At 70.5% G+C, this 57,365-nt stretch carries 42 protein-coding genes, 2 tRNA genes and 1 pseudogene (1 of these 45 running past the window's edge); 24 read left to right on the top strand and 21 right to left on the bottom strand.

Going from position 1 to position 57,365, the window contains the following annotated elements; translation table 11 throughout:
- Positions 1–516, top strand: partial view of a DUF3060 domain-containing protein gene (locus G4D85_RS42475; protein ID WP_164019994.1) — the 3' portion only. It extends 66 nt beyond the left edge of the window; only the last 516 of its 582 coding nucleotides appear in the window; its start codon lies off the left edge, out of view; it ends in the stop codon at positions 514–516.
- A 57-nt stretch (positions 517–573) separates the two neighbouring features.
- On the opposite strand, the gene G4D85_RS42470 is transcribed toward G4D85_RS42475, so the two are convergent.
- From G4D85_RS42470 to G4D85_RS42430, 9 genes are all read right to left on the bottom strand, one after another.
- Positions 574–1,200, bottom strand: coding sequence for a CHRD domain-containing protein (locus G4D85_RS42470; RefSeq protein WP_240359831.1), 627 nt, complete (start codon positions 1,198–1,200; stop codon positions 574–576).
- Between the two features lie 176 nt (positions 1,201–1,376).
- Positions 1,377–2,258: a LysR family transcriptional regulator gene (locus G4D85_RS42465; RefSeq protein WP_164019992.1), complete on the bottom strand. Its 882-nt coding sequence runs from the start codon at positions 2,256–2,258 to the stop codon at positions 1,377–1,379.
- 97 nt (positions 2,259–2,355) lie between these two features.
- Positions 2,356–3,663 carry a TfuA-like protein gene (locus G4D85_RS42460; protein WP_164019991.1) on the bottom strand — a complete coding sequence of 436 codons (1,308 nt, stop codon included), beginning with the start codon at positions 3,661–3,663 and terminating at the stop codon, positions 2,356–2,358.
- A 12-nt stretch (positions 3,664–3,675) separates the two neighbouring features.
- Positions 3,676–4,899 (bottom strand): YcaO-like family protein, encoded by a 1,224-nt coding sequence (locus G4D85_RS42455; protein WP_164019990.1) that lies wholly within the window; start codon positions 4,897–4,899, stop codon positions 3,676–3,678.
- Positions 4,900–4,909: 10 nt separating this feature from the next.
- A complete protein-coding gene (gene lanM / locus G4D85_RS42450) occupies positions 4,910–7,684 on the bottom strand; it encodes a type 2 lanthipeptide synthetase LanM (protein WP_164019989.1) in 2,775 nt (924 codons plus the stop codon).
- The gene (locus G4D85_RS42445) at positions 7,681–11,574 is read right to left on the bottom strand and encodes a serine/threonine-protein kinase (protein ID WP_164019988.1); all 3,894 of its coding nucleotides are present in this window, start codon (positions 11,572–11,574) and stop codon (positions 7,681–7,683) included. Before G4D85_RS42445 ends, lanM begins: the two co-directional genes overlap by 4 nt.
- A gap of 38 nt (positions 11,575–11,612) precedes the next feature.
- The gene (locus G4D85_RS42440) at positions 11,613–13,040 is read right to left on the bottom strand and encodes a SagB family peptide dehydrogenase (RefSeq protein WP_164019987.1); all 1,428 of its coding nucleotides are present in this window, start codon (positions 13,038–13,040) and stop codon (positions 11,613–11,615) included.
- Entirely contained in the window at positions 13,040–15,289 is a 2,250-nt protein-coding gene (locus G4D85_RS42435) for a TOMM precursor leader peptide-binding protein (protein WP_164019986.1), read from the bottom strand. The genes G4D85_RS42440 and G4D85_RS42435 overlap by 1 nt, the downstream gene beginning before the upstream one ends.
- Positions 15,290–15,302: 13 nt before the next feature.
- Entirely contained in the window at positions 15,303–15,839 is a 537-nt protein-coding gene (locus G4D85_RS42430) for a nitrile hydratase subunit alpha (RefSeq protein WP_164019985.1), read from the bottom strand.
- Positions 15,840–16,008: 169 nt separating this feature from the next.
- Here G4D85_RS42430 and G4D85_RS42425 point away from each other — a divergent pair, with 169 nt between their 5' ends.
- Both G4D85_RS42425 and G4D85_RS42420 read left to right on the top strand, forming a co-directional pair.
- Entirely contained in the window at positions 16,009–17,235 is a 1,227-nt protein-coding gene (locus G4D85_RS42425) for an amidohydrolase family protein (RefSeq protein WP_164019984.1), read from the top strand.
- Between the two features lie 39 nt (positions 17,236–17,274).
- Positions 17,275–19,146, top strand: coding sequence for a S53 family peptidase (locus tag G4D85_RS42420; RefSeq protein WP_164019983.1), 1,872 nt, complete (start codon positions 17,275–17,277; stop codon positions 19,144–19,146).
- A gap of 1 nt (position 19,147) precedes the next feature.
- Here G4D85_RS42420 and G4D85_RS42415 read toward each other — a convergent pair whose 3' ends face one another.
- On the bottom strand, positions 19,148–20,920 hold the full coding sequence (locus G4D85_RS42415; protein ID WP_240359830.1) for an ATP-binding protein: 1,773 nt from the start codon (positions 20,918–20,920) through the stop codon (positions 19,148–19,150).
- Positions 20,921–21,351: 431 nt separating this feature from the next.
- Between G4D85_RS42415 and G4D85_RS42410 the strand changes: the two genes are divergently transcribed.
- Positions 21,352–22,656 (top strand): insulinase family protein, encoded by a 1,305-nt coding sequence (locus tag G4D85_RS42410; protein WP_164019982.1) that lies wholly within the window; start codon positions 21,352–21,354, stop codon positions 22,654–22,656.
- A gap of 26 nt (positions 22,657–22,682) precedes the next feature.
- Here G4D85_RS42410 and G4D85_RS42405 read toward each other — a convergent pair whose 3' ends face one another.
- Positions 22,683–26,027: a CHAT domain-containing tetratricopeptide repeat protein gene (locus G4D85_RS42405; RefSeq protein WP_164019981.1), complete on the bottom strand. Its 3,345-nt coding sequence runs from the start codon at positions 26,025–26,027 to the stop codon at positions 22,683–22,685.
- 252 nt (positions 26,028–26,279) lie between these two features.
- Positions 26,280–28,127, bottom strand: coding sequence for a vWA domain-containing protein (locus G4D85_RS42400; RefSeq protein WP_164019980.1), 1,848 nt, complete (start codon positions 28,125–28,127; stop codon positions 26,280–26,282).
- A 149-nt stretch (positions 28,128–28,276) separates the two neighbouring features.
- Between G4D85_RS42400 and G4D85_RS42395 the strand changes: the two genes are divergently transcribed.
- Entirely contained in the window at positions 28,277–28,765 is a 489-nt protein-coding gene (locus tag G4D85_RS42395) for a VOC family protein (RefSeq protein WP_164019979.1), read from the top strand.
- Here the strand turns inward: G4D85_RS42395 and G4D85_RS42390 are convergent.
- From G4D85_RS42390 to G4D85_RS42380, 3 genes are all read right to left on the bottom strand, one after another.
- Positions 28,759–29,856 carry a heparan-alpha-glucosaminide N-acetyltransferase domain-containing protein gene (locus tag G4D85_RS42390; RefSeq protein WP_164019978.1) on the bottom strand — a complete coding sequence of 366 codons (1,098 nt, stop codon included), beginning with the start codon at positions 29,854–29,856 and terminating at the stop codon, positions 28,759–28,761. The two genes, G4D85_RS42395 and G4D85_RS42390, sit on opposite strands and share 7 nt — an antisense overlap.
- 223 nt (positions 29,857–30,079) lie before the next feature.
- Positions 30,080–31,531: a metallophosphoesterase gene (locus tag G4D85_RS42385; protein ID WP_164019977.1), complete on the bottom strand. Its 1,452-nt coding sequence runs from the start codon at positions 31,529–31,531 to the stop codon at positions 30,080–30,082.
- A gap of 197 nt (positions 31,532–31,728) precedes the next feature.
- Positions 31,729–32,790 (bottom strand): NAD(P)-dependent alcohol dehydrogenase, encoded by a 1,062-nt coding sequence (locus G4D85_RS42380; protein ID WP_164019976.1) that lies wholly within the window; start codon positions 32,788–32,790, stop codon positions 31,729–31,731.
- A gap of 103 nt (positions 32,791–32,893) precedes the next feature.
- Between G4D85_RS42380 and G4D85_RS42375 the strand changes: the two genes are divergently transcribed.
- Positions 32,894–33,832: a LysR family transcriptional regulator gene (locus tag G4D85_RS42375; RefSeq protein ID WP_164019975.1), complete on the top strand. Its 939-nt coding sequence runs from the start codon at positions 32,894–32,896 to the stop codon at positions 33,830–33,832.
- A gap of 42 nt (positions 33,833–33,874) precedes the next feature.
- On the opposite strand, the gene G4D85_RS42370 is transcribed toward G4D85_RS42375, so the two are convergent.
- The 3 genes from G4D85_RS42370 to G4D85_RS42360 all read right to left on the bottom strand — a co-directional run bounded on the left by G4D85_RS42370 (position 33,875) and on the right by G4D85_RS42360 (position 37,685).
- Positions 33,875–35,776 carry a carbohydrate binding domain-containing protein gene (locus tag G4D85_RS42370; protein ID WP_164019974.1) on the bottom strand — a complete coding sequence of 634 codons (1,902 nt, stop codon included), beginning with the start codon at positions 35,774–35,776 and terminating at the stop codon, positions 33,875–33,877.
- 227 nt (positions 35,777–36,003) lie between these two features.
- Positions 36,004–36,564, bottom strand: coding sequence for a DUF3105 domain-containing protein (locus tag G4D85_RS42365; protein WP_338052946.1), 561 nt, complete (start codon positions 36,562–36,564; stop codon positions 36,004–36,006).
- Positions 36,565–36,584: 20 nt separating this feature from the next.
- On the bottom strand, positions 36,585–37,685 hold the full coding sequence (locus tag G4D85_RS42360) for a DHH family phosphoesterase (RefSeq protein WP_164019972.1): 1,101 nt from the start codon (positions 37,683–37,685) through the stop codon (positions 36,585–36,587).
- 294 nt (positions 37,686–37,979) lie between these two features.
- On the opposite strand from G4D85_RS42360, the gene G4D85_RS42355 reads away from it, so the two are divergent.
- From G4D85_RS42355 to G4D85_RS42345, 3 genes are all read left to right on the top strand, one after another.
- On the top strand, positions 37,980–39,878 hold the full coding sequence (locus G4D85_RS42355) for a M2 family metallopeptidase (RefSeq protein WP_164019971.1): 1,899 nt from the start codon (positions 37,980–37,982) through the stop codon (positions 39,876–39,878).
- Positions 39,879–39,996: 118 nt separating this feature from the next.
- Positions 39,997–40,200 carry a cold-shock protein gene (locus G4D85_RS42350; RefSeq protein WP_164019970.1) on the top strand — a complete coding sequence of 68 codons (204 nt, stop codon included), beginning with the start codon at positions 39,997–39,999 and terminating at the stop codon, positions 40,198–40,200.
- Between the two features lie 120 nt (positions 40,201–40,320).
- Positions 40,321–42,480, top strand: coding sequence for a hypothetical protein (locus G4D85_RS42345; RefSeq protein ID WP_164019969.1), 2,160 nt, complete (start codon positions 40,321–40,323; stop codon positions 42,478–42,480).
- Positions 42,481–42,492: 12 nt separating this feature from the next.
- Here G4D85_RS42345 and G4D85_RS42340 read toward each other — a convergent pair whose 3' ends face one another.
- On the bottom strand, positions 42,493–43,203 hold the full coding sequence (locus G4D85_RS42340; protein WP_240359829.1) for an FKBP-type peptidyl-prolyl cis-trans isomerase: 711 nt from the start codon (positions 43,201–43,203) through the stop codon (positions 42,493–42,495).
- Between the two features lie 143 nt (positions 43,204–43,346).
- On the opposite strand from G4D85_RS42340, the gene G4D85_RS42335 reads away from it, so the two are divergent.
- The 15 genes from G4D85_RS42335 (at position 43,347) to G4D85_RS42265 (ending at position 56,476) form a co-directional block, all read left to right on the top strand.
- Positions 43,347–43,685: a PilZ domain-containing protein gene (locus G4D85_RS42335; protein WP_164019968.1), complete on the top strand. Its 339-nt coding sequence runs from the start codon at positions 43,347–43,349 to the stop codon at positions 43,683–43,685.
- 117 nt (positions 43,686–43,802) lie between these two features.
- Complete coding sequence (locus G4D85_RS42330; protein ID WP_205525945.1) at positions 43,803–44,615, top strand: LPP20 family lipoprotein; 813 nt, start codon at positions 43,803–43,805, stop codon at positions 44,613–44,615.
- A 20-nt stretch (positions 44,616–44,635) separates the two neighbouring features.
- Positions 44,636–45,862 carry a flagellar assembly protein T N-terminal domain-containing protein gene (locus tag G4D85_RS42325; protein ID WP_164019967.1) on the top strand — a complete coding sequence of 409 codons (1,227 nt, stop codon included), beginning with the start codon at positions 44,636–44,638 and terminating at the stop codon, positions 45,860–45,862.
- The gene (locus G4D85_RS42320; RefSeq protein ID WP_164019966.1) at positions 45,862–46,221 is read left to right on the top strand and encodes a PEGA domain-containing protein; all 360 of its coding nucleotides are present in this window, start codon (positions 45,862–45,864) and stop codon (positions 46,219–46,221) included. The genes G4D85_RS42325 and G4D85_RS42320 overlap by 1 nt, the downstream gene beginning before the upstream one ends.
- The gene (locus tag G4D85_RS42315) at positions 46,221–46,979 is read left to right on the top strand and encodes a FecR family protein (RefSeq protein WP_164019965.1); all 759 of its coding nucleotides are present in this window, start codon (positions 46,221–46,223) and stop codon (positions 46,977–46,979) included. Before G4D85_RS42320 ends, G4D85_RS42315 begins: the two co-directional genes overlap by 1 nt.
- Before the next feature lie 201 nt (positions 46,980–47,180).
- Complete coding sequence (locus tag G4D85_RS42310; RefSeq protein WP_205525951.1) at positions 47,181–48,284, top strand: AI-2E family transporter; 1,104 nt, start codon at positions 47,181–47,183, stop codon at positions 48,282–48,284.
- A gap of 31 nt (positions 48,285–48,315) precedes the next feature.
- Positions 48,316–49,002, top strand: coding sequence for a uracil-DNA glycosylase (locus G4D85_RS42305; protein WP_164019963.1), 687 nt, complete (start codon positions 48,316–48,318; stop codon positions 49,000–49,002).
- Positions 49,003–49,069: 67 nt separating this feature from the next.
- Positions 49,070–49,141: transfer RNA gene (locus G4D85_RS42300), tRNA-Val, on the top strand.
- A gap of 77 nt (positions 49,142–49,218) precedes the next feature.
- Positions 49,219–51,147, top strand: coding sequence for a threonine--tRNA ligase (gene thrS, locus G4D85_RS42295; protein WP_164019962.1), 1,929 nt, complete (start codon positions 49,219–49,221; stop codon positions 51,145–51,147).
- Positions 51,148–51,487: 340 nt separating this feature from the next.
- Positions 51,488–51,694: a 50S ribosomal protein L35 gene (rpmI, locus tag G4D85_RS42290; protein ID WP_164019961.1), complete on the top strand. Its 207-nt coding sequence runs from the start codon at positions 51,488–51,490 to the stop codon at positions 51,692–51,694.
- An 89-nt stretch (positions 51,695–51,783) separates the two neighbouring features.
- Positions 51,784–52,131, top strand: a complete 348-nt coding sequence (rplT, locus tag G4D85_RS42285) for a 50S ribosomal protein L20 (RefSeq protein ID WP_164019960.1) — start codon at positions 51,784–51,786, stop codon at positions 52,129–52,131.
- Positions 52,132–52,292: 161 nt separating this feature from the next.
- The gene (gene pheS / locus G4D85_RS42280; protein ID WP_164019959.1) at positions 52,293–53,342 is read left to right on the top strand and encodes a phenylalanine--tRNA ligase subunit alpha; all 1,050 of its coding nucleotides are present in this window, start codon (positions 52,293–52,295) and stop codon (positions 53,340–53,342) included.
- Between the two features lie 67 nt (positions 53,343–53,409).
- Positions 53,410–55,821, top strand: coding sequence for a phenylalanine--tRNA ligase subunit beta (gene pheT / locus G4D85_RS42275; protein WP_164019958.1), 2,412 nt, complete (start codon positions 53,410–53,412; stop codon positions 55,819–55,821).
- 93 nt (positions 55,822–55,914) lie between these two features.
- Positions 55,915–56,304 (top strand): integration host factor subunit alpha, encoded by a 390-nt coding sequence (locus G4D85_RS42270; protein ID WP_164019957.1) that lies wholly within the window; start codon positions 55,915–55,917, stop codon positions 56,302–56,304.
- Between the two features lie 95 nt (positions 56,305–56,399).
- A tRNA-Pro gene (locus G4D85_RS42265) sits at positions 56,400–56,476 on the top strand.
- On the opposite strand, the gene G4D85_RS50935 is transcribed toward G4D85_RS42265, so the two are convergent.
- Together G4D85_RS50935 and G4D85_RS50930 are read right to left on the bottom strand one after the other, a co-directional pair.
- A complete protein-coding gene (locus G4D85_RS50935) occupies positions 56,455–56,847 on the bottom strand; it encodes a tyrosine-type recombinase/integrase (protein WP_164019956.1) in 393 nt (130 codons plus the stop codon). The genes G4D85_RS42265 and G4D85_RS50935 overlap by 22 nt on opposite strands.
- 110 nt (positions 56,848–56,957) lie before the next feature.
- Positions 56,958–57,344, bottom strand: a pseudogene (locus G4D85_RS50930) (tyrosine-type recombinase/integrase); the annotation flags it as partial.
- Between the last annotated feature and the right edge of the window lie 21 nt (positions 57,345–57,365).

Below are 57,365 nucleotides of genomic sequence, written 5' to 3'. Positions count from 1 at the left end.
GGGGCACAGGCTGACGACGAGACCTCGATCCAGGTAGGCAAGGACGGCAGCGTCAAGGTGAAGGGGGGCGGCTCGACGGTGGAGACCCGGGGCGGCGGCACGCGCGTCCAGTCGGGCGGCGCGACGGTGGAGACCCGGGGCGGCAGCACGCGCGTCCAGTCGGGGCGCGGCACGACGGTGGTGGAGACGGACGACTCGGACGACTCGGACGACACCGAGGCTGGTGGCGACGAGTCCTCGCTGGAGATCGTCGACTCCGGCCGCAAGGTGACGCTCCAGTGTGGCAAGGGGGGCGAGGCCGAAATCACCGGCTCCAGCAACACTGTCACCCTGAAAGGCGAGTGCAAGAGCGTCGAGGTGAGTGGCAGTGACAACAAGGTGCGGGTGGAGGCCACGAGCCGCATCGAGGTCACCGGCTCCGGTAACACCGTCGCCTGGGAGCGCGGCCCCAGCAAGGGCAAGAAGCCGAAGGTCAGCAACGTCGGCATGAACAATGCCATCAGCCAGGCGCGCTGAGACTCGCGGCGTCGCGCCTCGGCCCGGGTGGCCTACCCCGGGCCTCCTTCGCCGCTCCTACGGCTGGGCGGCGTAGATCTGTCCGCGCATCTCGCCGTAGTAGGTGTGCGCCTTGGTGTGGAGGTTGAAGTAGAGCACGCCCTTCTTCGCCAGGGATTCCAGGCTGGCAAGCGTCTTGGTCTGGGCTGCGAAGCCCAGCTCGGAGGGGCAGCTCTCCGGCAACCCGGGCTTCATGCCCTTCATGTCCTTGATGAAGACGATGTTCTTGTTGGTGAGCTCCAGGGAGAGCTTGCCCGCGGCCAACGTCTTCGACAGGTTGACGGCCTCACCGAGGTCCACGACGACGGGGCCGAGCACGCCCGGCGCACCGCAGTGGATGTGGAACATGAGGATGTCGGCGGCATTCACCCCTTCAATCTGGACGTCGACGTAGGCGCGGCTCAGGTCCTTGGTGAACCGGAGCTGCCCCCAGCCCCTGGATTTCCTGCTCTCGCGCGGCGTCGAGGGCGCCGTGGCCCCGAGGCTCTTCTCCAGCGGCTTCGGAATCTCCGACTCCTCACCGGGCTCCTGCGCGGGGCTGAGGAAGGCCTCGTAGACGGTGAAGGTCGTCGCCCCGAGCGCGGGCTCCTTGGCGTGCGCTGACAGCGTGAACAGGGCGACCGTGAGGGCAAGACGCGTCGGCATGTGCATGGCGGGCTCCAGCTCGGAATGGAAGTCTCAGGCGTAGCCCGAGCCCGCTGCGGGTGATGGCCAAAGGTGGACAGCCGGTGGCCGATATCGCGCAGCGGGTCCGACTCGCCCCCGCCCGATGCGGAGCACCTCCCGTCTGGGAACAGCGCAAGCCTTCGTGCCGTCAGGGCTCACAGCGGTTCGAGGACGCCCTGGATGTGCGAGAGCACGAGCTTGATCTTGGGAATCTCGGAGAGCGCCTCGGGCACGCTGATGCGGAGAGGTCGCTCGCGCCCCACGATGTCGGGCAGCACAGGCACCAGCACGTCGCCGACTCCCGGGTCGGGCAGATCGACGCTGGGGACCAGGCCGATGCCCTGCCCGGCGATGCAGCAGGTGCGGACGAAGTGGATGTCCGTGGCGATGAGGGCTGGCTCCACCCTGAACCTGGGGCCCCGGAGCGAGGGCCAGAGGCGCGCATCTTCTCCCGGTGCTTCCCAGGACAAGAGCTCGTGGTGCCGCAGGTCCTCCAGGGAGCGGGGAACGCCCCGGCGCTCCAGGTACTCGGTGCTGGCAATCAACCCCTCATGGACCCGCAGCACCTCGTGTGACAGCCACGGGCCCCTGGGCAGGGCCTCCCCGAAGTGGACTGCCATGTCCACATCCTCCAGGGCTTCAGTCAGGGGGTCGTCGCTGAAGCTGGCGTGGACGCGCAGCTGCGGGTAGGTGGTCCGCAGCACCCCGAACAGCGGGGTGAGCAGATGCGGTGGAAGCCCGACGGGCAGCACCACGCGCAGCACGCCCGCCGGGGCCTGGCCCACCTCCCGGATGGACGCCAGCAGCGCGCTCGTCTCCTGCATCATGATGCGCCCGCGCTGGGCGAGCACCTCGCCGGCTTCCGTCAGGATGACGCCCGACCGGGTGCTCTTGAAGAGCGGTACGCCGGCGCGGGCCTCGAGCGCCTCGACGCGGCGCCTCAACGTCGTGCGCGACACCCCCAGGGAATCCGCGGCGGCCAGGAACGAGCCCGTCTCCGCGACGTCGAGAAAAGCGCGCAGCTCTTCCAGGTCCATGCTCTTGCCTCGCTGGCGGGAGTCTAGGACATGAGCCGCCGTCGGCGCTGAAGACGGCGGAAGGGGAGCGGGCCGCCGACCGTGGGTGGCACGGCTGCTACGGCGCTCCGCGCATCCGCATGGAGAGGGCGCGGGTCTCCACGTAGTCGAGGAAGGAGGACCACCACTCCCGCTCTCGCGCGGTGTGCTCCAGCTCCTCCCAGGTGTCAAACCCGTGGGCATGGGCGACTTCCTGCCGCGCGAGGTGTCGGTCTCGTGGCCGCACCTCGAGCTTCACTGCTCGCGCTCGCGCAGCGGCTTCGTGAATCGCCCGCCAGCGGAAGACCTCGGCGTCGAGCTCATGGGACAGGCTGAGCTGTTGCCAGAGCCTGGCCGCGAACAGGGCTTCGTGCGTGATGAACAGCCTCCACAGCTCGGCCAACACGAGCCGCAGCGCGAGCAGAGAGCCCAGCCCCTCCTGCTCCTTCTTCGTGGCGGCGAATCGCGCTGGCGCCCCCCGCATCGTGGACAGCAGGAGCGGGGCCGCGAGGACCGAGGCTGCTGACCCGGTCATCCGGAGCCGCTCCGAGAACCCCCATTCCGGGCTTGCCGCTGAGATGACGAGCGCATGGCGGGTGTATCGCCCGCTCACCAGATGCCACCGGGCGAGCTCACGCCGCAGGGTGACAGCGTTCAGCCCGGCGAGTGCGTCGGGGCCTTGCTCTCGCGTGCGTGGCGCAAGGCCAGGCTCCGCGCGCTTGCGCCTGGCGCCACGCGCGCGGCCGGGGGGAGTCGACAACCGCCGCGCGACGTACCGCAGGCCACGCCGCGCATCCTCCGCCTTGAGGTCCCAGCCGGAGAGCCGCCGCTCCAGCTGTTTCCCGTCCTTGAACCCGGCGCGTGCCAGCAACGTCCGCCAGGTCCGCTCCGCGTAGAAGGTCTCCTCCGCCACCCGCACGAGCCGCTCCGCCTCCGAGCGCAGGAGCTGTCCCTGGCGCACCGCGCGGGCCACGGCATGGCGCACGTTCACCAGCGCGATGGAGCCGGGACGCTCGGACTCCGGGTCGAACACGACGGCCACCTCGTCGTCGGAGGTCAGGCTCCCGCGGCGGAACAGGCGGTAGATGGAGCCAACCCCCTGCATGCCCGCCGGCCAGCACTCGGCCGCACGCAGGGCCCCCATGCTGGACGCTCCCACGACCCACGCCCCATCCCGCACCACATCGACAATCTCCCGGGGTGAGATGGCGTGCTGCTGCATGAAGACGCCGTCGACAATCAGGAAGACCGAGCCACCGCTCGCGCGTGCGCGGTAGAGGTCTCCACGCCGGACGGGAGGGCGGAAGTCGGCTCCTGGCAGCAGCGCCTCCGCTTCACCGCGTGACAGGCTGGGCCCGAGAAAGACGATGGGGGGAGGGGAGGCCATGGGCGCGGGGCGCTACAGGAGGTGCCGCAGGCAGCGCCAGTCCACGCGGCGCTGGTTGACGGTGAAGCACGAGAGTCCCGGTACGCGTACGCGCACGACGGGAATCCCGAGGTCCTCGCGCGTCAGGTCCGTCACGATGACCCGGTTGAACCCCAGGGCCCGAAGCCGCCCCAGGAGGAACTCCAGGTCGTCGCGGAGGTCCTGGGACTCGAATGAGGGCGTGCGCTGGAAGGGCTCCACGCGGGGCGGGTCCAGCTCCCGCAGTCGGTGGGCCCTGCTCGTGGCGCTCGAGCCCTCCCACCGGACGTTGAACGAATCGCGTGCGCCCTGGATGAACCCGAGCCGCGCCTGCACGGCCTCGGTGATGGAGCGTAGGAGCGCGGCCTCGGCATGGGGTGCCGTCCCCCAGCCGGTGAACAGCATGGGAACGGGGCCCGCCGCCGTCGGGTAGTCGTAGTCGGCGAGCACCGTCCGGAAGGTGGCGACCCCGAGGTCTCCAGTCGCATCCTGGACCCGCGCATCGAGCCCTGCCTCCGTCAGCCGGTCCAGCCACCCGCGGGCCTCGGTGGGAAGGCTCGCGGGGTCCACGGCCACGAGTGGCGGCAGTGGCATTCCGGCGTCGCCGAACGCGGTCGCGAAGTCGAGCTGGCTCTGGACGTCGCGCTCGATGACCTCGCACAGCCCATGCACGACGGCCTCCAGGAGGGTGTTGCCGGAGGCGAGGCCGTTCGTGTCCACGTCCCACAGGAGGCCTTCCGAGGGAGGGGTGAGCGCGAGGTCGGCCGCCATCAGCACCCGCTCCCCGGAGACGAGGTCCTGGCTGTCGACCCAGGTGAACGCCTTGCTCGGCCCGTAGTGGGTGTCCGCGGGGAGGTGGAGCGTTACCGGGTCGATGGGCCGTGAGGACTTCGCGCGGGAGAGTCGGGTGAAGCTGCCACGTCGCGTGGCACCCCGGGGCGCGCGCTCCGATGACACCCGCTCCACGGCCTCCATCAATGCGCTCACCCGGGCGCTCACCGCGTCCACGCCCTTGCCCAGGTGCGTGGTCAGGTCCAGGGCCAGTGGGGTGACGGCCGAGAACACCGGAAGGCGGAGGGGGTCGAGCGGCGTCAGGTCCGAGATTCGGGTGATGGGAACCCGCGCGCGGATGGCGAGCACCCGGGCCTCCGTTTCCTCGGCGCGGACGACCCGGGACGAGAGCGGGCCGAGTTTCGGGCTGGGCGGGAACGGCAGCATGCGCCGCGTTTCATATCACCTCGCTCGGCCGGACCAGCCGGAGTGAGGTCCACGTCACGGGCCGGTGGAGGCCGAGCAGGGCGCGCAGCAACGCGCAGAGCCCTCCGAGGACGGAGAGGTCGTGCTCATCCGCCTCCAGGCGGTCCGGAAACCAGCGCCCGTGAAGGCGATGGCCAGCCACCAGCAGCCGGCCAGGGCGGAGGGCCTCATGGAGCAGTGCCGGCTCGTGCAGCTCCCGCCCCGCCGTGAGCGCCAGCTCCAGGGCCTCCAGGCACGCGGAGCCTGGCTCCGCCCGCCGGAGCACACGACGGACTTCCGCGAGCACCTCCGTGCGGCCCCGCGCCGCTCCGCTTGCCAGCGCGATGCGTGAGAGCAGCACGCCGGACGTCTCGCTTCCCACCGGCTGCCCTCGCTCGGGTGCGGCCCCGGGCGCCCGCAGCCCGCAGAGCGCGAGGGCGCTGGCGGCGTCCGGCAGTCCCGGGACGTGAAAGGCGGTCAGCGGGGCACCGCGGCCGAGCCTCCGCTCCAGGGCCTTCGCCAGCCGCCGGGCGGGTCCGGTGGCGCGACAGGCTCGCAGCGCGAGCAGCAGTCCCGGAGCCCCCGTCACCAGGTCGAGCGAGGCCTGCTCCGCCAGTCGCTCCACGGGGAGCGTCCGGGCCCGGGCACGCGCCTCGCGGTCAAGCGCAGGCAGCCCGAGCGCGGCGCCGCAGCGGTGCAGGGCGTAGAGCCGCGCGCCGATGCCGCGGAACGCGCCCACCTCGACGGTGCCGTCGGGTGCGCGCGTCCAGGGCCCCTCGCCGTCCTGATTGAGCGAGGCCCTCGCCGGCTCCAGCGCCGCGAGCGCCGCATCCCGGAACCGGGGGAGCCCGCTGGCCGCGGCCAGCTCCGCCAGAGCGATGGCCACGCCCGCCGAGCCCGAGAGCAGGTCCGGTCCGACCACGTCCAACTGGCGGAGGGTGTAGAGCGGCTCGTTCCTCAGCCCGAGCCAGGCGAGCCCGCCGTCCCTCGCGAACGACTCGCGCAGCAGGAAGTCGCCGAGGGAGATGGCCTCAGCGAGCCAGTCCGGGACGCGTCCTCCGCGCCGCAGCGGCGGACGCGGGGGCGGCGCCACCTCATGACGACCGCTGGCCAGCGTGGACCGGAACAGGGCGTCGTGGCGCGCGAGCGGGAAGGTGTCCAGCGTCCGCAGCCGCGCCCGGAGGCGCCCCAGCGCGGTGCCCTCGAAGAAGCGCGCGCGGACCTGCTGTCCTCCAGGCCCCAGGAGCGCGTCATTCCCGGGGTGGCAGGTGAAGTACGGAATCTCCAGCGCGCGCAGGGCCTCCAACTCCTCGCGGGCCACCGCCTTCAGGGCCCGTGCTCGCGGCTGGTCGTCGCCGGAGCGCAGGAGCCCGCCCAGCTCCTCCGCCTGGACCTCCTCGCTCGCGAGCACGCGCGGCTCCGTCAGCACTTCCAGGATGCGGTGGTACGTCCAGGTGTCCCGGTGGACGTAGCGGACCGGCAGGCGGGCCAGCTCGCGCAGGGGACCCGTGTTCGCATCCAGGCCGGCGCGGTTGGCGCGCAGCGTGGCGTGCATCGCCCGGTAGCCCTCGCGCAGCGCCTCCAGGTGTTCCGCCGCCCGCCCCGGACGCCCCTCGAAGTCAGGCGCGTGACGGGCATGGGTCTCCACCGTGTAGCCGTTCCGGCAGGGCCGGCGCAGGCCCTCCAGCGCGTCGCGCACCGGCTCGCACGGGCGGGGAATGAGGAAGGCGCGCGCGGGTGTCAGCGCGCCGAGGTCCTCCGCGGGCACGCCCGGGATGATGCCGAGTGGCGCGGCCAGCAGGCCCAGGGGCGCCACCGACTCGGACAGGAAGTCCTCCGCCGCCCGCCTCGCCGCGCCGGGCGCGCGTCCCGCCCGCCTGGGCTGCAGCACCATCTCCAGGTCGACGAGGACGGGGTGCTCGCCGTGGGCCACCAGGTTGTCGAGCCAGAGGTCCTGCGCCTCCAGCAACTGCATGAGGCGCGCGAGCATGCCCGCGCGCAGGTAGAAGCGCTCCACCCCCTCGGCCGTCCGGCAGGGCTCCGCGGCGACGTACTCTTCCCAGGCATGGCCGCGGCGGCACAGCACGGCGTGCACATGGAGCCCCAGGGGCAGGCCGGCGCCATTCAGCAGGGTGTACAGGTCCAGCACCGCGCGGGTGACGCGCAAGTCTTTGGGCTTGTACACGACGCGGCGGCCGTCCTCGAAGCGCAGCACCGCCACAGAGCGGCCCCCCGCATGCAGGTCTCCCGCGTCGCCTTCCACGTGGGCGAGGGCACCCGGGGCGCGTCCTTCCCACAGGGCCCGGCCCAGCGGTTCCCGGTCCGCCGCGAGCCGGGAGAGCAGCTCCCGGACGTGGGCGCGCCAGCGAAGGAAGGTGCCGCCCATCCGCTCCACCAGGACGGGGTAGGCGCGGAAGCGCTCCCGCCATGAGTCCACGCAGGAGTCCAGCCCACCGCCAAGGCCGAGCGCCTCCTGGCTCCGCCACTCCAGGGCCAGCACCTTCACGCAGGCGCGCAGGAGCCGCCCCGAGAGGAGCAGCACCAGGTCCCGGCGCGCGGAGGGCAGCACCCGGGCCTCGGCGCGAGCGAGGACTCTCCCGAGCTCCGCGTCCGCCGCCGCCAGCAGCCCCGCCATGGCGGACTGGCCGGGGGGACCCTCCCAGGCAGCGAGGGCCGACTCGGAGGCGCGGGCCGCTCCGCGCAGCAGCGTCTCCAGCGCCCGCCGGGAGGCCTCGCCGTGCCCCCACCGCGCCACGTCGCCGCTCACGTCGCGGGGACGCCGGGGACTTCCATGACGACCCATCGCGCCGGGTCGCGGATGCCCGCTGCCCGCAGGATGGCGTCCGCCTCCGCGATGAGCCGTGCTCCCGCCTCACCCCCGGTGAGCTGTCCCCTGCGCCTGCGGGCGGAGGCGGCATGCAGCGGCATCTCCAGGCGCTGGAAGCTGGCCTCGGCGCCGTCCAGGAGCCGGAGCGCGTCCGCCGTCTTCCCGTCCAGCGCCGCCTCCGTCGCCCGCAGGAGCTGCGCCTCGGCCTGTGCGTCCGGCCGGTGCCGCAGCGCCTCGAGCGCCTGGATGTCCTTGCGGGCCGCGGCGCGGAAGGGCTCGCGCCCGGCACGGCGCGACGCGGCCATGGCCAGCGCAGTCCCCGCGCGGACGCGCAGCGCGTAGATGCGGAAGTACATCTGCCCCAGCAGGAAGTGTGACTCCGCCACCGGCCAGACCTTCTTCAGGCGTTCCCAGGCCGTCGCGGGTGCGCCCTGGTACAGCTCGCACCGCGCGCTCTCCAGCGCCGCGTAGAGGTTGTGCGGCGTGAAGCGCCGGTCGGTCCACCCGTTGGCCAGCGCCTCCAGCTTCGCCAGCGCCTCGGCCGGGGCGTCCTCCGCCACCCGCGTGGGGGCCAGGTGGATGTGCATCCACCCGGACGCGTACCGGTTCTGGTTCTGCTCCGCGAAGCGCAGCCAGCGGTTGCCGATGGCCGCCAGCTCCGGCAGCTCGCCCAGCATCCGCAGCACGTACACGCGGCAGGAGTACAGGTTGTCCAGCTCCGAGATGACGCCGGTGGCCTCGTTCTCCAGGATGCGGATGCCCTCCGCGAGGATGGTGTCGGCGCTCCGCCAGTTGCCCGCCATCATCTCCGCGGAGCCGTGAATCCACTTGAGGAAGCCGGTCATGGCGGGGTTGTTCAGGGCCTCGACCCGGCGCGTGCCCTCCTCCAGGAACCGCGTCCCTCGCTTCACGTCGCTCGGCGTTCCCTGGGACAGCGTCACGGCCGCCAGCCCGAGGAGGCCATAGGTCGTGCGCACCTCGTCCCCCGCCTCGGCGGACAGCAGGGCGTTGCGCACGGTGAAGTAGCCCATGCGCAGCATGTCCTGCACGGCCATGCCCCGGGCCGCGCTCCACGTCACATTCACCCGTCGGCGCAGCAGCGGGGACACCTCGCCAGCGGCCACGTTACGGACGCGCTTGCCGAAGAGGACGAACTGCACGCTGCGGAAGAGGATGCCCACCAGCGTCAGCAGGGTGGTGGACGGGTAGGGCAGCCCCACCTCCTTCAAGAGCTGCTTCAGCAGGGCCTCGCCCTCCTCGAGCAGTCCGCTGACGAGGTACTGCTCGGTGCCGCGCCGGCGCAGGTCGAAGGCTCGGTCGCCGCGCACCAACGCCGCCGCCTTCACGTACAGGGGTGCCGCTTCCGCGCCGCGGCCTGCGTTGACGAGGGCGTCCGCCTGCTTCTCCAGCAGGTCCGCGTCGTCAGGGTTGCACTCCAGCGCCTCGGCATAGAGTGCCGCGGCGCGCTCGAAGGCCAGGGCGCTGGCGGCGCGGTCCGCCGCCTTCGCCGCGTACGGGCCCGCCTTCTCCGGCCTGCCGGCGCTCCGGAAGTGCCGCGCCAGCCGATCCGGCTCCGCGCTGCCCGTCTCCTCCAGCAGCTCCGCCAGCCGCAGGTGGTTGGCCTTCAGCGCTTCCGGGGAGAGGCTCGCGTACACGGCCTCGCGGATGCGGTCGTGGTAGCACTCCGCCGAGTCCTCGTCCCGGGGGCCGTGCGTGGTGACGAGGTGCGAGGCCCGGAGCTGCGTCCACGGGGTGTGGGGGTCCATGTCCAGCGCCGCCGCCCGGAACGCGAGCCCCCGCTGCACCGGCTGGCCGGCCACGGCCACCGCGGAGAGGAGCCGCGCCGGCTCCGGCGCGAGCCTGCCCACCCGGGCGAGCACCACCTGCTCCAGCGTCGGCGTCCCGCCCTGGGCGAGCGGCGCCTCGCCCTGCTCCAGCACGTACTGCGTCAGTGCCTCGATGAAGAAGGGATTGCCCCGCGCCTCGTGGGCGAGCGTGCTCGCGCGCGCGTCCGTGGCGTTCGGGCCCAGCAGCGCCGCCGCCAGCTCGCGGCCCTCCGCCTCGGACAGCGGGGCCAGCGCAACCTCCCGGAGGTCGAGCGCGTTGCCGGGGGCCGCGGCGAGCGCGCGGTGCGCCTCCAGCAGCCCGGCGGCGATGCCCTCGCCGGTGCGGTAGCCGCAGATCAGCAGCAGGCGCGGCGTGCCCGGTGCTTCCTGCAGCTCGCTCAGCGCGCGCGCGGTGTCCGCGTCCCCCCACTGGAGGTCGTCCAGGTGCAGCACCAGGGGCGTCGTGCTTCCCAGCCGGGCCAGCAGCTCCTTCAGCGCGCGGAAGGCGCGAAGGCGCAGCTCCTGCTGCTCACGGCCCGCCTCCAGCACCGTGGGCACCACCTTCGAGAAGGCCTCCACCTGCCGCAGCACCGGGAAGATGCGCAACAGCTCCGGCAGGTGCTGGGGGGCCAGCGCCTTCACCGCCTGCGGTGACAGCGTGCGCAGGTAGCGGGTGAGGGCGTCGATGAGGCTGTCGAAGCCCTTGTACGGCACGGACTCGCGCTCGTAGCACCGGCCGCTCAGCACCACGCTGCCCGGCCGCCGCGCGCCGAGCCCCTCGGCGAAGCCGTGCACCAGCGCCGTCTTGCCCATGCCGGAAGGGCCGTGCAGGTGAACCACCACGGTCCGCCCGGAGGCCATGGCGTCGTACGCGGCGAGCAGGGACGCCAGGGGGCCCTCGCGGCCGACGAGGGGCTGGGCCCGCGAGGTGGAGGGGACGCTCGCCGTCATTCCCAGCCGCCGCAGCACCTCCTGGCCCGTGGGCCGGCGCGCGGGCTCCACCTGCACCAGGTCCATGGCCAGCGTCCGGAGGTCCTCGGGCACCAGGGGCGAGGGCTCCAGCGGCGGCGGCGCCTGGTGCGCCTGCTCGCGCAGCTTGCCGCGCCGGAAGGACTGTCCGCCCGCGAGCGCCTCGTAGAGCATCACCCCGAAGGCGTACCAGTCGGTGGCCTCCGAGCTGGGCTGGCCCATGAGCTGCTCCGGGGAGATGTACGCGGGCGTCCCGGCCAGCTCTCCGTTGGACGGCTCGGAGCGGTCGCTCGCGAGACCGAAGTCGAGCAGCACCACGCGCCCGGTCTTCTCCACCATGACGTTGCGGGGCTTGATGTCGCAGTGGAACTTCCGCGAGGCGTGAAGCGCGAAGATGCCGAGCGCGAGCTCGCCGAAGATGCGCCGCAGCTCGTCGATGGGGAGTACGGGCTGGCTGACCCGGAGCGCGGGTCCAGGGGGCGGGGCCACGACGGCGTCCGGCGTGAGCTTCCCGTGCGTCACCGTCACGTCCGTGGGGCTCGTGGCCGGCGCGGGCGTCTGGCCCGGCGCGCGATCGGACGTCACGGTGGCGTCCTGGGATGCCCTCTCGCCACGGGTGAGCGTCACGGTGGCGTCGGACTGGGAGCGCGGCTCCAGGGTGGAGCTCGCCGCCTGGGCGCCGCGGTGAAGCAGTGACCAGAGGCTCTCGCCCTCGATGAACTCCATGGTGAAGAACCACTTGTCGTCCGCCTCCATCAGCTCGTGGAGGGAGACGAGGTTGCGGTGCGTGACGTTGGCGACGTAGCGGAACTCGTTCTTGAGCCGCAGCAGGGCGCCCGGCTCCAGGCGATGGAGCGTCTTGAGGGCCACGGTGTGGCCGCGCACGGTGTCCCGCGCCTTGTAGACGACACCCATGCCGCCGGCGCCCACCCGCTCCACCACCTCGTACCGACCCAGGCGCTGCCCTGGTGTGAGCAGCTCCGTGTCAGGCCCCGTGCGGTCCGAGCCCGTGCTGCCTGTCCTCACCGGTTCCATGGTCGGCCTCCCCTTTGAACGGCGGGAGGATAGCGCCGTCAGGCCCCGGGAGGTGAGCGGGCCGTCGGCGCGCTGCCGATGACCAGCTCCGCGACAGACGACTCCTCCTCTCCCAGGGTGAGGGCGGCGCGCTCGAAGGTATCGGGATTGCCCCAACCCACCATGCAGGAGGCAAGGCCCATGGCGGTGGCGGCCAGGGTGAGCGTCTGCAGGAGGACGCCCGCGTCCTTGAGCAGGCAGGCGTAGGCGAAGCCCTCGTATTTGTACGAGACGCGCTGGAAGCGGGCGGCGAGCACGAGCAGCACCTGGACGGGCGAGCGGCCCTGGCGCGCGTCCGCGAGCAGCGCCCGCACGTCCCGGGTCGGCCCCGAGCGAGGCTCCAGGCCGTGAGAGCGCGGCTCATAGCGATAGAGGCCGGGCGCGAGGCCCTCGCATGCCCCCACCACCGCATAGATCTCCAGGGGGTGGAGGGCCCCGGCGGAAGGGGCCGGGCGCCGGGAGCGCTCCTCGGGCCCACCGCGGTGCAGCTCCCGCACGCGGGCGGCGCGGAAGAGCAGCTCGCCGAGCTGGGCGCGGGTGAGGGGTGTGGCGCCATGGCGGCGCTCGCTCCGGCGGCGCTCCAGCACGGCGGTGAAGGACGGGTCCTCGCGGGTGAGCGCGTCCAGGTCCGGCCGGGGCAGGGGGAGGAGGGGAGCGCGGGGAGGGAGGACGGCCGGGAGGGGGGAGACGTGGCCCGCCAGGCGGTGCGTGGCGCCCAGGCGCTGGCCGTGGAGCAGGCGGCGGGTGCGGGTGTGGAAGAGCAGGTCGTGGAACTCCCAGAGCCGCAGCGCGGGGTGGTGCTCCTCGTCGGTGTCCCCCGCCGCGTCCGCCGCCACCAGCAGCCGGGCCCGGGCGAGCAGGGCCACCAGCGCCCTCGCCGCGCGGCCGTTTCCTCGTGCGTGGTGCGCCGCATCGCGTGCCGTCGTGGGAGCGGCGAGCGCCGCGAGGAGGGGAAGGGCCGCGGGGGCGAGGTGGACGCGCGCGCGGACGCGGGGGCTCTCCAGCACGAGCGCCCCGCCGTCCTGGCGGACGTACGCGAAGCGGGACAGGCGCAGCGCCTGCGCTGGCGGCGGCGGCCCAGGCTCCAACTCGAAGAGCTCCGACAGGGGCTCCAGCGTGGCGAGCGCGCCCCCTCGTCCGTGGACGCCGTAGCGCAGCAGCCCCCGTCGCGCGAGCCCCCGAAGCACCAGGTGCAGGTGGGCCGCCGCCTCCGGCCCTCCCAGGCCCGCGCGCTCCAGCACCGCGTCCTCGGGAGCGCCTTGCCCCTTCAGCAGCCGGAGGGCGCTCACGGTGGCAGTGGGCAGGGCGCCGAGGGTGACGTCGCCATCGCTGCTCCTCACCCGCGCGGGCCCTCCCCGTGGCTGGACGAAGGACGCGCCGGGGCGAAGGGCGAGCCAGGGCGAGAGGGCGGCCAGGGCCCGGGCCATCAGAAGAAGACTCCCAGCGGGTTGAGGCGCTCCTCCGGCGTGGAGTGTGGCAGCCACCCGAGCTTCACGGGCACGCGGTACAGCCGCCCCGGCCCGAAGCGCGGCCACAGGTGGCGCAGTCCGGGGACGATGACACGCACCACGTGCAAGCCCACGTCGGGCCGCGTCTGGTCCAGCACCAGCGTCTCCAGGCCTCGCCGCCGTGCCCGCTCCACGCACGCGCGCACGTCGTCGCGCAGGTCGCTCGTGGTGACGCGCGGATACTCACGGGCCTCGAGTGCGGGGACGTCCGCGGGCACGAGGTGGGGCTGGTTCTCCAGCGAGGCGTCCTCCAGCCAGCGCGTGAGCTGCGCGTCGCCGTGCGGACCGTCATGGCGCTCCCTCCCGGCCAGCGGGAGGAACTGGTTCATCTCGGTGATGGCGCGCTGGACGCCCAGGCGGGCCTCCAGGTGCGCGCCGAAGCCCACGCAGAGGCGCTCAGGGCCTCGCGTGCGGCGCGAGATGGCGGCGAAGGCGGGGATGCCGAGGTCCGTGGTGAGGTCCAGCACGTGAAGCTCCCTCCCGAGGCGGTGGTACGCGTCCACGAGCTGCTTCAGGAGCGGGTCCCCGAAGCCCTCCAGCGCCACCCGGGGGCGGCGCGCGCGGTTGTACCACCAGAGGGACACCGCATCGCGCTCCACCAGCTCCAAGAAGCCCTGGAGGATGGCCTCCTCCAGGCTGGTGCCCGCGGCGCATCCGTTGGAGTCGGCCAAGCAGAAGGGCGCCTCCGCTTCCGGGTAGCCGTAGTAGCAGTACGCCGTGGGCACGTAGCGCCGCGCCTCGTGCGTCAGCGACCAGACGGGAGACCAGTCGACAGGGACCGCCGCGTCGAAGGGCTGGGGGATGTGCTCGTGGAGCGGGTGGGTGGCGTTCCAGGCGGCGCGCTCCCGGTACTGGCGCTCGCTGAAGAGGAGCAGGCGGTGCGGCTCCACCGCGGCCTCGCCCAGCGCTCGCAGCCGGGCGCGCCTGCGGGCCTCGTCTCCCTGGAAGACGCCGCAGTAGCGCTCCAGCGCCTCGCCCAGCGCGCTGGCCCGCGCCTGGGGGAGGGTGGCGCCCTTGCCGGTGCTGAGGGCGCGGGTGGTGGTGAGGGGTGAGTCAGGTGTCACGCGGCGCGCGCGGTTGAGGCCCGCGTTGATGACGGGCAGCCGCTCGTCCTCCACGCCGGGCAGCGGCTCCAGCAGGGACACCACGCCCGTCACCGGGCTGACGTGGTGCTGGTAGCGGGCCAGCATCGCCTCGGGGCCCAGCGCGCGGTGGCCGCCGTCGGAGGTGAAGCTCTTGGGACGTGACTGGAGCCGGAGCGGGCGCCGCTGCCCCGAGGCGACGAGCCCCGGTGCTCCACAGGTGGGGCACTGCGGGCGCCGCACGACGGTGTGGTGCTCGGCGCGCAGCCGCGCCGAGTCCAGCGCGACGAGCGTCCCCGCCAGCCCGTCGTCCCCGGTGACGAGCAGTCGTCCCAGGGCGGAGGCCAGCAGGTGGGCCGCGGCACGGACGGGGCCCTCGGGCGCGCCGCGCCGCGCGACGCGTGGGGACGGCGGCAGGTTGGCGCGCAGACGCCAGGCGAGGCACTCCCAGCAGGCGGTGGTGCCCGGGACGAAGCGGGGCCCCAGCCACGCCACCGCTCCACCGGGACGGGCCAGCACCCACGGCGTGCCCGTCCGCAGGGCCTCGCGGTTGAGCCCCTCCAGCGGAGCCTGGAGGTAGTCGTCCACCAGGACGAGCGTCAGGGCAGCACCCCGCCGCGTGGTGCGCAGCCCCTCCGCATGGAGCGCCTCGCGGACGGGGCGCACGGGCACGTCGCCGAGCGTGCGCACCTCCACGGAGGACTTCGCCAGCGCCGCTGTCGCCGCTCGCGCGGACACGCCCAGCGCGTGCCAGTGCGCGGCGAGTCCTCCGGGCACCTCCGGCTCGGCTTCGATCAGGCAGCCCTGGGCCACGAGCTGGTCCAGCGCGTAGTGGACCTCGGCCGCGGAGTGCCGCCGGGTGAGCGCCTGGAGGAGCTGGTCCACGGTGCGTCGCCCGTCGATGAGGCGGGTCAGGTCGAAGTAGAGGCGCCCCCGGAGCCGGAGTCGCTCTCCGCCACCGTCGACCCGGACGCTCTCCGGTGGGAGGGGCTCCACCCGCAGGTGCGCCTTGAAGGCGGGGACCTCCAGGGGACGGGACGCCCGGATGGGAGCACGGGAGTCCCGAGTGGCGGGGGCGCGCTCCACGCGGGCGGCGCGCTCAGAATCCGCAGGTGTTGGTGCAGCTCTGTGGCCGCGAGTTGCCATTCTCGGTGGTGATGTCGCTCACGCTCTCGTACCCGGCGCCGGCCGGACGGGGGGGAACGCTCAGCGTCACCAGGGGCCTGCCCGCGCCAGACTTGATGGCGTACTCGAAGTCGGGGAACAGCGGCAGGCCGTACTCCTCGAAGACCTTCGTGGGCGCGCTCTTGAGCTTGTCCATGAAGGCGGGGTCGCTCCAGGCGCGGGCGACGATGCGCGGCCAGGTCTTCAGCCAGTCGAGGTCGACCACATGCCCGAGGTTGGTCACCAGCTTCGGCCCGCCGCGCAGGGCCGGAGGCTTGCGTGCGGGAGCCTTCTTGCGTGCAGGAGCCTTCTTGCGTGCGGGTGCCTTCTTGCGTGCCGGTGCCTTGAGGGCGGCGGCCTTGCGTGCCAGGGCTTTGAGGGCGGGCGGCTTGCGAGCCGCGGGCCCGCGGGCTGGAGACTTGCGAGCCTTCACCGTGGGGGCTGCGCTACGGCTGCTCTTCTTGGGGGCCATCTCCACTCCTTCGAGGGCGGCGGATGCTAACAGCGGCTTGTCGAAGTCCGCAACGAATCACTCCGCGCGTCGCGGCGCGCCCGGATGGTCCGGTGCTCGCGGCGACGGTATGGTCCGCGCCACGTCATCCGGGTCGGGGGAGCGGCGGTCCGCGAGGAGAAGAGCGACAGTGGGAAGGACGAAGCGACCGAGGATCCTGGACGTCGATGCCCACGTGGTGGAGCCGAGCCATGCGTGGACCCACTCCCTGCCTCGCGGGCTGCGCGAGCGGCTGCGGGTGCGGACTCCCGAGTCCCCCGCGCGCACGTGGGAGGAAGAGGTGGAGTGGCGGGCGCGACTCGTCCTCGCGTGTGAGCGGGAGGGGCTGGACGTGGAGGAGGTGGAGGAGGCCATGGCGCGAGCGGAGCCGGGCCTGCAGTACCTGGAGGTGGATGGGAAGCCGTTGCTCACGGATACGGCGCGCCAGGTCTGGGCACCCCTCGCGGCGGGCGCCTTCACCCGCTACCTGCCGCTCATCCGGGGTGGTTTCGACGGCGCCTCCTACGTCGAGGTGATGCGGGGCATGGGCGTCGAGCGGGCCTTTTTCTATCCCACCGTGTTCCTCTTCCTGCTGGGAGTGGACGAGATGGAGCCGCGGCTCGCGGTGGCCCTGATGCGCGCCTACAACGACTGGCTGCACGGCTTCTGCGCGGCGGACCCGGACTTCCTGCGCGGCGTGGGCGCGCTGTGCCGGCATGAGCCGGCGGCCATGGTGCGCGAGGTGGAGCGCATCGCGGAGTGGGGCTGGAAGGCGGTGACGGTGCACCCGCAGAAGGTCAAGGGGCGGCTGCTGAGCGACCCCGCCTTCGAGCCCTTCTGGACGCGGTGCGAGGAGCTGGGCATCACGGTGGGGCTCCATGGCGGCGCGCACATCCGCCTGCCCGACGCCGGAGGGGCGCATGCCCGCACGCAGTTCGGCATCCATGCCACGGCCAATCCGCTGCAGCTGACCCTCGCGCTGTTGACCCTGCTGGAGGGGGGCGTGCTGGAGCGGCACCCCAACCTGCGCGTGGGCCTGCTGGAGGGGGGCTGTGGCTGGCTGCCCTTCTGGCTCTGGCGACTGGACTCGGCCTGGCAGCGCGACGGGTGGACGGTGTCAGAGCACGTGCGGCGCAAGCCCTCGGAGTACTTCGCCCGGCAGTGCTTCATCACCTGTGAGCCGTCGGAGCCGGGCCTCGAGCAGGTCATCGACGCGGTGGGGGAGGGCTGCATGCTGTACGCGTCCGACTTCCCCCACCTCGACCACCCTCCGCACATCCAGGAGGACGCCGCCCTGCTGGTCGAGCGGTTGGGCTCGCGGGTGGCGGGGAAGATACTCTGGGACAATGGGTGCCGGTTCTACGGCGTGCGCGGCTAGGCACGCCTCCTCGAATCAAAGCCAGACAGCGAGCCTGCCATGATGAAGAAGCCTCCCGCCCCCGGGCGCAAGCCGAAGCTCCGCTCCATCATCCCCCCGGAGGCGAAGCTCCGCCTCCGGCCAAACCTGCGGGCGGTCCTGGAGAAGTCGAAGCAGGCACCGCCCCTCGCCCGGCCCCGGAGGGCGCCTGTCCCTGTCCCCAGGACGCAGGCGGCCCCGCAGGAGGATACCGAACGCATCACCGCCACCCTGGCGCTGCGGCGCCAGCGGGCCGTCCCTTCCGCCGAGGCCCTGGCGAAGCTGCCCCCCGCCCGGCGCAAGCACCTGGGCGCGGAAGACCTGGAGGCCTTCGGGGTCTCCCAGGAGGACCTGGAGGCGGTGGAGGCGTTCGTCGCCCAGAAGGGGCTGGACATCGAGCGGGTGTTCCCGGCCGCGGCGATGGTGGTGGTGAGCGGGACGCCGGAGACGGTGGCCGCGGCCTTCCTTCCCCCGGGCAAGGTGGGGGACTTCGTCGACGCCTCCGTGCCTCCCGCGCTGGCCGGGAAGGTGCGCTGGATCTTCGGGCTGGACGACCGTGAGCTGTCGCGCCCCCATGCCTTCATGCGCAGCGGCAGGGAGCCCCTTCCGAAGCTGCTCAAGAAGGCTCCCCACCTGAAGGAGCTGCTGGTGCCCCGAGGGCACTTCGCCCCTGACGTCGCGCGGTTCTATGGCTACCCGGAGCTGAAGGGCGAGGGGCAGTGCGTGGGGCTGCTCCAACTCGGAGGGGCGGCCATCGAGAGGGACCTGAGTCAGTACTTCGAGGCCCTGGAGCTTCCGTACCCGGAGGTCGTCTACGTCGGTGAGAACATCCCCGGGTACGGCCGCTTCAACGTGGAGGTGACGTTCGACGTCGCCCTGGTGGGCGCGGTGTGCCCCCGAGCGAGAATCGCCGTCTACAACTCGCGGGACGTCAGCGTGAACGGCATCCTCGTCGCGCTGTGCATGGCCATCTTCGACGAGGTGAACAAGCCCTCGGTGCTGTCGATGAGCTGGTCCTTCCCGGAGATCGCCGGCCAGGGGCCCACGCAGCTCGAGGCCGACATCATCAACGAGCTGCTCGCCCTGGCGGCGTGGCGGGGCATCTCGGTGTGCATGTCGAGCGGTGACAGCGGGGCGCTCACGCCCATCACCTACTCCGACGGCCGGCCCACGGCGGTGCCGGCGGCCAACTTCCCCGCCAGCAGCCCGTACGTCCTGGCCTGTGGAGGAACGACGCTCCTGGTGAAGGACGACGCCATCCACTCGGAGGTCGTCTGGAACTCGCTGACCCGGCCCATGCTGTTCCTGGACTTCCCGGACGCGGAGACGGCCTTCCCGTACCCGATGGCGACCGGCGGCGGCATCAGCCGTCTCTACACGCGCCCGGCCTGGCAGGACGCGGCGAGAGTCCCTCCGCTGGTGGACTGCTACTGGTACATCGGGATGCTCCAGCGGGTGGACACGTTCCACGGGCGGGGCACGCCGGACGTGGCGGCCAGCGCGGATTGGATGACGGGCTATGAGTTCATCTTCCAGGGGAAGTGGAACACCATGGGCGGCACCAGCGCGGCGGCCCCGATGTGGGCGGCGTTGCTGGCGCTGATGAACGAGGGACTGGAAGCCAACCACGGGCCAGGGACTCGCGTGGGGTGGATCAACCCGTACCTGTACCGGCTCTGCCTGGAGGAGGGCACGGAGGTGTGCCGGCCCATCTCCCAGGGAAACAACGGCGGCTTCCAGGCCAACCCGGAGCGGAGCTGGAACCCGTGCACCGGGCTGGGGTCGCCGGATGGCAAGAAGCTCGCGGCGGCACTGGGGGCCTGGCCGGTGAAGCCCGCGCAGCTGCGCGCGGCGGCTGGCACGAGGGTGGGGCCCCGGGGCCGTCGGAGGTAGGTCAGCGCTGTCCGGCCCGCGCCCGCTTGGGCAGGGTGATGATGAACTCCGCGAACTCACCAGGGGTCGATTCCATCCGGAACGTCCCCTGGTGTCCCTGCACCACGATTTCATGGGCGAGCGACAGCCCCAGCCCCGTGCCCTGGCCCGGGGGCTTGGTGGTGAAGAACGGCTCGAAGACCTTCTCGGCGAGCTCCCTGGGAATGCCCGGCCCGTTGTCACGGATGCGCACCTCGGCCTGGGCCCCACGGCTCACGGTGCGGACGCGCAGCGTCGGCGTGTACTCGGCGCCTGGCTGCTGGCGCTTCTGCCGCATGGCGTAGAGGGCGTTGTCCACCACGTTGATGAACACCCGCGAGAGGTCCGTGGCCACCATCTCCACGCGGCCCATGTCCGCGTCGTACTCCGCCTCCACCCTCACCTCGAGCGGCTGGCCTCGCACGCCGCCCTGTCCCAGGCCCACGCTCTCCGCCACGAGCGCATTCAGGTCCCGCTCCTCCCGGACTCCGGCGGGCCGGCGGGCGTGCAGCAGCATGCCGTGGATGAGCGAGTCGGCCCGCTGGCCGTGCTCATGGATTTTCGTCGTGCTCTCGCGGAGGCCGGAGAGCGCGTCGTCCACTTCCTCGGCCGCCCCGGCCGGCAGCACCGCCCGTTGTGCGCCCAGCAGCTCTGACAACTCGCCCACCCGCGCCACCGACAGCCGGGCGAAGTTGTTGATGAAGTTGAGGGGGTTGCGCAGCTCGTGCGCCAGCCCACCCACCAGCGCCGCCAGCGAGGCCAGCTTGGCGTCCATGGTGAGCTGCATGCGCTCCACCGTCTCCCGCTCGATGCGCCGGTAGAGGGCCGCGTTCTCCAGCGCGAGCGCCGCCTGGCTGGCGAAGGCCACCAGGAACTCGAGGTCCTCCTCCGAGTAGCGATTGGGGAGCGAGAGGTTGTCGACGTACAGCACGCCGATGATGTCGTCCTTGGGCTTGAGCGGGACGCACATCGAGGCGCGAATCCTGTGGATGATGACGGACTGCGCATCATCGAGGCGTGGGTCCTGCGTCGCGTCCGAGAAGAGGGCCGCCACGCTCTGGCGCATGACGTACTCGACGATGTTCTGGCTGTAGATCTGCCCATGCACGGGAGTGCCCTGCGTCGTCTTGACGACGCGAGGCTCCAGCTCTCCCGTGGCCTCGTTGACGAGCAAGACGGCGCCGCGGTCCACGTGGAGGATCTGGAACGCCAGGTCGAGAATCCTGCCGAGCACCACGTCGATGTTGTCGGAGGCGGAGAAGAGCTTCGCCACCTCGAGGAGGATGCGCAGCTTGTCGCGCGTCCGCTTCTCCGTGGCGTCCGATGCACTCGGGCGCTCTTCGCCGGAAGGCACGTCCCGCACCAGCTCCTGGAGGGGCACGCGGGTGACCGCGCGGACCACCTGGGGGCGCAGCGCCGCCAGCGGGCCCGTGCCATCCGCGCTGGAGTCCGCGGCCAGGACGGACGGGCTCTTGTCCATGAAGAGGAAATGCAGGTCGCCCAGCCGGAGTGTGTCTCCGAAACGGAGTTCCTGGCGGCGGACCTGCGAGCCGTTCACGAACGTGCCGTTCTTGCTCTGCAGGTCCACGACGAAGTAGCGCCCGTCGCTGCACTCGATGAGCGCGTGCTGGCGCGACAGGCTGGCGTGGGGGATGCAGATGGGCTGCGAGTCGGCCCTGCCGATGGTGACGGGCTCCGTCCCAAAGGGAAACATCACCTCGTTGGGCTGACCCAGGTTGTAGACGAGCATCGGCATGATGGCCTCACAACTCCAGGAAGGCTGTCAGGCAGGCTCAGTGACGAGGGGGGCGCTGTCAACTCCCCCCGCCAGTTTCCAGCTCGGAGCCCCTGAGCCAGCCGCGGGAAAAGGGTTGCACCGCACGCTCAGGCCGCGCGAGCGTGCCGCCTCTCAACGCGGGGAACCGCGTCCATGGAGGCTTCTCGCGCGTGTCGTCTCTCTCTCCGCGTATCTCTCGTCTGGCAATGGCCCCGTTCCGGGTCCTGCTCCCCTGGCTCGCAATGCAGGGTTGCGCGACGGCGCCGTCCCCGGCCCCTGCCGCGAGACCCGCTCTCCCCTCGGCTGCGAGACCCGCTCGCTCCTGGGCCGAGAGACCCGCTCCCTCCTGGGCCGCGGACCCCACACCCTCCACGGCAGCGAAGGTCTCGAATGAGGTCTTCCCCAGTGGAATGCGGCTGGTGGTACGGGAGGACCCCCGAGCGAAGCAGGTGACGGTGTACCTGTCCTACCGCGTCGGGGCCACGGACGAGCCCGCCGGCAAGACAGGACTGGCCGAGCTCGCGGCCCGCCTCTCGTTGATGGCGCGACACGGGGGGGCTGGCGCCCAGACGCTGGAGGCACGGCTGGAGGCCGCGGACGTGACGTCGAGGAACACGGTGACGTATGACGATACGGAGCTGTGGAGCACGCTGGCGCAGGCCCGCTTTGCCAGGGCGGTGGAGCTGGAGGCCCAGAGGATGTCCGAGCCCCTCGCGCACGTCACCGAGGAGGACTTCCGCAGGGTGCGCGCACGGCAGATGGACGACCTGTGGGCGCGCTACGAGGCTCAGGGCACGGGGCCTTCCCGTCGGTGGCTCCACGAGAAGCTGCTGGCAGGCCATCCCTACGGCCGCCCCGTGGGGGGAACGCCCGAGTCGCTCGAGCACCTCACCCTGGAAGACGTGCAGTCCTTCGTGAAGGCGAACTACACCCCGGCCCATGCGGTGCTGGTGGTGTCCGGGCCCGTGCCGCTGGCGGATGCGAAGTTCGAGGTGGCCAGGGCCTTCTCCGGCGCCCTGGGCGTGGGCTCCGACAAGCGCATTCCTCCCGTCGCGCGCATCCCTCCGCCCGCCCCGGAGGAAGCTCCAGGGGACTCGCCCATGGAGGTCGTGCGCGGGTCCGTGAAGGTGCCGCGGCTTCATTTCCTGCTGACGGTGCCGGGCCGCTATTCGGGGAAGCACGCCGAGGGGATGTTCGCGATGGAGGCCATCAAGTCGTGGATGGGGGCGAACCTCAAGCGGGACGAGTACGCGCTCGGCAATTCCTACACGACCACCTACCAGGAGCTGGATGGCTTGACGGTGATCGACTGTGCCGTCGACCTGATGCGGCACGTCCGTGAGGAGGAAGCGCGAGGGCTGGCCACCAACATGCGAGGGACGCTCGAGTCTTTTGGCGAGCGGATGCTCGAGGGCATGTCGGGTAGGGAGGCGGGCCCCAGCGCGTCGTTCCAGGCAGAGCAGGGCGGGCGGGTCAGCTACAACCACACCACCGCCGACCAGCTGCGGAGGCAGATGGATCAGGAACTCCGCACGCAGTCGCGCCTGGGCTCGGCCGTGAACATCGCGCGGACGTTACGTGCCACGGGCCGGGTAGACATCCTTCGCTTCCAGGAGGAGCAGGTGAATCGGGCGCTCACCTACGGCGTCATGTCGCCCTACCTGCGCCAGTACTTCCGCGCCGAGCGGGTGCGGACGATGTTGGTCCTCCCGTGAGCGCGGGCGCCGTCTCGGACCTGCCGCTAAGGGCCCTCTCCTCCCTGCGCCTTCTGTGGCTTGGGTGTGATTGCGCGCAGGGGCGCGTCGCTCCCCAGGGCGATGAAGGGGGCCCAGTGGTGGGGATGGGGCCGGGAAGCCCGCAGCGAGCGCATGGCCCCGCGTAGGGCGGAAGCGCGACCCTGGCCGGCCAACAGGTTGCGGTAGTAGGTGTCCATGAGGAGGCGGGTGGAGTCGTCGTTCACCTTCCACAGGCTCATGACGACTGTTTCGGCGCCGGCCACGACCAGGGAGCGGCGCAGGCCGGAGACTCCCTGGCCCAGCTTGACGTCGCCTCGGCCGGTGTCGCAGGCGGAGAGGACGACGAGCTGGGTCCCCCAGAGGTCGAGGCCGGCCAGCTCGAGCGCGGTGACGAGCGCGGCGTCGGGCCGGGGCTGGGACTCCTGGGATGCATCAGCCGCCGGGGCGTGTGCGCCCGCGAGGGCAAGGCCCGAGCGCAGCATGGGATCTGGCGGGCGAAGGGCCAGCGGATCGTGGCCGAGTGCACCGAACTGGACCACGGCGCGTGTGCCCGCGGGAGTGGGGGCGTCCTCGAGGAAGAAGCCGTGAGTGGCGAGGTGGAGGATGCCAGGGGTGGGCAGGCCGAGCAGTCGCTCCTTGGTGGCGTCGGCTCCGAGGAAGAGCTGGGCCTGGGGCAGCAGGCGCTGAATGCTCTCGGCCTCCTGGCGAGAGCCCGGCAGCGGCGCCCAGCCGCTGGCGACGCGGTCCGCGCGCAGGGTGGAGAAGAAGCGCTCCAGGGAGGCGGAGCTCCGCGTCGGCGTGGAGGTGTTTCCGGCGGCGGAGGGCGCGGCTCGCGGTGAGGCCTCGAAGTCCGGGTCGGCGAGGACGAAGACGGAGGCGGTGGGGAGGGTGTCCTGGGGACGAGGGAGCAGCTCCCTGCCGGAGGTCAGGTAGGTGAAGTCGACGGAGTCGAGGAGGAAGCGGCGGCCGTCGTGGAGCGCGGCGAAGGGGACGAGGCCGAGCTGTCCGTCGGGAGAGAACAACAGGCGATGGGTGGTCCCCAACAGGGGGCGCAGGGGCTGGAAGGCGAGCCGGTGGAGTTCCTGGGCCGCGACCTGGAAGGAGACATCGCGGTTGGCCAGGGCATCGCGCAGGCGCGTGGCGGCGAGGTCGATGGGGTCCGCGGGGCCAAGGTCCAGGGCGCGGGTGGAAGCATCTGGGAAGAGCACCAGCGCCAGGTAGCGGAGCGGGTCAGGAACCTTCGCGCGTGGCGTGCCGGGTTTGAAGCCGAGGCGACTGTCCCTGTAGGCGACGAGCTCGACCAGGGCGCCATCCTTGGGGAGGGAGGCGGCGACCCGGTCGACGATGTCGGCGGGGGAGGGCAGGGTGGTGAGGGCCCGGAGGGGCGCGGAGCGTTTGGCGAGGTCTGCTTCGAGAGTGTCGCCCTCGCCGGCCAGCGTCTTGAGGCGCTGTTGGTAGTCTGCCGGGGTCAGCGAGCCGGGGCCCGCGAGCGAGAGGGCGGCCAGTTGGGTGCGCAGGCCTCGCAGGCGCTCGAAGGCGTCGCGGTCCTCGGCGCCCAGGCGCTGGTAGACGGTTCGGGAGATGTTGGCGGTCTCCTCGACGGAGCGCCCCTTGCGCAGGAGCACGGCGCTGAGGGCCAGGCGTTGCACACGGGCGTCCTTGGGGTGTGCGCGCAACAGGGAGTAGAGCGCCTGCTCGTCCTCGCGCAGATGTTGGAGGAAGCCGGCCAGGCGCGACTCGGAGAAGTCGAGTGCCTCCTGGCGCAGGCGCTGCTCGGAGTTGGCGAAGGCACGCGTGAGGAGCGGCAGGGCACTGGCGAGGCCCTGCCGGGTCAAGCGGAGCCGCGCTAGGGTGTTGAGCGTTTCAGAGACGAGGATGTGGTTGGTGCCGAGGGTCGCCTCCTGGATGGAAAGTGCGCGCTGGAGCAGTGGCTCGGCCCGGCCGTACCACCCTTGCTCTGCGTAGGTGGTCGCGAGGTTGGCGAGCGAGCTGGCGACGACGGGGTGCTTGTTGCCGAGGGTCGCCTCCTGGATGGAGAGTGCGCGCTGGAGGAGTGGCCCGGCCCGGCCGTACAACCCCTGCTTCACGTAGAGGATGGCGAGGTTGTTGAGCGTCCTGCCGACGTCGGGGTGGTTGTTGCCAAGGGCCGCTTCCTGAATGGCGAGCGTGCGCTGGAGGAGGGGCTCGGCCCGGCCGTACAACCCCTGCTCCATGTAGAGGAGGGCGAGGTTGGCGAGCGAGGTGCCGAAGTCGGGGTGTTTGTCGCCGAGGTCCGCTTCGAGGATGGCGAGCGCGCGCTGGTAGAGGGGCTCGGCCCGGCCGTACAGCCCCTGGTCCATGTAGAGGAGGGCGAGGTTTTGGAGCGGCCTGGCAATCTCGCGGTGGTTGTTGCCGAGAGTCGCTTCCCGGATGGTGAGCGCGCGCTGATAGAGCGGCTCGGCCTGTCCGTACAACCCCTGGTCCGCGTAGAGGCTGGCGAGGTTGTTGAGCGATTTGGCGACGGCGGGATGGCTGTTGCCGAAGGCCGCTTCCCGCGTGGCGAGCGCGCGCTGGTAGAGGGGCTCGGCCCGGCCATACAACCCCTGCGCGTAGTAGAGGACGCCGAGGTTGTCGAGCAAGCTGGCGACGTCAGGGTGGCTCTTGCCGAGGGCCACTTCGAGGATGGCGAGCGCGCGCTGGTGGAGGGGCTCGGCCCGGCCGTACAACCCCTGGTCTTTGTAGAGGGTTGCGAGGTTGGCGAGCGACCTGGCGACGTCGGGGTGGTTGTTGCCCAGGGCCGCCTCGCGGATGGCGAGCGCGCGCTGGTAGAGGGGTTCGGCCCGGCTGTACAACCCCTGGTCCCCGTAGAGGTTGGCGAGGTTGTTGAGCGTGTTGGCGAGGTCGGGGTGGTTGTTGCCGAGGGCCACTTCGCGGATGGCGAGCGCGCGCTGGTAGAGGGGCTCGGCCCGGCTATACAACCCCTGGTCCAGGTAGAGGTTGGCGAGTCTGTGGAGCGTTCGGGCGAGGTCGGGGTGGTCCTTGTCGAGGGCCGCTTCCCGGATGGCGAGCGTACGTTGAAGCAGTGGCTCGGCGAGGGCCAGCTCCCCTTGCCGCACATGCAGCTCACCCACCAACTCCAGACAGCTGGCGACGTCTGGATGCGTGCCGCCGAGAACGGCCTCCCTCAGCGCGAGCGCATGCCTGGCCCGTGCGAGGGCTTTGGCATGCTCGCCCGCGTCTTTGAGCTTCGTCGCCTCGCCAAAGGCAGACTGTGCCTCTACCAGCCGCCCGTCTGGCGTCTCCTCGCCGGCGTCGCCTCCTGCCGCGCAGCAGAGAACCACCACCGTCATCCATCCGAAAATCTGTCGCATCACCCCCACTGAATCATGAAGTCGGCCAGTCCGCGTCCCGCCTCGTCAAAGGGCCCTCGTTCCTCGCGCCTTTCAAAGAGGCCACGGACGAGGGGGGCAGTGACACCACGGAACGGAGCCTGACGGCGGAAGGGCTGTTCGCCGTCGAAGGGTCCGACTCGCTGCGAGTCCGGTTCACGCCCAGGGCCCTGGAGACCCTGTGGCGGGGAGACCCGGCTCCGAGAGTGTTCCCTCGGAGCTGAAGGCCGTGCCTCAGTTCCCCCGGGCGGACGCGCCCATCAGCGCGCGGGCCTGGGTGACCAGCCGGACGAACTCGTTGCGGTCGGCGTCACCGGCGGCGGAGCCCTCGGCGAGCTTCTGGGCGGTGGCGAGGCTCCAGCTCTCGGCGGCCGGGTTGCCGCGGAGGATGTCCGCGGTGGAGGCCACGGCCACGGCGAAGCGGAAGTCCGCAGACGCGGCCTCCAGCGACTGGCGCAGCAGGGAGCGCTCGAAGGGGAACGCCTGCTCGGCGGCCTCGGTGCCATTGGGCGCCTTGGCGCGCACGCGCACGGTGGCGAGCGCCTCCTGGGTGTCTCCGGTCAGCTCCACCTCGTACACGGCGGTGACGTTGTGGCCGGCGCCAATCTCGCCCGCGTCCACCTTGTCATTGCGGAAGTCGTTGTCGGCCACGTCGCGGTTCTCATACCCGAGCAGGCGGTAGCGGCGGACGGCGGCGGGGTTGAACTCCACCTGGAGCTTCACGTCCTTGGCGATGACCTCCAGCGTGCCGGTGAGCTGCGTCTCGAAGACCTTCTTCGCCTCCTTGTAGCTGTCGATGTAGAAGCAGTTGCCGTTGCCCTTGTCCGCGAGCTTCTCCATCAGGTCATCGCGGTAGTTGCCCATGCCGAAGCCGATGGCGGAGAGGGTGACGCCCTCGGCCACGTACTTGTGGATGCTCTCCAGCATCGACTGCGGGCCCATGTTGGGGCCGATGTTGGCGTCGCCATCGGTGAGGACGACGACGCGGGACACCACGCTACCGGAGGCCTTCTTCACGGCGTGCTTGTAGGCCAGCTCCATGCCCGAGCCCATGGCGGTGCCACCGCCGGACTGGAGCGTGTCGAGCGCGTCGTGGATGCGCTTCACGTCGGTGGCCGGCGTGGGCGGCAGCACGTCACGGGTGGAGCCCGCGTAGGTGACGATGGCGACGGTGTCGTTCTCGTTGAGGTTCTTGACGGCGATCTTGATGGCCTCCTTCGCGAGCGGCAGCTTGTCCTGCGAGTTCATCGAGCCGCTGGTGTCCACGAGGAAGACCAGGTGCGCGGGCTTGCGCTGCGAGCGCGAGACGACCTTGCCCTGCACGCCCACGCGCACGAAGTGGCGCTTGGAGTCGAAGGGGGAGGGCGCGCCCTCCAGGTGGACGGTGAAGGCGCCCTTCTCCGGGGCGGCGTAGCGGTACTTGAAGTAGTTGACGAACTCCTCCACGCGCACGGCCGAGGAAGGCGGCAGGGTGCCCTGGACGAGGTAGCGGCGCGCCACCGTGTAGGACGCGGTGTCCACGTCCGCGGCGAAGGTGGACAGCGGGTCCTTCACCGTGTCGATGAAGAGGTTGGGCTTCCACGCCTCGAAGGTGTTGCCGCGCGCGGCCGTGGCGAGGTCGGCCTCGTCCATGCCGTCCTTCGGTTTCGACTTGTCCGCGAGGGGCTGTCCAGCCATGAGCTTCCCGGGCGCCTCGCGGCGCTTCATCTCCGGGGCGGGCGTGGACGGAGGCGGGGGGCGCGCGGCCATGGGCTCGGCCATGGCCTCCATGGGGGCGAGGCTCGCGCCACTGGCAGCGCCCACCATGACCCCGGCGGGGGCGGGCGCGCTCCGGGACTTCTCCTTGGCATCGAACCTGGCGACTTCCTCACCCTCGAGGGCGTCGTCCTGATCCACGGCGGACTCGGTCTTCGTGCTCCGGGAGGGCTGCGACTCCGGCGTGCCCTGGGCCTGCTGGGGGCTGACGCGATAGTCGGCGCTCGCGTCGGGGGACATGCTGCGCGTGCAGCCGGGCAGTGTGCAGGTGACGAGAAGGGCACTTCCCCACACGGACAGGCGGCGCTTCAGCGAGGTCGGCGTCATGCGGTCTCCAAGGGCGACAAGTAGGTCGTCGGCTCGAAACGCATGACCTGCGAAAATGGGTCTATTCCCGTGAATTTTTCCCACCCCCGCCCGTGGAGGCGCGCCGGTGTCCTTGTCTGGGCCGGGCCTGTTTGGCAGGGTGCCGCCCCATGCAGACCGAGAGACCGTTCCGCATCCTGGGAGTGCAGCAGATTGCCATCGGCGGGGCCGACAAGGGCCCGCTGCGCAAGCTCTGGGTGGACCTGTTGGGGCTGACGCCCCACGGCACCTACCGCAGCGAGCGTGAAAACGTGGACGAGGACATCGTCGTCGCGGGCGCGGGCCCCTTCAAGGTGGAGGTGGACCTGATGCAGCCCATCAACCCCGAGGGGAAGCCCCGGGTCCACGAGACACCGCTCAACCATGTGGGCCTATGGGTGGACGACCTGCCCGGGGCCGTGAAGTGGCTGGAGTCGCAGGGCCTGCGCTTCGCCCCGGGGGGCATCCGCAAGGGCGCCGCCGGCTTCGACATCTGCTTCGTGCACCCCAAGGGGAACGACCAGTTCCCGTTCAGTGGCGAGGGCGTGCTCATCGAACTGGTGCAGGCCCCCCCGGAGGTCATCGCCGCGTTCGAGCAACTGTCGGCTGGCAATCACTGAGGGGCACGCCGCGCCCGTGCCACCAGCCGCGCGAGCGCGGGCCGCACCACGCGCACCACGCGGTCCGTGATGATGCAGAGCAGGAACGTGAGCCCGATGAGGGCGGCGAGCAGCAGCCAGAATTGCGGCCAGCCGCTGCGGTCTCCCCAGAAGCGCTGGAACGAGAAGACGCCACCGAGGCGGTAGAACAGCAGCATTTCGTGGAAGAAGTACGCGGAGAGCGACGAGGTGCCGAACACCTCGATGAAGCGCCGGGTCCGTGAGGCCTTCGCGCCCGCGGGCACGCGGCCCTCCAGCCACATCAACCCGAGCAGCACGGTGCACACCCAGGCGAAGCGCACCGCCGAGTTGGAGGGGTTGGCGACGAAGAATCGGTGCGGCGGATACAGGCTGTAGAGGAAGTCCCCGGCCATCATCCCCGCGAAGCCCAGGGCCATCAGCGCCACCATCGCCCGCGCGAGCCCCGCCCGGCCCCACGCGCCGGCCACCGTCCCCGAGAAGGCCCCGAGCCACGCGAAGCCCAGCCAGGGCAGCAGCGGGAACGGCGCGAAGGAGGACTTGTTCGTCAGCGTGGCCCACGGCCCCTGCACCAGCTCTCCCAGCGGGGCCACGGCGAAGACGGCCATGGCCAGGACGAACGCCACCACGGCCAGCGCGCGCGGGCGCGAGGCCAGCAGGGCGGCCACCGGCAGCACGATGAGCAGGCACACGCCGACGCATTGGAGGATGTCCATGCGGAAGATCCACACCGGCTCACGGAGCAGGGGGAACCACGCCCAGTTGACCAGCGTGGCGACGACAAGCACCTCGCCGATGCGGCGGAGGTTGCGGCCCACGCGCTCGCGGAGGACGCCGCCGGCCGCGCTGCGCACCATCAGCAGCGCCGTCGCGAACCCCGCGGAGAAGATGAACGCGGGGGCCACCAGCCCGTCCACCTTCAGCAGGCGGCCCACCCACAGGCTCTTGCGCAGCTCCGGCGTGAGCAGGGCGAGCGCGTGGGTCTGGATCATGAACAGCACCGCGATGCCGCGCAGCCAGTCGATGGCGCGAACACGGTCCCTGGACACGGGAGCGGAGGGGGAGGGCGTCACGGCCGGCCACTTTTTTTCAACGTCCTACCGCAACCTTTTCTGTCCGGTGCTGTTCCTGGGTCCATGCGGATGACCGGCGCATCGCGCCCACGAGGAGGTCTCGTGCTTCGACGACTCATGGTGGGGGCGGCAGTCTGCCTGTCGGGAGGCGCGCTGGCAAAGCCTCCCGCGACGGGCGACGGGGCGGAACACGGATTCCGCCTCGCCGCTTCGGCCAGGCGGGCTAGCGAACCCAGGAGACGTTGCTGATGGTGAACTTCGAGCCGTCCGTCTTCTCCGCGTTCGTGTAGGGCGAGTACACGCGCGTGGAGAAGGTGTTGGCGGCGGTGTCGATCTCGATCAGCCGCGTCGGGTTCGTCGAGCTGTCATGGTACGTGGTGAGGAGCTGGTAGATCTTGTTGCCCTGGGTGCCGGTGGTCTCACGGTAGGCCGAGCTGCCCACGTGGCCGGAGAAGATGAACCGCACGTTGGGGTACAGCTTGAGCGCGTTGTCGTACACGTACTGGGGGCTGTTGTTGCCATAGCCGCCGTTGCTCTGCTCGATGCCGCCGCTGCTGGTCTGGTGCGAGTGGGTGATGACGATGACGTTGTGGCGGGGGTGGGCCGCGAGGACCGTCCGCACCCAGTCGACCACTCCCGTGCGGGCCCACAGCTCCAGGTTGATCACGAGCCAGCTCAGGCCGCCCGCGGTGAACGTGTGATAGGCATTGTCGCACTTGCCCGTCTCGTACACGCCCGCGAGCGCCTTGAACCGCGACACCGGGAAGTACGTGTTGAACGTGGTGGTGTTGCGCAGGTTGGCATTCACGTTGCCGGGGCAGGCGCTGCCGCCCGGGCAGGTGGCCGCGGTGTCATGGTTGCCAATGGCGAGCGCGTAGGGAATGCCGGCGTCGTCCAGCTTCTTGAGGGCATTGCTGGCGCGCACGTACTGGATGTGGTCGGGCGTGTCCCAGTTCATCATGTCGCCCGTCTGGGTGACGAAGCGGAGGTCGAGCGCGGCCCGGTTGTCGACGAGCCACTGCATGCGGTGGTCGATGAGGGTGGAGCTGCTGACCACCTCGTTCTGCGTGTCCGGGATGACGACGAAGGTGAACTTCGTGTCGACAGGCTGGGCGGTGGTGGGCGCGGCGTAGAGCTTGATGCCCTCGTCGACCCACCCGGCGGCGCTCAGGCTGTCGCGCTCGGCCTGGGTGGTGGCGAAGCGGTGCTTCCGGAGCGTCGTGTTGGAGTAGCGGTACACGGGGACCAGGCACGTGTCCGCCGTCGTCGAGGCGTAGAAGCCGATGCCCTCGTCGGTGGTGAAGCCCCCCGTGCTGACGAGGTTCTGCTTCTCCGCCGCGTCGATGGTCCAGAAGTGCTCGCCCCGGCTCGGGCTGTAGATGCGGTAGACGGGGGACAGGCCGGTGCCCGTGGTGGTGGCGGCGCGGAAGGCCACGCCCCGGTCATCGGTGTAGCCGTACGTCGTGGCGGCGTTGGCAGCCTCGTTCGCGTTGAGCGTGTAGAGGCTGTCGCCCGTGCTCACCCTGATGCGGTGATACACGGGGGCACTCAGGGCGGCGCAGTCCAGCGCGGACCCGGTGGAGGCGAGCTCGGGGGCCTCGGCCGTCAGGTTCTCGCCGCAGGCGGAAAGCGCGCCTGCCACTACCAGGGATGCAACGAAGCTCAGGAGCCTCAAGGGTGGTTCCTTCCAGGATGGGGCGGCACGAGGCTGTGAGCCCTGCGCCGCGTCTGACCGGTTTCTCAGCTAAAGACGGTATTGCGCGCTTCCGATACCATCCGGCCTGAGGTCGGGAAAGACCCATTTTCTGGAAAAAGCCGCCGCATCCTTCCCATGACAGTGGGGGATGCGACGGCGCGAGGTCGGCCCTGCTTTCAGCGTGCGGCGGCGTTCTTGAGCGAGGCCATGTCGATGACGAAGCGGTAGCGCACGTCACTCTTGAGCATGCGCTCGTAGGCCTCGTTGATCTTCTGGATGGGGATGATCTCGATGTCGGAGACGATCTGGTGCTGGGCGCAGTAGTCGAGCATCTCCTGCGTCTCGGCGATGCCGCCGATGCTGGAGCCGGCCAGCCGCTTGTTCCCGTTGATGAGCGCGAAGGCGGCCACGGGGGTCGGCTCGGGCGGGACGCCGACGAGCACCATGGCTCCCTTGGGACGCAGCATCTTCAGGTACTGGTTGTAGTCGTGCGGGGCGGAGATGGTGTCGATAATGAGGTCGAAGCGGCCCGCCAGCTTCGTGAAGGTGCCTTCCTCCTTGGTCACCTCGAAGCCCTGTGCGCCGAGCCGGCGCGCGTCGGCCTCCTTCGAGCGCGACGTGCTGAGCACCGTCACCTCGGCGCCCATGGACGCGGCGAGCTTCACCGCCATGTGGCCCAGCCCGCCCAGGCCGACGACGCCCACGCGGTCACCCTTCTTGCAGTTCCACTGGCGCAGCGGCGAGTAGGTGGTGATGCCGGCGCACAGCAGCGGCGCGGCGGCGGCGGGGTCGAGTCCCGCGGGGACCTTCACCGCGAAGTGCTCGGTGATGACGAGCTGGGTCGAGTAGCCACCGTAGGTCGGCGTCTTCCGGTCCATCTGCGTGCCGTTGTACGTGTAGGCAGGGTGCTTCTCGCAGAACTGCTCCAGGTCCTGGCGGCACGGCTGGCAGTCCCGGCACGAGTCCACCATGCAGCCGACGCCGGCCATGTCGCCCACCTTGAGCTTCGTGACCTTGTCGCCGACCTTGCTGACGCGGCCGACGATTTCGTGACCGGGGACCATGGGGAAGATGGAGCCGCCCCACTCGTCGCGGGCCTGGTGGATGTCGGAGTGGCAGACTCCGCAGTAGAGGATGTCGATGAGCACGTCATGGGGACCGGGCTCGCGCTGCTCGAACGAGAACGGCGCCAGTGGCTTTCCAGCGGCGGCGGCGGCGTAGGCGTGAGTGGTGGACATGGTTTTTTTCCTCGGGGGTGGTTTGAAGGCCTCCTGATATGCACCCCGCGCATCGCATCCGAAACTGGCGGGATGTGGATGGGGCGTTTAGAAATTCTTCACGATGGCCAATACCCCCCTGAATGCCCTGAATGCGTTCCTCTCGGTGGCTCGCCGACGCAGCTTCACGGCGGCGGCCGTCGAGCTGGGCATCTCGGCTTCCGCGCTCAGCCAGTCCGTCCGCCAGTTGGAGGAGCGCCTGGGCGTTGCCCTGCTCACCCGCACCTCGCGCAGCGTGGCGTTGACGGAGGCGGGACGCCGGCTGCTGGAGAACGCCGGGCCGGGGGTGGACCAGGCGCTCGAGGCGCTGAAGACGGCCTCGGCGCAGCCGGGGGAGGTGACGGGCAAGGTGCGGCTGACGGTGCCGTCCATCTCCGTGCCGTTCATCATCAAGCCCGTGCTGCCTCGGTTGCTCGCGCGGCACCCGAAGGTGGAGGTGGACGTCACCGTCGAAAACCGGTTCGTGGACATCGTGGCGGAGGGGTTCGACGCCGGCATCCGGCTGTCGGAGTCCATCGAACGCGACATGGTGCAGGTCCGCCTGTACGGGGCGTGCCGGTTCGTCGTGGTGGCCTCTCCCGCGTACCTCGAACGGAGGGGGACGCCGGAGACGCCGAAGGATTTGCTGTCGCACGACTGCATCGGTATCCGCTCGACGACGACCGGCGGGCTCTATCACTGGGAGCTGGATCGCGGGAAGCAGAGCTGGCGCATCCCGGTGCACGGGCCGATTGTCAGCAACGACGGGGCGGTGATTCGCGAGATGGCCGAGGCGGGGATGGGGCTCGCGTATCTCTTCGAGCCGCAGCTGGAGGCTGAGCTGCGCCGCGGCTCCCTGCGTGTGGTCCTCGAACCCTACGCGGGCCTGGTGCAGGGGCTCTTCCTCTACTTCCCCAGCAGGGCCCAGGTCTCGCCCGCGTTGAGGGCCTTCGTGGACGTGGCGCGGGAAGTCGCGGCGGAGCGGCGACAGGACGCGTCGGTGGACCGTCCGAAAAGGCGCTGACCTGGCGCCCGCCCTCTCCGGAAGAGAGGGCGGGGCGGGGGACTACCAGGAGATGCCGTCGAGATGGACGGTGCCCGTCCAGCTTCCGCTGGTGGTGAGCTCCACGCCCAACTGGAACAGCGGCGTCGTGCTCGCGGACGGCAGGGTCAGTGTCACCGTGTTCCAGGCATTGGTCTTGAGGCTGCTGATGCCAGTCCACCGGCCCGTGTAGCGCCAGCCACCCGCCGCCCCTTCGAGGGCAAAGGGCTGGATGGCGGTGATGCGGCTGCCCGAGGGAATCCACACGCGGAATGTCACCGTCGCACCGCGAGGGACTGTCGCGGTGGAGACCACCGCCATGCCCGTGCCCGCCGTGCCGCTGAAGGGAACCGCGAGCGAGCGCTTCCCCTCGTAGGCCCGCGTCGTGGAGGTGCTCACAGTCTTGAGCGGAGCGCCCGAAGCGGTCCACTGCTCGGTGCTGGACTCGAAGCCATAGCCACGCGTCGAGCCGCCAGTCCCTCCGTCGGTTCCGCCCGTGCCCGCATCGGTGCCACCCGTTCCCGCATCACCGCGAGTGCCCGCGTCGGTGCCACCCGTGCCCGCATCAACGCCGCCACCCGTACCGGCATCGGTGCCGCTGGTACCACCATCCCCCGAGCCCGTGCCCGCATCCGTCCCACCCGGCGTGCCACCATCCGTCCCGGAGCCCGGTGGGGGCAGCGTGGTGCCCGTAGCGGGGAGCGTCAGTCCACCCGCGCGCAGGAAGGTCCCCGCACGGCTCTTCACGTACGGCTGGCCGTCACCCGCCTGGTCATTCTGGTACGAGCTCTGCCCGCCAGCGCCGGCACCAAAGAGGAGCGCGATGACGCCCGAGTTGGCGAACTTCCTCCGGTGCAAATCACCCAGCGCCCCGAAGAAGTACTCCGTCCGGTTGTCGCGATAGCCCGCGCGCGCGGTGCCGTCGTTGTTGATGTTGCGGTGGTTGGCGTTGCCGAGCGGAATCTGCCACAGCACCCAGCGCTTGCCGCTGGTCACGTTCATCAACCGCAGCCACTCCGCGTAGCGGTTGAAGGACCGTGAGGAGATGGACGCGGTGTCGCTCATGTCCCACCAGACGTCCTGCGCGCGCGTCAGCTTGTAGAAGTCCGCATCGCGGTCGAGCGGGTCACCCACCAGCACGTCGTAGGTGGCGCCCGTGGTGTTGGGGCCCAGGCCCATGGGCTTGAGGAAGTTGACGACCTTGTCCACCTCGGGCTGGAGCGGGTCCGTCACCGAGCAGCAGGAGATGTCCTTGCCGCTGGCCCAGGCGGACACGTGGATGCCGAGGATGACGTTGTTCGCGCCCACGGCCTTGCGCATCTGGAGGAACGCCTGGCCCCAGCCCGCCACGGTGTTGGGCAGGTTCGCCAGCTCGGGCAGGCCGGTGGCCGCCACCGCGGCGTAGGCATTCGGGTTGGAGTTCGTCTGGAACTGGAGCAGACCGAACGCGTCCGGCTCGATGAGCACGAGCACGGGCTTGCCGTGCTCCTTCGCGCGCTGCATCAGCAACCGCACGTCGCTGAAGTAGCTGCGCATGGTGGTGGCGTTCTGCACCTTGGCGAGCGACTCGCCCTCGCCACCGCCGGGCTCGGAGAAGAGCTGGTAGAAGACGGGAGCCGCGATGTAGCCCTGGGTGAACGACTCCTGCATGAAGGTCGCACCCCAGCTGCCGTCGTACGGGCCCCAGCCCCAGTTATCCACCCAGCCCTTGGTGAAGTAGCGGTAGCGCACGTCCCAGGGCACGCCGCTGTCGCGCATCCAATTCTGCCCGGCCTCTTCGAACAGCCCGATGAGCAGTCGGTTGGGAAGTCCTATGGGCACGGGCCCCTGCACGCCGGGAACTGACTGGGCGGAGGCGGGGAGCGTGGTGGCGACGGAGAAGGTCAGCAGCAGCGCCGTGAGGGCGCGTTGGAGGGTCGTTCTCATGGCCACCTGGATACAATCGGCAGGCGCTCCGCACGCCGCCCGCCGGGGCAGGTGCCGACATTCCAACCGTGCCGACTGCCCCCTGAGCCCGCGTTCGAACACCTGCTCGTGACGTCCCGAGGCAAGCGGACATTCATCCGCCTGTTCGGGCACTCCCTCCCACCTTTACGGAGAGGAGGAGTGCTCCGGCTGGAGGCGAGGGCAGGTGTTCAGCGGGAGATGTCGGCTCAGGAGCCAGGGCACGACAGCCCCGGCTCGGGGGCCTCGGTGTCCTGAAGCTTCAGCAGGCACCGCAGCGCCTCGGGGTCCGCGGAGTCCGTCACGTACGCGCGGCGCCAGAGCAGCGCGGCCACGCGGTTGGGCATGAGCGGGTCCTGCGCCACCAGCGACCGGCGCACCCCGTTGGCGCCCGCCGGCACGGAGCTCGCCGCCGCTTCGAGCTTCGCCACCTCGTCCGGGCAGCCGTCGGGGCAGTTGTAGAGGAACACCGCGTGCCCGTGCTCCAGGTTGTGGATGTAGAGGCAGCGCGAGACGGGCTCGGTGTACACGCCACAGCGGGCCACGCTGCCGCAGTGCAGGCCGGAGCTCGGTGGGTTCTCCGACTCGGTCGCCCCGGAGCCACAGGCGCTGTTGCTGCACGAGGAGAGGTGGCGGGCCTCGGTCTGGGGCGACTGCGGGAAGTCGAACTGCTCGCAGCCCTGGGTGTCCGGGTCCGGCGTGGAGCTGGAGTCGCAGGCGCTGAGCGAGAGGAGGGCGAGGAGTGAGGGGACGATGAGCGGACGTGGCATCACGCGGCAGTCATACCGCATCAGCCGGGGAACGCGCCCCGGCGCTCCACGTCGAAGGTGCGCAGCCCCCGGAAGCCCGCCGCGTCGGCGAAGCGGATGAAGTCCTCCTGGGACAGGCTGCCTCCCGTGGCGCGCGCGTGGCCGTTGGCGAACTCCTCGCCCATGGGGGGCAGGTCCAGGCCCTTGAGGAAGGCAATCAGGTCCACCGGGGCCCGGCTGCGCATGGCGAAGTTCACCCGGCCCGGCAGGTAGCCCGCGTTGGCGGCGATGACGATGTGCTCGGGCAGCCGCTGCGCCCAGCGCACCGCCACCAGCGGGTGCACCTGCGCCTCGGAGCTGAACAGCAGCAGCGCCACGTTGCCGGCGAAGCGCGGCGGAGTCCTGGCGCACCGGGCCACCTCGCGCTGCACCTCCAGGCGGCAGTCGTGCAGCACGTCCACGCCGGGCACGCGCCCTTCGGAGATGTCCGCCGCGCTCCCGGCGCGCAGCAGCACCTCCAGCGCCAGCGGGGCGGCGAACCGCGACGAGCGCCGTGCCGCGTTCAGCAGCGCCACCGACTCCGTCACCGCCTTGCGTCCCGCGCGCTTGAGCGCGTCCTTGAGGAACGGCATCGGCGCCGTCGCGCCCAGGTCCGCCACCGTCCCCATCACCGCCAGCCACTCCAGCGGCCCGGGCACCACCAGCGGAGACACCAGCACGTACGTCAGCAGGCTGCTGTTGGCGATGGGCTCACGCCCGTTCGCCGTGAGCACCTGGGCGCCAGGCGGGAACTCCTCGGAGCGGTGGTGGTCCACCACGAGCGTCGGCAATTCGGGAACGATGGGCGCCCCCCGGCTGCCCATGTCGAGCACCACCAGCGCGTCGTGAGCGCCGGCGCGCAGTCGCTCCTGGAAGGCCGGCGAGTGGGCGTGCTCTCCCTTGCCGGGCACGCGTGCCAGCGGGCGGGCGCCTACCGCCTCCAGGGCGCGCAGCGCCAGCACACCCGAGGTGAGGCCATCCACGTCCGTGTGCGGCGCCACCAGCACGCGCCGGCCCCGCTGCTCGCGCAGGAAGAGGCGGGCATCCTCGAGGGCCTCTTCGGGCGCGGGCCAGAGCGGGTCCTGCGTGTGTCCCAGCAGCATGGTGGAAAGCTGTAACGCGGAGTGCGCTCGGAGGAGGGCGGGGCCGGAGTGCTCGCACGGTGCCCGGCCGGGCCCGCGTGCGAGGCCGGCCCCGTCGCCCGCTGCGCCATGGTGTCCGCGCTGGTGGGCCCCGGACTTCATTGCTGGAGGCGAAGGAGAAGGACCGTGCCCTTTTCGCGCTGCGTCAGCTCGGCGTGAAGCGACAGCCAGCGACAGGGCAGGACGCGGTGACTCCCTGACGGAGCCCATTTTTCGGGGTGTCATCGGACGGCGGTTCTTCTACGGTCCGCCCCCATGACCCGGAAACCCTTCCTACACCCCCTGCTGCGCACGGCCCTCGTGGCCGTGGCGCTGCCCGCCTTCCTGGGCTGTGCCCAGGACTCGCAAGCGACGCGTGAGACCTCGGCCGCTGGCGAGTCCGCGCCCCAGGCCAGCGCCCAGGCGTCCACTCCCGCCCAGGCCACGCCGGACGAGGCGAAGCAGTTCGCCGAGAAGGTGAACGCGGACCTCAAGCGGCTGTGGACGAAGCAGGCCACCGCCGAGTGGATCAAGAACACGTACATCACCGACGACACCGAGCGGAACGCCGCCTACGTCAACGAGGAGGTGCTCGGCTACGTCAACGGCGCCATCAAGGGTGCGCGCCGCTTCGACGGCTTGCAGCTCGACGCGGACACCGCGCGCATGCTGCACCTGCTCAAGGTGTCCCAGTCCCTGCCTGCCCCGTCGGACGCGCAGAAGCGCGCCGAGCTGGCCGCCACGGCGGCGAAGCTCGAGGGCCTCTACGGCAAGGGCAAGTACTGCGGCAAGGACGGCAAGGGGAAGTGCAGGGATCTCGGCGAGCTGTCGGACGTCATCGCGGACAGCCGCAACTACGACGAGCTGCTGGACGCGTGGCAGGGCTGGCACCAGGTGTCGCGCCCCATGCGCCCGCTGTACCAGCGCCTCGTCTCCATCTCCAACGAGGGCGCGAAGGACATCGGCGTCGACGACCTGGGCACGCTCTGGCGCTCGGCGTACGACATGCCGCCCGCCGAGTTCGAGAAGGAGGCCCAGCGCCTCTGGGGCCAGGTGAAGCCCCTGTACGACGAGCTGCACTGCTACGTGCGCGGTCGCCTGGCGAAGCAGTACGGCGAGGCGAAGGTGCCCGCCGGCAAGCCCATTCCCGCGCACCTGCTCGGCAACATGTGGGCGCAGGAGTGGAACAATATCTACCCGCTGGTGGAGCCCTTCCCCGGCCAGGCCAGCCTGGACGTGAACGCCGAGCTGAAGAAGCAGGGCTACGACCCCATGCGCATGGTGAAGCTGGGTGAGAAGTTCTTCACCTCGCTGGGCCTCAAGGAGCTGCCGCAGACCTTCTTCGAGCGCTCGCAGTTCACCAAGCCGAAGGATCGCGAGGTCGTCTGCCACGCCAGCGCGTGGGACGTCACCTACGAGAACGACCTGCGCATCAAGATGTGCATCAAGCCCACCGAGGAGGACCTCATCACCATCCACCACGAGCTGGGCCACAACTACTACTACACGTACTACTACAACCTGCCCGTGCTCTATCAGGCCGGCGCCAACGACGGCTTCCACGAGGCCATCGGCGACGCGCTCACGCTGAGCATCACCCCCGCGTACCTCCAGCAGGTGGGCCTGCTGAAGTCCGTGCCGAAGAACGACAAGAACCTCATCAACCTCCAGCTCAAGGACGCGCTGGAGAAGGTGGCCTTCCTGCCCTTCGGCCTGCTGGTGGACCAGTGGCGCTGGGAGGTCTTCTCCGGCCGCGTGCAGCCGGCGGACTACAACAAGTCCTGGTGGACGCTGCGCGAGAAGTACCAGGGCGTGGCCGCGCCGGTGGCGCGCACCGAGGAGGACTTCGACCCGGGCGCCAAGTACCACGTGCCCGCCAACGTCCCGTACACGCGCTACTTCCTCGCCCGCATCCTCCAGTTCCAGTTCCACAAGTCCATGTGCGAGGCCGCCGGCTACAAGGGCCCGCTCCACGAGTGCTCCATCTATGGGAACAAGGAGGCCGGCAAGCGCCTCCAGGCCATGCTGGAGATGGGCGCCAGCAAGCCGTGGCCGGACGCGCTCCAGGCCATGACGGGCACCCGGCAGATGGATGCCACCCCGCTGCTCGACTACTTCAGCCCGCTGCGCACCTGGCTCCAGGCGCAGAACAAGGGCCAGAAGTGCGGTTGGTAGTGCTCCCGGTTGGACTCGCCGGACGGTCGCGATAAAATCGCGCCCGTCTTGGCGGGTTCGTTCCGTAGGACCGGACGGCGGATCTCCGCGTCCGTGACCCAAAGAAGAGAAGAGCGAAATGGCTATTGGTACCGTGAAGTGGTTCAACGATGCGAAGGGCTTCGGCTTCATCACCCAGGACGGCGGTGGCGATGACGTGTTCTGCCACCACACCGCCATCAACATGGATGGCTTCCGCACCCTGCAGGAAGGCCAGAAGGTGGAGTTCGAGGTCGCCAAGGGCCCCAAGGGTCTGCAGGCGCAGAACGTCCGCGCGGCCTGAGCCGGGCGTCGTTCGAATGATTTCCTGATGCACCGGAAGGGTCCGGCCCCACCAGGGTCGGGCCCTTCGTATTTCGGTGGCCGCGCGCAGCCCCCCGAGAGTGAAAGAGGAGTCCCCGCCATGTCGTCGAAGAAGCCCCGGGCCTCGCGTGCCCGCCTGTTGCCCCTGCTGGCCGCGCTCGGCTGCTCCACCCCGCAGCCCCTGACGGAGCCGCCGCCCTCCAGCAGGGTGATGACGCCCCAGTCCATGCGCGAGCCGCTCCCCGCGGCCGAGGCCGCCGCCCCCGAGGAGCCCGCCATGAAGCAGCCCGCGTTCGACACCGCCGCGCTGAAGGCGGAGCTGGTCGCGAAGCACGGCGAGGCGCAGCGGGCGCGCATCGAGCGCGGCGTGGAGCAGGTGCTGGCGCAGTGGCGCGAGGAGGACGGGGACGCGGCGGCCTTCATCCGCGAGCAGTTCCTGTCGGACCCGAAGGCGCTGGACGCCACCTTCACGCGGCTGGAGAAGCTGTTCGAGCAGTTCGACGGCCACATGAACGAGCTGGGGCGCGAGCTGCAGTGGTACTCGGACCTGGACCTGGGGCCGCTGCTGCCGGTGGAGCCGCTGCTGGCGTCGTATGACCCGAGCTCCAACGTCACGTCGGACCTGTTCCGGGCGAAGGTTGGCTTCGTGGTGCTGCTCAACTTCCCGCTCACCACGCTGGCCGAGCGCGTGGAGCAGGGGCCGAAGTGGACGCGGCGGCAGTGGGCGGAGGCGCGGCTGGCGTCGCGCTTCAACCGGCGGGTGCCGGCGGAGATCGAACAGGAGTCGTCGAAGGCCATCGCCGCGGCCAACCTCTACATCGCCGAGTACAACGTCTGGATGCACCACCTGGTGGACGAGCGGGGGCAGCGGCCCTTCCCCAAGGGGCTGCGCCTCATCAGCCACTGGAACCTGCGCGACGAGCTGAAGGGCGACTACACGGACCCGAACGGCCCGGCGAAGCAGCGGATGATCCTCCAGGTGATGGAGCGCATCGTCACGCAGACGATTCCGGTGGCCGTCATCGACAACCCGAGGCTGGACTGGAACCCCTTCACCAACGCGGTGACGGTGGCGCCGCCGGAGACGGTGGAGGAGGACGCCCCCGCGCGCGAGGCGAAGCCGGACCCCGCGCCGGAGCCGGCCACGCGCTATGCGCACCTGCTCGCCACCTTCCAGGCGGCGCGCAAGGTGGACCCGTACTCGCCGGTGGCACCCACGCGGATTGCCCGGAGCTTCGAGCTGACGCGCGAGCTGCCGGAGGAGCGGGTGAGGGCGCTGCTCACGCAGGTGCTGGAGTCGCCGGTGGTGCCCCGGGTGGCGAAGGAAATCGAGGCGCGGCTGGGGCGGAAGCTGGGGCCGCAGGACTTGTGGTACCCGGGCTTCAAGCCCGGAGGGAAGCGGCCGGAGTCGGAGCTGGATGCACTGACGCGCAAGCGCTACCCCACGGCGCAGGCCTTCGCGAAGGACCTGCCGCGCATCCTCAAGGGCATGGGCTTCACGAAGGCGAAGGCGGACTGGCTGGCGGCGCGCATCCAGGTGGACGCGTCACGCGGAGCGGGCCACGCGCAGCAGGCGATGCGGCGGGGTGACTTCCCCCGGCTGCGCACGCGCGTGGAGAAGGGGGGCATGGACTACAAGGGCTACAACATCGCGGTGCACGAGCTGGGGCACAACGTGGAGCAGGTGTTCAGCCTCTACCTGGTGGACCACACGCTGCTGACAGGCGTGCCCAACAACGCCTTCACGGAGGCGCTGGCCTTCGTGTTCCAGGCGCGAGACCTGGAGCTGCTGGGGCTGGGCAAGCCGGACGCGGCGGCCGAGCGCGAGCGGGTGCTGAACGACTTCTGGCAGACGTGGGAGATCGCCGGCGTGGCGCTGGTGGACATGGCGGTGTGGCACTGGATGTACGAGCACCCGGACGCGAAGCCGGAGGAGCTGCGCGACGCGGTGGTGGGCATCTCCCGGGACGTCTGGAACCGGTACTACGCGCCGGTGCTGGGCGCGGAGGGCACGCCGCTGCTGGGCATCTACAGCCACATGATCAGCTACCCCATCTACCTGCCGGACTATCCGCTCGGGCACCTCATCGCGTTCCAGATTGAGGAGCACCTGAAGCGCAAGGGCCCGCTGGGCGCGGAGTTCGAGCGGATGGCCACGTACGGCCAGGTGACGCCGGACCAGTGGATGGTCCACGCCACGGGGGCGCCGGTGAGCGCGGAGCCGCTGCTCCGCGCCACCGAGGCCGCGCTGAAGCCGTAGCCCCCTCGCGACCTACTGCTTCGAGGTGTCGCCGGGGATGTCCACCAGCTCCACGTCGAAGACGAGGACGGCGTTGGGCGGGATGCGCGAGCCCGGGGGCGGGCGCTCGCCGTAGGCCGTGCTTCCGGGGCAGGTGAGCTTCGCCTTGCCGCCGATCTTCATCTTCGCGACACCCTGGGTCCAGCAGGGGATGACGCCGTTGAGGGGGAACTCCACGGGGATGCCACGCCGGGCCGAGCTGTCGAACACGGTGCCATCCACCAGCCGGCCCTCGTAGTGGACCTTGACGGTGTCCGTGGGGCGCGGGCTGCGGCCGGTGCCGGCCTGCACCTCGTGGTAGATGACGCCGGACGGGAGCTTCACCGCACCGGACTCCTTCTCGGCGCGCACCAGCATGGCCGCGCTGGCCTGCGCCTGCCTGCCCTTCCCGAGTGCCTGGATCTTCGGCCCGTACTCCTTCGGGTCCACCGCGGGCGCGGTGCCGGCGATGCTGTCGGCGATGCCTTTCTGGAGGATCTGGACCTCCTCGGGGGTCAGGGCGAAGCTGGAGAGGTCCCGGCCGACGGACACGCCGAGCGCGTAGATGGTCTTCGCATCGTCGGACGTGAGGTCAGGGGGCGCCTTGGCCGCGGGCCCGGGCTGCTTCGCCGGCTTGGAGGTCTGTGCGTGGGCCGCGGGGGCGCCGAGCGCCAGCACCAGGGCCGCCATCCACATCGATCGCATGCTTCCGCCTTTCAAAAGAACAGTTGGGTTGGACTATACGGAGCGCCGGTCGTTTTCTTGCGAGTTCATCGCGCGCCTCTACCCTGAATCCAGGTTGCTTCACCCCCGAAGCGGCCTGTTGCACTACCGGAGGCGACGGAGCAATGAGCGACAAGCGGAAGGCCAGACGGGCGCCCCTCGACATCTACCTCAACAAGTACATGGGTGGCGTGCCGTACATGTCGCGGGCTGCCGACATCAGCCAGGAAGGGGTGAGCCTCGCTCGCCTGCTCGAGCCTCAGCACGAGGCGAAGCGCGTCGGCCTCCAGTTCCAGCTCCCCGGCTCCGAGGAGATCATCTACGCCGAGGGTGAAGTGGTGCGTGAGTGGGTGGAGGCGGCGACCGCGAAGCGTGAGCGCTCCGGTGTCCGCTTCACGCTCCTCACCGAGCGGCACCGCCGGATGATCGACGCCTACGTCGACCGACACGGCAACGAGAACTGACGCAGCGCGGCGCCCTCCGAGGGGCGCCTTGACTTCCCTCGAAGCGGCCTCTTTGAATGGTGGATCATTCTGTCCTGTGGCTACCCGAGAAGTCGGGTGAGGACTGGAGGATTTCCCGTGAGGCGTTCGCTGTGGGGCATGTTGCTGGCGGTGCCGTTGACGGCGCTGGGCCAGGGCAAGGAAGCGAAGGCCCCGGCACCCGCCGCCGCGGCTGAAGCGGCGCGGCCCACGAGTCCCGGCGTCAACTGGGAGGGGCAGGTGCTGCGCGCCACGGGTTCCGGTGCACCGGACCTGAAGGCGGCCAACCCCGCGCAGGCGCGACTGGGCGCGGAGCGGGCCGCGAAGCTGGATGCGCTCCGCAACCTTCTCGAGCAGGCCCGAGGCATCCAGCTCAACGCTGGCCGCACCGTGGCGGACGAGATGTCCCGCGAAGAGGTGCGGGGCCGCGTGGAGGGCGCCATCCGCGGCTACAAGGTGGTGGCCAAGCGGTACTTCTCGGACAGCGGTGTCGAGGTGGACGTGGAGGTGCCGCTGGCGGCCATCACCGCGTCGCTGGTGATGGCTGCTCCGGACTCGGCCATCTTGCTCAACGCCGAGGGTGCGAAGAAGTACACGGGCCTGGTGGTGGATGCGCGCGGCCTGGGCATGAAGCCCGTGCTGGCGCCCCGGCTGCTGGATGGCTCCGGCAAGGCGCTCTACGGCGCGGCGGCGCTCTCCGACGAGAGCCGCGCCACCTCCGGCGTGGCGGCTTGGTTCAACAGCCTGGAGGCGGCGAAGAAGGCCACGCTCGTGGGTGAGAAGCCGCTGGTGGTGAAGGCCACGGGGCTGAAGGGCTCGGACCTGGTGCTCGCCTCGGACGACGCGAAGGCGCTGGGCGAGGTCAACACGCGCTTCCTGGCCGAGGGCCGGGTCGTCATCGTCACCCAGTAGCCCTCCAGGAGGGTCCGCCCATGTCCTTGAAGCTGACCGCGCTGTCCCTGCTGCTGGCGTCGGTGACGCTCGCCGCGGCCCCGCAGCCCGCCACCGTGACGAAGGAAGTCCAGGGTGAGGCGGCCATCGTCGACGGCAACCGGGACAGGGCCTTCTCCGAGGCGAAGCGCGCTGCCCTTCGCGAGGCGGTGGAGCAGGTGGCCGGGGTGCTGGTGTCCTCGGACACGCTCACGGCCAACAGCCAGCTCCTGAGTGACCGCATCTTCACCCAGAGCGCCGGCTACGTGCGGACGCACGAGGTGCTGGAGCGCAAGGAGGAGGGCGGGGTGGTGAAGGTGAAGGTCCGCGCCGAGGTGGGCACTGCCGAGCTCGACAAGGACCTGCGGGCCGTACAGGCGCTGATCCAGCGCATGAGCAACAGCCGGCTGCTCATCGTCCTGAACGAGCAGGCCATCAGCCCGGACAACGTCATCGTCAGCAGTGGCGTGTTGTCGCAGGTGCTCACCCAGACGTTCCAGAAGGATGGCTGGCGGATCATCGACCCGTCCTTCGCTTCCGGGAAGCTGGAGGTGGCCCCGGGCGTCTCGTTGACCACTCCGGACACGAAGGTCATCCAGAAGCTGACGGAGGCGGACTACGTCATCTACGGCACCGTGACGTTCCAGCAGCAGAAGATGACGCAGACCCCGGGCGCGGCGTTGACGGGCTACGGCCACTACTACGCGGTGACGGGCAGCTGGGAGCTGGCGGTCTTCGCGACGGACTCGGGGACGCAGCTCACCCGGATGGCGGACAAGTTCGACAGCGGGGTGGAGGGCCGGGGCACGAAGGTGAGTCCCCTCGTGTCGTACCAGCACACCGCGACGGAGATTGCGCAGTACCGGGGGAAGAAGGTCGTCGCTGGCGTGCGCCAGGCGGTGGTCGACTACCTCGCCCAGTCCGAGCAGCGCGGCACCTCGGTGGTGATGACGGTGCAGGGGCTGGCGGACTTCAAGGCGGTGAAGGCGTTCAAGGACGTGCTGTCGCGGACCCTCACCGGCGTCAGCGACGTGAAGCAGGGCAACTTCCAGAAGGGCCAGATTCAGTTCGACCTGCGCTACCTGGGCAGCACGGAGGCGCTGGCCGAGGCGCTGGGTGAAGCGGGCTTCCAGCAGAAGCTGACGGAGGCGTTCGGCGCGAAGGCCGCGACGAAGGCCAGTGTGACGGGTGTGACGAGCAACACCGTCGAGCTGACGTTGGCTCGCTGATGAGGGCAGTCTGGCTGGCGGTGGCGGTAGCGGCGTCCGGGTGTGCGGGACGCCAGGAGCCGGAGTCCGTGGCGAAGGCGCGCGCGCTGATGGCGGGTGCCGAGACGCCGAGCGGGAACCTGGCGCTGCGCTGCGAGCCGGAGGACGCGGAGGTGTACCTGGACGGCGTCCTCCAAGGGCTGTGCAGCGACTTCACGGGCTCGCCGAAGTCGCTCCGGGTTGGCGCGGGGCTGCACCAAATCGAAGTGAAGAAGCAGGGCTTCTGGCCGTACACGACGTACTACGAGCCCAGCGGAGCCCGGGCGAGGCTGACCATCCAGCTCCGGTCCGCGGTGGCCCCTGGCGGAGGTGCTCCGTGATGCGACGGGACAGGTGGTTTCCGACGGCGGTGGTGGCGGCGCTGGTGCTGCTGTGCGCGCCGGGGCTCGCGGCGGCGGCGGTGGGCCGCGTGGTGACGGTGCAGGGGACGGCCTGGCGCACCCCCGAGGGCGCCGAGCGGCAGCCGCTCACGCCCGACGTGGAAATCGAACAGAAGGACACGCTGGAGGTGGAGTCGGAGTCCGGCGTGAAGCTGCTCCTCAATGACGGCAGCGTGTTGCTGCTGAGCGCGGACAGCCACCTGGTCATCACCGAGGCGGAGTTCGCGGGCCAGGAGCGCAAGGGCTTCGTGGGCTACCTCAAGCTGGGCAAGGTGTGGGCGGAGGTGAAGAAGGCGCTGTCCGGCTCGGAGGCGAAGTTCGAGGTGAAGACGGACCGGGCGGTGGCGGGCGTGCGAGGCACCACCCTGCGCGTGGACGTGGCGCCGCCCGTCAGCTCCGGCGCGCTCTCGCCGAGCACCGTGGTGCAGGTGTATTCGGGGCTGGTGAAGGTGGCGGTTCGCGTGCCGAAGGCCAAGGCCCCCCCAGTGACGGCGCCCAGGCCCGGCGAGCGCAAGGAGGTCCCCGGCCCCCGGGAAGTCACGGTGGAGGAGTGGGAGGAAATCGTCCGCGACCTGCGGAAGAACAAGCAGATCGAGGTCGGCGAGCGAGTAGGCCCGGTGACGGACCTGGACACGAAGCGACGCGACGACGCATTCGGTGCTTTCATCCAGAGCAATCGCGGCTTGAAGAGGCCGTAGCCCGGATCAGAAGAGGAGAACGCCATCGGACGCCGCAGGAAACCCAGTGCCCGCGCCGCGGTAGCCCCCGCCGCCAGCGCTTCCGCTCCGCCCGCCCCGGTGCTCCACGCGGTCGCGACCCCGAAGGCGTCCGCCGCCGTCCCGGGAGCGACCGGGCCGTCAAGCGCTCCACCGCTGAGAGGCCCTGCCGACCCGCCACCGCTGGCGGAGGTCGGGCTGTCCGAGGTGGAAGCGCGGCGCATCGACCTGTGGTGGTCCGCGGTGATGGTGGGCTCGCTGGGGTTGGTGTTCGCGCTGCTCTCCGTGTTCGGCGGGGTGGCGGTGCCGGTGCTGCTGGCGCTGGCGGGGGCCTACATCTTCAACCCCCTGGTGACGGCCCTGGAGAAGCGGGGGCTGGACCGGACGTGGGGGACGACCATCGTCTTCGTCGGCGGCACGCTGCTGATGGCGGGGGCGGTGCTGTACCTGGTGCCGGTGTTCCGCGAGGAGGCGGCGAAGCTGCCGGACTTCTTCCGCCGGGGGAGCACGCAGGTGGTGCCCCGCGTGGAGGCGCTCGTGGGCCGCTCGCTGCCGGACCTGGTGCGACAGCGCACCGCGGAGCTGGGGCAGCAGGCGTCGGACCTGGCGCAGAGCGCGGGCCCCGCGGCGGCGAAGATCCTCGCCAGCTTCGCGGGCAACACGGCGCGCTTCGTGGCCACGCTGCTGGGCCTCTCGGTGGTGCCGGTGCTGGCCTTCTTCTTCCTGCAGGATTACCCGCGGCTGACGAGCATGGTGAAGGACCTGCTGCCCCGGCGCACCGTGGCGCTGGTGGCCCGTCGCTTCGCGGAGGTGGACGAGGTGCTCTCCGCCTTCGTGCGCGGGCAGCTCACCGTGGGCGCGGTGCTGTCGGTCATCTACGCGGCCGGGCTGTCGGCCGGGCGTATCGACATGGCCATCGTCATCGGCGTGATTGCCGGCTTTGGCAACATGGTGCCGTACCTGGGCACGGGCGTGGGCATCCTGCTGTCGCTGGTGGGGTTGGCGCTGTCGTGGCAGGGGCCCTGGCAGCTCGCGGTGGTGGCGGGCACCTTCGTCATCGGGCAGCTGCTGGAGGGGCTCGTCATCACCCCGCGCATCGTCGGGGAGAAGGTGGGCCTGGCGCCGGTGGCCGTCATCATCGCCATCCTCGCGTTCGGCGAGCTGTTCGGCTTCGTGGGCATCCTCCTGGCGGTGCCGGTGGCGGCCATCCTCAAGGTGGTGCTGCGCGTGGTGGTGCAGCGCTACCGGCGCACGTCGCTATATACGGGGACGGCCCCCCCACCGTGAGGCGGAGGGCAGGAGGCCACGGGAGCCCGGAGTGACGAAGCTGGAGAAGCTGCACAGGGAGATTGTCGCGTGCACGGCCTGTCCGCGACTGGTGGAGTGGCGCGAGGAGGTGGCCCGGGTGAAGCGCCGGGCCTACCGCGACTGGAACTACTGGGGGCGGCCGGTGCCGGGCTTTGGCGACCCCTGGGCACGGCTGGTCATCGTGGGGCTGGCGCCGGCGGCGCATGGGGCCAACCGGACGGGGAGGATGTTCACCGGGGACCGCTCGGGGGACTTCCTGTTCGCCGGGCTGCACCGCGCCGGGTTCGCCAACCAGCCAAGGAGCGAGCACCGGGACGACGGGCTCACCTTGAAGGACGCCTTCATCGTGGCCGCGGCCCGCTGCGCTCCGCCGGACAACAAGCCCCTGCCCGAGGAGCTGGCCCGCTGCGCTCCGTTCCTGGACCGGGAGATGGCCCTGCTGCCCGCCCGGGTGCTGCTCGCGCTGGGGGCCATCGGCTGGAACGCCGCGCTCGCCTCCTTGGAGCGGACCGGGGTGTCCCTCGGTTCGCCCCGGCCGGCCTTCGGCCATGGGGCGGAGGTGGCGCTGCCGGGCGGGCGGACGCTCATGGGCTGCTACCACGTCAGCCAGCAGAACACGCAGACGGGCCGGCTCACCCCGGCCATGTTCGACGCGGTCATGAACCGGGTCCACGCACTGTTGGACGGGAAGACGTGAGGGCCTCGCGGTGTTTCCTTGACAGCCGCGGGAGCCCGCTGCTATTCCCGCCGCGCAACAGCACGACGGGTCGTTAGCTCAGCGGTAGAGCACTACCTTGACACGGTAGGGGTCAGTGGTTCGATCCCACTACGACCCAACACAGTAGAGGTTTCATCCAGCGGGCGGCATGGCTTCTCAAGAGCCTGCCGCCCGCAGTTTTTCCTGAGGTCTCGCATGTCCGAAATGATCACGGTGACCCTCCCCGACGGCAGCCAGAAGCAGACCGCCCGGGGTACCACCATCGCGGACTTCGTGCGTGAGAGCATCGGTGCGGGCCTGGCGAAGGCCGCCCTCTTCGCCCGCGTCAACGGCCAGGACGTGGACCTGGCCCGGAAGCTGGAAGAGGACGCGAAGCTCCAGATCTTCACGCCGAAGAGCCCCGAGTCCCTGGAGCTCATCCGCCACGACGCCGCCCACGTGGTGGCCAGCGCCGTGCAGCACCTCTTCCCCGGCACGCAGGTGACCATCGGTCCCGCGACGGAGGAGGGCTTCTACTACGACTTCTTCCGCGAGAAGCCCTTCACGCCGGAGGAGCTGGAGAAGATTGAAGCCGCGGCCAACGCCGAGCTGAAGCAGGACATGCCCTTCGTCCGCACTGAAATCTCCATGGACGAGGCGGTGCGCCTCTTCGAGGAGAAGGGCGAGAAGTTCAAGGTGGAGATCGTCAAGGACATCGCCGCCAAGGGCGCCAAGACGCTCACCCTCTACACGCACGGCGACTGGGTGGACTTCTGCCTGGGGCCCCACGCCCCGAGCACCGGGAAGATCGGCGTCATCAAGATCCTCTCGTCCAGCGGCGCCTACTGGCGCGGCGACCACCGCAACCCGATGCTCCAGCGCGTCTACGGCACGGCCTTCTTCGACAAGAAGGCGCTGACGGAGTACCTGACGCGGATTGAAGAGTCGAAGAAGCGTGACCACCGCAAGCTGGGCAAGGAGCTGGACCTCTTCCACTTCCACCCGTACGCGCCGGGCGCCGCCTTCTGGACGCCCAAGGGCACCGCGCTCTACCAGACGCTCTCCGACTGGATGCGCCACCTCACCGCCGAGGATGGCTACGTGGAGATCAAGACGCCCCTGATGTTCAACAAGGGGCTCTGGGAGACCAGCGGCCACTGGGGCAAGTACAAGGAGAACATGTTCCTGGTGCTCGACAGCGAGTCCGGCGAGCACGACTTCTCCCTCAAGCCGATGAACTGCCCGTCGCACCACCTGTTCTACGGCTTCAAGAAGCACAGCTACCGGGACTTGCCCCTGCGCTTCCACACGCAGGACGTGCTGCACCGCAACGAGGCGGCGGGCGCGCTCGGCGGCCTCACCCGCGTGCGCCAGTTCGCCCAGGACGACGCGCACATCTACTGCATGGAGAGCCAGATCACCGACGAGGTGCGGCGCTTCGTGAAGCTGTTGGACCGTGTCTACAAGGCGGTGGGGCTCACCTACGCGGTGAAGCTGTCCACGCGCCCCGAGCAGCGGCTGGGTGACGACTCGCTGTGGGACCGCGCCGAGGAGGGCCTCAAGGCGGCGCTGGAGTCGCTGAACCTCGAGTACGAGCTGGCCCCGGGCGACGGCGCCTTCTACGGCCCGAAGATCGACTTCGCGGTGTCGGACAGCATCGGCCGCCGCTGGCAGCTGGGCACCATGCAGCTGGACTACCTGGCCCCGGAGCGCTTCGACCTCACCTACATCGGCGAGGACAACGCCCCGCACCGACCGGTGGTGCTCCACCGCGCCATCTTCGGCTCCTTCGAGCGGTTCACCGCCATCCTCATCGAGCACTTCGCGGGGGCCTTCCCCGCGTGGCTGGCGCCGGTGCAGGCAGTGCTCGTCACCGTGGCGGACCGGCAGGCGGACTACGCCCGCAAGGTGCGCGACACCCTCCGGGCCAAGGGCTACCGGGTGGAGTTCGACGAGCGCGGCATGACGCTCAACGCGAAGATTCGCGAGGCGCAGCTCCAGAAGGTGCCCTTCACCCTGGTGGTGGGCGACAACGAAGTCTCCGCGGAGGGCGTGGCGCCGCGCCGGTACGGGGGCGAGGACCTGAAGTCCATGAAGTTGGAGGACTTCGAGGCCCTCCTGGCGAAGGAGGGGGCCCTCCCGTAGGGGTTCCGTCAGCGGCGGCACGCAAGTTGCGGACGGGTCTTGACTCCCCGTCCCTCCTGGATATCGTGCCGCGCTTTCTGAGGATTCTCCTGCCGGAGCGTGCCTGGAACGGGGTGGGTGGACGGGGTGAGGCCGGAGGGCGCGAGTCGCCCGGCCGGAGGGCAGGGTGGGGGACGACCTGAGGGGCCATGGCCTCCCAGGCGGTTGTCGCTACCGAGGCGACAGCTTCCCCACCCGGCGGGACGAAATAGTGGTACAGGCTGGCGGCTCTTGCTGCGGCCCGGATGGACAACGCCCGAAGCCGCACGCTGACGGCACTGAGTGAGGAAGGATCAGGACGATGCCGAAGTTGAAGACCCGCAGTGGTGCGAAGAAGCGGTTCCAGGTGAAGAAGAGCGGGAAGGTGAAGCACGGCAAGGCCTTCGGCAAGCACCTCTTCACGCACGCGAAGACGCCGAAGCAGAAGCGCGGCAACCGCGGCACCGGCCATCTCCGCGATATGGACGCGAAGAAGGTCATCAAGGAGCTGTTCCCCTACGGGGCTTGAGAGTCGGAAGTACGCAGTTCGCGTGGCCTCGTTGGTGGGGCGGTATGCCTTCGTCGGGAGGCTTCAAACTACGCAGTCGGGAGTAAGTCATGCGCGTCAAAAAGGGTGTAAAGGCTCGTCGCCGTCGCAATAGGATTTTGAAGCTGGCCAAGGGTTACCGCGGCCGTCGGAAGAACTGCTACAAGCGCGCCAACCAGGCCGTTGAGCGGGCGCTGGACTACGCCAGCCGCGACCGCATGCAGCGCAAGCGGGACTTCCGTCGCCTGTGGATCGTCCGCATCAACGCGGCCGCCCGTACGGTGGGGCTCTCCTATTCGAAGCTGATCGCCGGCCTGAGCAAGGCGGGCATCGGCCTGGACCGCAAGGTCCTGTCCGACATGGCCATCGCGGACCCGTCCGGGTTTGCGGCCGTCGCCAACATCGCGAAGGCGGCCTGAGACAAGCACCGGCCCGGTAGGGCTGGTGACAGAACGGGTGGAGCGGAGGCCCCGGCCTTCGCCCCTTCCGGGTGAGTGAACGGGCTGCCTCTTCCAGGGCGGCCCTTTTTTTTGCCCCGAGCCCATGGGCTCACGGGGCGTTGGAACGGAGGCGGAAGTCCATGCGAGATCGGTTGCTGGCGCTGGCGGAGGCCGCGCGGCGGGAGATCGGCGTCGCGTCCGAGGTGTCCGCGGTGGAGGCGCTTCGGGTCCGTTACCTGGGCAAGAAGGGCGAGCTGTCCGGAGTGCTGGGCGGCATGGGCAAGCTGCCCCCGGACGAGCGGCGGGCGCTGGGCGAGGTGGCGAACACCGTCAAGGCGGAGCTGGAGAAGCTGCTCGCGGAGGCGGTGCAGCGCGCGGAGGACGCGGCGCTGGAGGCGCAGCTGAAGGGCCCCGGCCTGGACGTGACGCTGCCGGGGCGGACGGTGGCGCCGGGCAGCCGGCACCCGGTGTCCCGGACGATGGAGGAAATCGTCCGCACCTTCGCGCGGCTCGGCTTCGACGTGGCCAGTGGCCCGGAAATCGAGCTGGACTACTTCAACTTCGAGGCGCTGAACCTGCCGAAGGACCACCCCGCGCGGGACATGCAGGACACCTTCTACGTGGAGGAGTCCTCGCTGGGCCACGCGAAGAAGTCCGACAGCCCGGTGCTGCTGCGCACGCACACGTCGCCGGTGCAGGTGCGGTACATGCTCAACCGCAAGCCGCCCATCCGCGCGGTGATGCCGGGGCGGGTGTACCGGCGCGACTCGGACATCACCCACACGCCGATGTTCCACCAGGTGGAAGGCCTGCTGGTGGACAAGGACGTGACGTTCGCCGAGCTGAAGGGCTCGCTGGACGCGTTCGTGAAGGCGTTCTTCGGCTCGGACACGCGCACGCGCTTCCGCCCGTCCTTCTTCCCGTTCACCGAGCCCTCCGCGGAGGTGGACATCTCCTGCACCTCGTGCGGCGGGAAGGGCTGCCGGGTGTGCAAGCAGACGGGGTGGCTGGAGGTGCTGGGCAGCGGCATGGTGCACCCCAACGTCTTCACCTCGGCGGGGTATGACCCGGGCGAGGTGACGGGCTACGCGTTCGGCATGGGCGTGGAGCGCATCGCCATGCTGCGCTACCGCATCGACGACCTGCGGATGATGTTCGAGAACGACGCGCGCTTCCTCGAGCAGTTCTGAGTCCCGTGGGGGCTCGGGCCGTGGCCCGGGCCTCCGTGTTCCAGCCGGTAGGCAAGAGGGTGGACCTGTGAAGATTTCGGTGAAGTGGCTGGGCGATTACGTGGCGCTGCCGCCGTCGGTGGACGAGCTGGCGCGCAAGCTGACCGCCGCGGGCCTGGAGATTGAGGGGCAGGAGCGTCCTGCCGAGGGCCTGCGCGGCGTGGTGGTGGCGCAGATCAAGGAGTCCGTGCAGCACCCCAACGCGGACAAGCTGTCCGTCACGCAGGTGGACATCGGCGGGACGGCGCTCGTGCAGGTGGTGTGCGGCGCGAAGAACTACAAGGTCGGCGACAAGGTGCCGCTGGCCACGGTGGGCACGAAGCTGCCCAACGGCATGGAGATCAAACAGGCGGCGCTGCGCGGCGTGGACAGCTCCGGCATGCTCTGCTCGTCCAAGGAGCTGGGGCTGAGCGAGGAGTCCAGCGGCCTGCTCATCCTGCCGGCGGACCTGAAGGCGGGCACGCCCATCGCCGAGGCGCTGGGGCTGGATGACGTGGTGCTGGAGGTGAACGTCACGCCGAACCGGCCGGACGCGCTCAGTCACCTGGGCGTGGCGCGCGAGGTGGGCGTGGTGACAGGGGCCGCGCTGAAGGTGCCCCAGCCGAAGCCCTCGGAGTCCGGCACGCCCGCGTCCGCGCAGGTGAAGGTGCGCGTGGACGCGCCGGAGCGCTGCCCGAGGTACGTGGCGCGCGTGGTGGAGAACGTCACCATCCAGCCCTCTCCCCAGTGGATGCAGGACCGGCTGAAGGCGTGCGGCGTGCGCGCCATCAACAACGTGGTGGACGTCACCAACTACGTGAATCTGGAGTACGGCCAGCCGCTGCACGCGTTCGATCTGGACAAGCTGGGCGGGCAGGAAATCGTCGTCCGCACGGCGGCCAAGGGCGAGAAGCTGACCACGCTGGACGGCAAGGAGCGCACGCTGGACGCGGATGACCTGGTCATCGCGGACGGGAAGCAGGCGCAGGCGCTCGCGGGCGTGATGGGCGGCGGGGACAGCGAGGTGACGCCGGGGACGAAGCGGCTGGTGCTGGAGTCGGCGAACTTCCAGGGCTCGGGCGTGCGGCGGACGGCGAAGCGGCACGTGCTGCACACGGAGGCGTCGCACCGCTTCGAGCGCGGGGCGGACCTGGACGCGGTGGTGCCTGCGATTGACCGCGCGGCGCAGCTCATCGCGGAGCTGTCCGGCGGCACCGTGGCTCCAGGGCGCGTGGACGTGTACCCGGCGCCGAAGCCGCCGCGGAAGGTGACGCTGCGCTTCGCCCGGGTGGAGAAGGTGCTGGGCGTGGCGGTGGCGGAGCCGGAGGTGCGGCGCATCCTCGCGGCGCTGGGCTTCAAGGCGGTGGAGGAGGGGACGGGGCAGGTGACGTACGAGGTGCCCCGGGCGCGCGTGGACGTGGAGCGCGAGGAGGACCTGCTGGAGGAGGTCGCCCGCGTCTTCGGCTACGACAACATCCCGGCGAAGCTGCCTCGCGGTCTGGCCGAGCTGGCGCCGGAGCCCGCGCACGCGGAGGCGGAGCGGCGGATGCGGTCCGCGCTGGCGGGTGCGGGGATGGACGAGGTGGTGAACTACTCGTTCGTCGCGCCGAAGAACCTGGAGGTGCTGGGTGGGAAGGAGCCGGCGGTGGCGCTGCTCAACCCGCTGAGCGCGGAGCAGTCGGTGATGCGCACCAGCCTGCTGCCGGGCCTGCTGGAGAACTTGTCCCGCAGCGTGCGGCACCAGGTGGAGTCGGTGGCCATCTACGAGACGGGCCGGGCGTACTTCCGGGACGCCGAGGGTGGCCAGGGACAGCGGCCCGCGGCGCGCGAGGTGCACCGCGTGGGCGGCCTGGTGTGGGGCCTGCGCGGTGGCCGGAGCTGGACGCAGAAGGACGCGCGGGCCGACTTCTACGACGCGAAGGGCGCGGTGGAAGGGGTGCTGGCGGCGCTGCGAGTGGAGGGCGTCACCTTCTCGCCGGCCGAGCATGCGGCGTACCACCCGCGTGCCTGCGCGCAGGTGAAGACGGCGGACGGCACGGTGCTGGGACACGTGGGCGAGCTGCACCCGCGCGTGGTGAAGGCACTGGGACTGCCAGAGGGGGTGTTCGCCTTCGAGTTGGACACGGAGCCGCTGTACGCGGCGGCGCGGCTGGTGCCGGCGTATCAGCCGCTGCCTCGGTTCCCGGCGGTGCTGAGAGATCTGGCGGTGGTGGTGCCGGTGGAGCTGGCGAACGACGAGGTGCGGCGGGTCATCCTGGAGGTGGGGAAGCCGCTGGTCGAGGAGGCGCAGGTGTTCGACGTGTACACGGGCAAGCCCATCCCCGAGGGGCAGAAGAACCTGGCGTACGCGTTGCGCTACCGCTCGCCCGAGCGGACGCTGACCGACGTGGAGGTCAGCGAGGCGCACCAGCGCATCGTCGAGCAGGTGAAGCAGCGGCTGGGTGCCGCGCTGCGCGCCTGAATTCCTGAATGAAGTCAGAGGGTTGACACGTCTCCGGGAAGGCTGCAACAGTGCCTTCGCGTTCATCGCACCGAGGGCATCCCGAGGAATCGCATGACGAAGGCGGACATCATCGAGGGCGTCTACGAGAAGGTCGGCTTCTCGAAGAAGGAGTCGGCCGAGATCGTGGAGCTCGTGTTCGACACCCTGAAGGAGACGCTGGAGCGCGGGGACAAGATCAAGATCTCCGGGTTCGGCAACTTCCAGGTGCGTCAGAAGAAGGCGCGCGTGGGCCGCAATCCGCAGACCGGCAAGGAGATCGAGATCTCGGCCCGTCGGGTGCTGACCTTCCGGCCGAGCCAGGTGCTGAAGAGCGCGCTGAACGGCGAGGCGGTGCCGGAGAACCACGCGGAGATCGACGCGCGCGAAGAGGCGGCGGCGGACGCGGCGGAAGCCCGGGGCGAGGACTTCGACGAAGAGGGAATGGAAGACTCGGAAGCGTGAGTTTTCCCACGGCGCCGTGCTGCTCTTGCTTGACCTGACCGTCATGTGGGGGCATAAGGGCGCGCACCGTTTCACGACGGTGGCAGCAGCAGTGCCGGGGCGTAGCGCAGCCTGGTAGCGCACTTGCTTGGGGTGCAAGTGGTCGCAGGTTCAAATCCTGTCGCCCCGACCAACTGAAGGCCCTGGAGTTCTCAGCGAAAGCTGAGGATTCCAGGGCCTTCGACTTTGCGGGCTCCCGGGGTCCTGCAGCAAACTAGCAGCAAGCGGAGTGGGCTCGGCGCCAGCGGCACGCAGGGCCTCGGCGGGGCCCGGAACCGCAGGCCCGAACGCGAGACGGTTGAGCCCCTTGCGCATGTCCTCCACGCCGAGGTGGCCGTACACCTTCGAGGTGATGGCCGGGGCCGAGTGGCGGAGGATGCGCTGCACGGTGGCCAGCGGGACGCCCGCCTTGAGCAGCAGGGTAGCGGTCGTGTGCCGCGGGTCGTGGAAGCGCAGCGAGCGGGCAGCGGCTTGGGCCAGAGCCTCATGCCGCAGCGGGGGCACGGTTCGGGGACGGTGTGGCTCTTCTTCACCGTGTAGCTGCAGCCCTTGCGCCGGCAGACGTGGTTGTAGGCCTCCACCAGCCCCGCGCGTCCCAGGGCCCGGCGCAACACCTTGTGCAGCGCGGTGTCCGCGGAACGCTGCGAGCCATCCTTGGCGGGAAACAGCAGCTCCGAGGTGGACGTGGCCATGGCCTTGCGCCGAAAGAGCACCAGTCCCTCTGCAACGGGAAGCAGGTCCGCGTGACCGCCCTTCGTCGTGTCGCCCGCGTGCGACCGGGCCACCACGAGGGTGCCCGCCGTGAGGTCCACGTCCGACTTGCGGAGCGCCAGCAGCTCGCCCTTGCGCCTCCCGGTGTAGACCGCCGTGGCGAACAGCGGGCGCCAGCGACGCTCTAGAGCGCCGATCAGGTTAGGGCGAGGGAGCAGGCAAGGGACAGGGGATCGACGTCGGCCCAGAGAGTGCGCAGGTAGGTCCGAGGACACGGCAGGAGCGCACATGGACCGGTGGACGCCTGAGGT

Origin of the sequence: Pyxidicoccus trucidator (genome assembly GCF_010894435.1) — a bacterium.
In the GTDB taxonomy this organism is placed as follows: domain Bacteria; phylum Myxococcota; class Myxococcia; order Myxococcales; family Myxococcaceae; genus Myxococcus; species Myxococcus trucidator.
This window is presented reverse-complemented; position numbering and strand designations above follow the sequence as displayed.

Excerpts from the sequence above, each read along its gene's own strand:
- G4D85_RS42440 (WP_164019987.1), bottom strand. The coding sequence starts at position 13,040 with ATGGCCCGGGCCCTGGCCGCCCTCTCGCCCTGGCTCGCCCTTCGCCCC.
- G4D85_RS42465 (WP_164019992.1), bottom strand. The coding sequence starts at position 2,258 with ATGGACCTGGAAGAGCTGCGCGCTTTTCTCGACGTCGCGGAGACGGGC.
- rpmI (WP_164019961.1), top strand. The coding sequence starts at position 51,488 with ATGCCGAAGTTGAAGACCCGCAGTGGTGCGAAGAAGCGGTTCCAGGTG.
- G4D85_RS42340 (WP_240359829.1), bottom strand. The coding sequence starts at position 43,203 with ATGCGATCGATGTGGATGGCGGCCCTGGTGCTGGCGCTCGGCGCCCCC.
- G4D85_RS42355 (WP_164019971.1), top strand. The coding sequence starts at position 37,980 with ATGACCCGGAAACCCTTCCTACACCCCCTGCTGCGCACGGCCCTCGTG.
- G4D85_RS42400 (WP_164019980.1), bottom strand. The coding sequence starts at position 28,127 with ATGACGCCGACCTCGCTGAAGCGCCGCCTGTCCGTGTGGGGAAGTGCC.
- G4D85_RS42365 (WP_338052946.1), bottom strand. The coding sequence starts at position 36,564 with ATGCCACGTCCGCTCATCGTCCCCTCACTCCTCGCCCTCCTCTCGCTC.
- rplT (WP_164019960.1), top strand. The coding sequence starts at position 51,784 with ATGCGCGTCAAAAAGGGTGTAAAGGCTCGTCGCCGTCGCAATAGGATT.
- G4D85_RS42345 (WP_164019969.1), top strand. The coding sequence starts at position 40,321 with ATGTCGTCGAAGAAGCCCCGGGCCTCGCGTGCCCGCCTGTTGCCCCTG.
- G4D85_RS42445 (WP_164019988.1), bottom strand. The coding sequence starts at position 11,574 with ATGGAACCGGTGAGGACAGGCAGCACGGGCTCGGACCGCACGGGGCCT.
- G4D85_RS42370 (WP_164019974.1), bottom strand. The coding sequence starts at position 35,776 with ATGAGAACGACCCTCCAACGCGCCCTCACGGCGCTGCTGCTGACCTTC.
- G4D85_RS42405 (WP_164019981.1), bottom strand. The coding sequence starts at position 26,027 with ATGCGACAGATTTTCGGATGGATGACGGTGGTGGTTCTCTGCTGCGCG.
- G4D85_RS42415 (WP_240359830.1), bottom strand. The coding sequence starts at position 20,920 with ATGCCGATGCTCGTCTACAACCTGGGTCAGCCCAACGAGGTGATGTTT.
- thrS (WP_164019962.1), top strand. The coding sequence starts at position 49,219 with ATGTCCGAAATGATCACGGTGACCCTCCCCGACGGCAGCCAGAAGCAG.
- G4D85_RS42470 (WP_240359831.1), bottom strand. The coding sequence starts at position 1,200 with ATGCCGACGCGTCTTGCCCTCACGGTCGCCCTGTTCACGCTGTCAGCG.
- G4D85_RS42360 (WP_164019972.1), bottom strand. The coding sequence starts at position 37,685 with ATGCTGCTGGGACACACGCAGGACCCGCTCTGGCCCGCGCCCGAAGAG.
- G4D85_RS42325 (WP_164019967.1), top strand. The coding sequence starts at position 44,636 with ATGTCCTTGAAGCTGACCGCGCTGTCCCTGCTGCTGGCGTCGGTGACG.
- G4D85_RS42350 (WP_164019970.1), top strand. The coding sequence starts at position 39,997 with ATGGCTATTGGTACCGTGAAGTGGTTCAACGATGCGAAGGGCTTCGGC.
- G4D85_RS42420 (WP_164019983.1), top strand. The coding sequence starts at position 17,275 with ATGATGAAGAAGCCTCCCGCCCCCGGGCGCAAGCCGAAGCTCCGCTCC.
- G4D85_RS42315 (WP_164019965.1), top strand. The coding sequence starts at position 46,221 with ATGCGACGGGACAGGTGGTTTCCGACGGCGGTGGTGGCGGCGCTGGTG.
- G4D85_RS42395 (WP_164019979.1), top strand. The coding sequence starts at position 28,277 with ATGCAGACCGAGAGACCGTTCCGCATCCTGGGAGTGCAGCAGATTGCC.
- pheS (WP_164019959.1), top strand. The coding sequence starts at position 52,293 with ATGCGAGATCGGTTGCTGGCGCTGGCGGAGGCCGCGCGGCGGGAGATC.
- G4D85_RS42380 (WP_164019976.1), bottom strand. The coding sequence starts at position 32,790 with ATGTCCACCACTCACGCCTACGCCGCCGCCGCCGCTGGAAAGCCACTG.
- G4D85_RS42430 (WP_164019985.1), bottom strand. The coding sequence starts at position 15,839 with ATGGCCCCCAAGAAGAGCAGCCGTAGCGCAGCCCCCACGGTGAAGGCT.
- G4D85_RS42460 (WP_164019991.1), bottom strand. The coding sequence starts at position 3,663 with ATGGCCTCCCCTCCCCCCATCGTCTTTCTCGGGCCCAGCCTGTCACGC.
- G4D85_RS42375 (WP_164019975.1), top strand. The coding sequence starts at position 32,894 with ATGGCCAATACCCCCCTGAATGCCCTGAATGCGTTCCTCTCGGTGGCT.
- G4D85_RS42320 (WP_164019966.1), top strand. The coding sequence starts at position 45,862 with ATGAGGGCAGTCTGGCTGGCGGTGGCGGTAGCGGCGTCCGGGTGTGCG.
- G4D85_RS42410 (WP_164019982.1), top strand. The coding sequence starts at position 21,352 with ATGCGGCTGGTGGTACGGGAGGACCCCCGAGCGAAGCAGGTGACGGTG.
- G4D85_RS42270 (WP_164019957.1), top strand. The coding sequence starts at position 55,915 with ATGACGAAGGCGGACATCATCGAGGGCGTCTACGAGAAGGTCGGCTTC.
- G4D85_RS42455 (WP_164019990.1), bottom strand. The coding sequence starts at position 4,899 with ATGCTGCCGTTCCCGCCCAGCCCGAAACTCGGCCCGCTCTCGTCCCGG.
- G4D85_RS42335 (WP_164019968.1), top strand. The coding sequence starts at position 43,347 with ATGAGCGACAAGCGGAAGGCCAGACGGGCGCCCCTCGACATCTACCTC.